Source organism: Mesorhizobium sp. LEGMi-168a (assembly GCF_058312955.1).
The window spans coordinates 167476-222999 of the sequence record NZ_JBZEGV010000007.1 but is presented as its reverse complement, the minus strand read 5'-3'; the positions used below and the strand labels follow the sequence as shown (position 1 = coordinate 222999).

The 55524-nt window shown below is 63.9% G+C and carries 54 protein-coding genes and 2 tRNA genes (2 of these 56 cut by a window edge); 29 read left to right on the top strand and 27 right to left on the bottom strand.

Translation table 11 applies throughout. The features are described from left to right. The 3 genes in view from purQ to AC4FWB_RS12875 are tightly spaced (at most 55 nt apart) and all read left to right on the top strand, a layout consistent with a single transcriptional unit that may run on beyond the window. Positions 1-530 carry the 3' portion of a phosphoribosylformylglycinamidine synthase subunit PurQ gene (gene purQ, locus AC4FWB_RS12885; RefSeq protein ID WP_491026422.1) on the top strand. The gene continues 139 nt to the left of window position 1, outside the view, so the window shows 530 of its 669 coding nt (coding positions 140-669); the start codon falls outside the window, past its left edge; the stop codon is at positions 528-530. Between the two features lie 55 nt (positions 531-585). Continuing rightward, entirely contained in the window at positions 586-996 is a 411-nt protein-coding gene (locus AC4FWB_RS12880) for a hypothetical protein (RefSeq protein WP_491026420.1), read from the top strand. A gap of 7 nt (positions 997-1003) precedes the next feature. After that, positions 1004-1633, top strand: a complete 630-nt coding sequence (locus AC4FWB_RS12875; protein WP_491026419.1) for a Pr6Pr family membrane protein — start codon at positions 1004-1006, stop codon at positions 1631-1633. Here AC4FWB_RS12875 and AC4FWB_RS12870 read toward each other — a convergent pair whose 3' ends face one another. Beyond that, positions 1634-1876: a DUF1127 domain-containing protein gene (locus AC4FWB_RS12870; protein ID WP_491026501.1), complete on the bottom strand. Its 243-nt coding sequence runs from the start codon at positions 1874-1876 to the stop codon at positions 1634-1636. 94 nt (positions 1877-1970) lie between these two features. Between AC4FWB_RS12870 and AC4FWB_RS12865 the strand changes: the two genes are divergently transcribed. The 6 genes from AC4FWB_RS12865 (at position 1971) to AC4FWB_RS12840 (ending at position 8496) form a co-directional block, all read left to right on the top strand. Then, positions 1971-3380 (top strand): aminotransferase-like domain-containing protein, encoded by a 1410-nt coding sequence (locus AC4FWB_RS12865; RefSeq protein ID WP_491026417.1) that lies wholly within the window; start codon positions 1971-1973, stop codon positions 3378-3380. Positions 3381-3523: 143 nt separating this feature from the next. Beyond that, positions 3524-5755, top strand: a complete 2232-nt coding sequence (gene purL / locus AC4FWB_RS12860; protein ID WP_491026416.1) for a phosphoribosylformylglycinamidine synthase subunit PurL — start codon at positions 3524-3526, stop codon at positions 5753-5755. Continuing rightward, a complete protein-coding gene (locus tag AC4FWB_RS12855; RefSeq protein WP_491026415.1) occupies positions 5752-6276 on the top strand; it encodes a hypothetical protein in 525 nt (174 codons plus the stop codon). The genes purL and AC4FWB_RS12855 overlap by 4 nt, the downstream gene beginning before the upstream one ends. 114 nt (positions 6277-6390) lie before the next feature. Then, complete coding sequence (locus AC4FWB_RS12850) at positions 6391-6624, top strand: BolA/IbaG family iron-sulfur metabolism protein (protein WP_491026413.1); 234 nt, start codon at positions 6391-6393, stop codon at positions 6622-6624. A 146-nt stretch (positions 6625-6770) separates the two neighbouring features. Beyond that, on the top strand, positions 6771-7106 hold the full coding sequence (gene grxD, locus AC4FWB_RS12845; protein ID WP_491026412.1) for a Grx4 family monothiol glutaredoxin: 336 nt from the start codon (positions 6771-6773) through the stop codon (positions 7104-7106). A 229-nt stretch (positions 7107-7335) separates the two neighbouring features. After that, the gene (locus AC4FWB_RS12840; RefSeq protein ID WP_491026500.1) at positions 7336-8496 is read left to right on the top strand and encodes a multidrug effflux MFS transporter; all 1161 of its coding nucleotides are present in this window, start codon (positions 7336-7338) and stop codon (positions 8494-8496) included. 6 nt (positions 8497-8502) lie between these two features. On the opposite strand, the gene AC4FWB_RS12835 is transcribed toward AC4FWB_RS12840, so the two are convergent. From AC4FWB_RS12835 to rpsD, 3 genes are all read right to left on the bottom strand, one after another. Next, entirely contained in the window at positions 8503-9330 is an 828-nt protein-coding gene (locus AC4FWB_RS12835) for an inositol monophosphatase family protein (RefSeq protein ID WP_491026411.1), read from the bottom strand. Beyond that, positions 9320-10216: a tRNA 2-thiocytidine(32) synthetase TtcA gene (gene ttcA / locus AC4FWB_RS12830; protein WP_491026409.1), complete on the bottom strand. Its 897-nt coding sequence runs from the start codon at positions 10214-10216 to the stop codon at positions 9320-9322. Before ttcA ends, AC4FWB_RS12835 begins: the two co-directional genes overlap by 11 nt. 108 nt (positions 10217-10324) lie before the next feature. Continuing rightward, complete coding sequence (gene rpsD / locus AC4FWB_RS12825) at positions 10325-10942, bottom strand: 30S ribosomal protein S4 (protein ID WP_126099980.1); 618 nt, start codon at positions 10940-10942, stop codon at positions 10325-10327. Positions 10943-11341: 399 nt separating this feature from the next. Between rpsD and AC4FWB_RS12820 the strand changes: the two genes are divergently transcribed. After that, complete coding sequence (locus AC4FWB_RS12820) at positions 11342-11545, top strand: hypothetical protein (protein ID WP_059185120.1); 204 nt, start codon at positions 11342-11344, stop codon at positions 11543-11545. Positions 11546-11650: 105 nt separating this feature from the next. Here the strand turns inward: AC4FWB_RS12820 and AC4FWB_RS12815 are convergent, their stop codons facing one another. From AC4FWB_RS12815 to AC4FWB_RS12800, 4 genes are all read right to left on the bottom strand, one after another. Next, entirely contained in the window at positions 11651-11833 is a 183-nt protein-coding gene (locus AC4FWB_RS12815; protein ID WP_491026408.1) for a DUF3008 family protein, read from the bottom strand. Positions 11834-11889: 56 nt separating this feature from the next. Then, positions 11890-12690: a glutamate racemase gene (gene murI, locus AC4FWB_RS12810; RefSeq protein ID WP_491026407.1), complete on the bottom strand. Its 801-nt coding sequence runs from the start codon at positions 12688-12690 to the stop codon at positions 11890-11892. Positions 12691-12801: 111 nt separating this feature from the next. Beyond that, positions 12802-13398 carry a hypothetical protein gene (locus AC4FWB_RS12805; RefSeq protein ID WP_491026406.1) on the bottom strand — a complete coding sequence of 199 codons (597 nt, stop codon included), beginning with the start codon at positions 13396-13398 and terminating at the stop codon, positions 12802-12804. An 80-nt stretch (positions 13399-13478) separates the two neighbouring features. Beyond that, positions 13479-14318 carry an RNA methyltransferase gene (locus AC4FWB_RS12800; protein WP_491026405.1) on the bottom strand — a complete coding sequence of 280 codons (840 nt, stop codon included), beginning with the start codon at positions 14316-14318 and terminating at the stop codon, positions 13479-13481. 208 nt (positions 14319-14526) lie between these two features. Between AC4FWB_RS12800 and AC4FWB_RS12795 the strand changes: the two genes are divergently transcribed. Then, positions 14527-15738 (top strand): NADP-dependent isocitrate dehydrogenase, encoded by a 1212-nt coding sequence (locus AC4FWB_RS12795; RefSeq protein WP_491026404.1) that lies wholly within the window; start codon positions 14527-14529, stop codon positions 15736-15738. Positions 15739-15814: 76 nt separating this feature from the next. Next, positions 15815-16441, top strand: coding sequence for a glutathione S-transferase family protein (locus tag AC4FWB_RS12790; protein WP_491026403.1), 627 nt, complete (start codon positions 15815-15817; stop codon positions 16439-16441). Between the two features lie 235 nt (positions 16442-16676). Here the strand turns inward: AC4FWB_RS12790 and alaS are convergent, their stop codons facing one another. Further along, positions 16677-19346 carry an alanine--tRNA ligase gene (gene alaS, locus AC4FWB_RS12785; RefSeq protein ID WP_491026402.1) on the bottom strand — a complete coding sequence of 890 codons (2670 nt, stop codon included), beginning with the start codon at positions 19344-19346 and terminating at the stop codon, positions 16677-16679. A 332-nt stretch (positions 19347-19678) separates the two neighbouring features. After that, positions 19679-20776: a recombinase RecA gene (gene recA / locus AC4FWB_RS12780; protein ID WP_491026401.1), complete on the bottom strand. Its 1098-nt coding sequence runs from the start codon at positions 20774-20776 to the stop codon at positions 19679-19681. A 282-nt stretch (positions 20777-21058) separates the two neighbouring features. On the opposite strand from recA, the gene AC4FWB_RS12775 reads away from it, so the two are divergent. Together AC4FWB_RS12775 and AC4FWB_RS12770 are read left to right on the top strand one after the other, a co-directional pair. After that, on the top strand, positions 21059-21997 hold the full coding sequence (locus AC4FWB_RS12775) for a carbohydrate kinase family protein (RefSeq protein WP_491026399.1): 939 nt from the start codon (positions 21059-21061) through the stop codon (positions 21995-21997). Positions 21998-22044: 47 nt separating this feature from the next. After that, positions 22045-22962: a pseudouridine-5'-phosphate glycosidase gene (locus AC4FWB_RS12770; protein WP_491026398.1), complete on the top strand. Its 918-nt coding sequence runs from the start codon at positions 22045-22047 to the stop codon at positions 22960-22962. A 206-nt stretch (positions 22963-23168) separates the two neighbouring features. Here AC4FWB_RS12770 and AC4FWB_RS12765 read toward each other — a convergent pair whose 3' ends face one another. Continuing rightward, positions 23169-23492 (bottom strand): TfoX/Sxy family protein, encoded by a 324-nt coding sequence (locus tag AC4FWB_RS12765; protein WP_491026397.1) that lies wholly within the window; start codon positions 23490-23492, stop codon positions 23169-23171. Positions 23493-23581: 89 nt separating this feature from the next. On the opposite strand from AC4FWB_RS12765, the gene AC4FWB_RS12760 reads away from it, so the two are divergent. After that, a complete protein-coding gene (locus AC4FWB_RS12760; protein WP_491026396.1) occupies positions 23582-24079 on the top strand; it encodes a GFA family protein in 498 nt (165 codons plus the stop codon). A 190-nt stretch (positions 24080-24269) separates the two neighbouring features. On the opposite strand, the gene sufA is transcribed toward AC4FWB_RS12760, so the two are convergent. From sufA to AC4FWB_RS12725, 7 genes are all read right to left on the bottom strand, one after another. Beyond that, the gene (sufA, locus tag AC4FWB_RS12755; RefSeq protein ID WP_491026395.1) at positions 24270-24650 is read right to left on the bottom strand and encodes a Fe-S cluster assembly scaffold SufA; all 381 of its coding nucleotides are present in this window, start codon (positions 24648-24650) and stop codon (positions 24270-24272) included. A 115-nt stretch (positions 24651-24765) separates the two neighbouring features. After that, positions 24766-25158 (bottom strand): SUF system Fe-S cluster assembly protein, encoded by a 393-nt coding sequence (locus AC4FWB_RS12750; RefSeq protein WP_491026394.1) that lies wholly within the window; start codon positions 25156-25158, stop codon positions 24766-24768. Positions 25159-25163: 5 nt separating this feature from the next. After that, on the bottom strand, positions 25164-26405 hold the full coding sequence (locus tag AC4FWB_RS12745) for a cysteine desulfurase (protein WP_491026393.1): 1242 nt from the start codon (positions 26403-26405) through the stop codon (positions 25164-25166). 181 nt (positions 26406-26586) lie between these two features. After that, entirely contained in the window at positions 26587-27858 is a 1272-nt protein-coding gene (gene sufD, locus AC4FWB_RS12740) for a Fe-S cluster assembly protein SufD (RefSeq protein WP_491026392.1), read from the bottom strand. Between the two features lie 25 nt (positions 27859-27883). Next, positions 27884-28639, bottom strand: coding sequence for a Fe-S cluster assembly ATPase SufC (gene sufC, locus AC4FWB_RS12735; protein ID WP_491026391.1), 756 nt, complete (start codon positions 28637-28639; stop codon positions 27884-27886). 27 nt (positions 28640-28666) lie between these two features. After that, positions 28667-30184 carry a Fe-S cluster assembly protein SufB gene (gene sufB / locus AC4FWB_RS12730; protein WP_491026389.1) on the bottom strand — a complete coding sequence of 506 codons (1518 nt, stop codon included), beginning with the start codon at positions 30182-30184 and terminating at the stop codon, positions 28667-28669. Positions 30185-30373: 189 nt separating this feature from the next. Beyond that, positions 30374-31534, bottom strand: coding sequence for a cysteine desulfurase family protein (locus AC4FWB_RS12725; RefSeq protein WP_491026388.1), 1161 nt, complete (start codon positions 31532-31534; stop codon positions 30374-30376). A 246-nt stretch (positions 31535-31780) separates the two neighbouring features. Between AC4FWB_RS12725 and AC4FWB_RS12720 the strand changes: the two genes are divergently transcribed. Further along, on the top strand, positions 31781-32455 hold the full coding sequence (locus AC4FWB_RS12720) for an alpha/beta hydrolase (protein ID WP_126099958.1): 675 nt from the start codon (positions 31781-31783) through the stop codon (positions 32453-32455). Positions 32456-32476: 21 nt separating this feature from the next. On the opposite strand, the gene AC4FWB_RS12715 is transcribed toward AC4FWB_RS12720, so the two are convergent. Continuing rightward, the gene (locus AC4FWB_RS12715) at positions 32477-33328 is read right to left on the bottom strand and encodes a phosphatase PAP2 family protein (RefSeq protein ID WP_491026387.1); all 852 of its coding nucleotides are present in this window, start codon (positions 33326-33328) and stop codon (positions 32477-32479) included. Positions 33329-33374: 46 nt separating this feature from the next. Then, positions 33375-35018, bottom strand: a complete 1644-nt coding sequence (locus AC4FWB_RS12710) for an ArnT family glycosyltransferase (RefSeq protein WP_491026386.1) — start codon at positions 35016-35018, stop codon at positions 33375-33377. 289 nt (positions 35019-35307) lie between these two features. On the opposite strand from AC4FWB_RS12710, the gene tyrS reads away from it, so the two are divergent. Then, entirely contained in the window at positions 35308-36561 is a 1254-nt protein-coding gene (gene tyrS / locus AC4FWB_RS12705; protein ID WP_491026385.1) for a tyrosine--tRNA ligase, read from the top strand. 10 nt (positions 36562-36571) lie between these two features. Here tyrS and AC4FWB_RS12700 read toward each other — a convergent pair whose 3' ends face one another. Next, entirely contained in the window at positions 36572-39982 is a 3411-nt protein-coding gene (locus AC4FWB_RS12700) for a hypothetical protein (RefSeq protein WP_491026384.1), read from the bottom strand. A 96-nt stretch (positions 39983-40078) separates the two neighbouring features. Between AC4FWB_RS12700 and AC4FWB_RS12695 the strand changes: the two genes are divergently transcribed. Next, positions 40079-40546 (top strand): peroxiredoxin, encoded by a 468-nt coding sequence (locus AC4FWB_RS12695; protein WP_491026383.1) that lies wholly within the window; start codon positions 40079-40081, stop codon positions 40544-40546. A 179-nt stretch (positions 40547-40725) separates the two neighbouring features. Next, positions 40726-42000, top strand: coding sequence for a M23 family metallopeptidase (locus AC4FWB_RS12690; protein WP_491026382.1), 1275 nt, complete (start codon positions 40726-40728; stop codon positions 41998-42000). 63 nt (positions 42001-42063) lie between these two features. Here the strand turns inward: AC4FWB_RS12690 and AC4FWB_RS12685 are convergent, their stop codons facing one another. Then, the gene (locus AC4FWB_RS12685; RefSeq protein ID WP_491026380.1) at positions 42064-43242 is read right to left on the bottom strand and encodes a M24 family metallopeptidase; all 1179 of its coding nucleotides are present in this window, start codon (positions 43240-43242) and stop codon (positions 42064-42066) included. Between the two features lie 214 nt (positions 43243-43456). Here AC4FWB_RS12685 and AC4FWB_RS12680 point away from each other — a divergent pair, with 214 nt between their 5' ends. From AC4FWB_RS12680 to AC4FWB_RS12660, 5 genes are all read left to right on the top strand, one after another. Beyond that, a complete protein-coding gene (locus AC4FWB_RS12680) occupies positions 43457-44623 on the top strand; it encodes an ROK family transcriptional regulator (RefSeq protein WP_491026378.1) in 1167 nt (388 codons plus the stop codon). Next, entirely contained in the window at positions 44620-45384 is a 765-nt protein-coding gene (locus AC4FWB_RS12675; protein WP_126093568.1) for an ATP-binding cassette domain-containing protein, read from the top strand. Before AC4FWB_RS12680 ends, AC4FWB_RS12675 begins: the two co-directional genes overlap by 4 nt. A gap of 39 nt (positions 45385-45423) precedes the next feature. Then, positions 45424-46464, top strand: a complete 1041-nt coding sequence (locus AC4FWB_RS12670; protein ID WP_491026376.1) for a sugar ABC transporter substrate-binding protein — start codon at positions 45424-45426, stop codon at positions 46462-46464. A 100-nt stretch (positions 46465-46564) separates the two neighbouring features. Further along, a complete protein-coding gene (locus tag AC4FWB_RS12665) occupies positions 46565-47560 on the top strand; it encodes an ABC transporter permease (RefSeq protein WP_491026374.1) in 996 nt (331 codons plus the stop codon). A 13-nt stretch (positions 47561-47573) separates the two neighbouring features. Then, positions 47574-48344 (top strand): SDR family NAD(P)-dependent oxidoreductase, encoded by a 771-nt coding sequence (locus AC4FWB_RS12660; protein ID WP_491026372.1) that lies wholly within the window; start codon positions 47574-47576, stop codon positions 48342-48344. A gap of 21 nt (positions 48345-48365) precedes the next feature. Here the strand turns inward: AC4FWB_RS12660 and AC4FWB_RS12655 are convergent. Beyond that, positions 48366-48441 (bottom strand) — tRNA-Val (locus AC4FWB_RS12655). Positions 48442-48660: 219 nt separating this feature from the next. Here AC4FWB_RS12655 and AC4FWB_RS12650 point away from each other — a divergent pair. From AC4FWB_RS12650 to AC4FWB_RS12635, 4 genes are all read left to right on the top strand, one after another. Further along, positions 48661-48737: transfer RNA gene (locus tag AC4FWB_RS12650), tRNA-Asp, on the top strand. 205 nt (positions 48738-48942) lie between these two features. After that, entirely contained in the window at positions 48943-50289 is a 1347-nt protein-coding gene (locus tag AC4FWB_RS12645) for an NAD(P)/FAD-dependent oxidoreductase (RefSeq protein WP_491026371.1), read from the top strand. Between the two features lie 92 nt (positions 50290-50381). Next, entirely contained in the window at positions 50382-50681 is a 300-nt protein-coding gene (locus tag AC4FWB_RS12640) for a hypothetical protein (RefSeq protein ID WP_491026370.1), read from the top strand. A gap of 292 nt (positions 50682-50973) precedes the next feature. Continuing rightward, complete coding sequence (locus AC4FWB_RS12635) at positions 50974-51318, top strand: hypothetical protein (RefSeq protein ID WP_491026369.1); 345 nt, start codon at positions 50974-50976, stop codon at positions 51316-51318. A 50-nt stretch (positions 51319-51368) separates the two neighbouring features. Here AC4FWB_RS12635 and AC4FWB_RS12630 read toward each other — a convergent pair whose 3' ends face one another. The 4 genes from AC4FWB_RS12630 to AC4FWB_RS12615 form a co-directional block, all read right to left on the bottom strand. Beyond that, complete coding sequence (locus AC4FWB_RS12630) at positions 51369-51467, bottom strand: putative RiPP precursor (RefSeq protein WP_491026368.1); 99 nt, start codon at positions 51465-51467, stop codon at positions 51369-51371. A gap of 110 nt (positions 51468-51577) precedes the next feature. Continuing rightward, positions 51578-52507, bottom strand: a complete 930-nt coding sequence (gene rbsK, locus AC4FWB_RS12625; RefSeq protein WP_491026366.1) for a ribokinase — start codon at positions 52505-52507, stop codon at positions 51578-51580. Between the two features lie 4 nt (positions 52508-52511). Next, complete coding sequence (locus AC4FWB_RS12620) at positions 52512-52964, bottom strand: RbsD/FucU family protein (protein WP_126099934.1); 453 nt, start codon at positions 52962-52964, stop codon at positions 52512-52514. Positions 52965-52992: 28 nt separating this feature from the next. Beyond that, positions 52993-54051, bottom strand: coding sequence for an ABC transporter ATP-binding protein (locus tag AC4FWB_RS12615; protein WP_491026364.1), 1059 nt, complete (start codon positions 54049-54051; stop codon positions 52993-52995). Between the two features lie 277 nt (positions 54052-54328). Here AC4FWB_RS12615 and AC4FWB_RS12610 point away from each other — a divergent pair, with 277 nt between their 5' ends. Further along, positions 54329-55524, top strand: the 5' portion of a protein-coding gene (locus AC4FWB_RS12610; protein WP_491026363.1) for an ABC transporter substrate-binding protein. Its footprint extends 481 nt past the window's final position; only the first 1196 of its 1677 coding nucleotides appear in the window; it begins with the start codon at positions 54329-54331; the stop codon falls past the right edge of the window.

The window sequence follows — 55524 nt, the reverse complement described above, 5'->3', positions numbered from 1 at the left end:
TCCCCGGCGGCTTCTCCTTCGGCGACTATCTTCGCTGTGGAGCGATCGCGGCGCGCATGCCTGTCATGCGAGCGGTGGCCGAAAAGGCCGCCAAGGGCGTCATGGTTGTCGGCGTCTGCAACGGCTTCCAGATCCTGGTCGAGGCCGGATTGCTGCCCGGCGCGCTGATGCGCAACGCCTCGCTGAAATTCGTCTGCCGGCATGTGAAGCTCGAGATCGCCAACGCCAACACCATGTTCACCCGTCGCTATCAGCCCGGCCAGATCATCCGCTCGCCGGTCGCGCATCATGACGGCAACTATTTCGCCGATGCCAAGACGCTTGCGCGCCTCGAAGGCGAAGGCCAGGTGGTGTTCCGCTATGCGGAAGGCACCAATCCGAACGGCTCGATCAACGACATCGCCGGCATCGTCAGCGAGAAGGGCAATGTGCTCGGCCTGATGCCGCACCCGGAGAACCTGATCGAGGCCGCGCATGGCGGCAGCGACGGCCGCGCGCTGTTCGAAGGCGCGCTCGGCATCGCAGCCTAGTCCCAACAAAAAATTCTTCAGAACAGTTCTTTCAGAACAACGGGGCGGCCTGACCATGAGACTGACGATTGCTCGCCTTGCTCTCCTGGCTGCCGCTGGACTTGCGCTGGCCTCTTGCCAGTCCGGCTCGAAGACCACGCCGGCGCCGTCAGGCAAAAGCGCCTCGCTGCTTGCCATGGAGCAGGTCGCGATCGCCGCCCACAAATGCTGGATCGCCAGCAAGGACCCGGCCTTCAGGCCCTACCAGATGGCCAATGAACTCAATTCCTATAGCGGCACGCCGCGTTTCCTGCTGGTGCCGGCCAAGCACTATGGCGGCAAGCCGCTGCTGGTGGTGCAGGCGCAGGGCAATTCCAGCAAGGTCGACGTGTTCGGTCCGCTGATGGCCGAGCCGCTCGGCGCGCGCATCGGTTCCGACATTGCCCGCTGGCAGGCCGGCAATCCGTCCTGCGCCGCCGCCGCGTGAGCCTGCCATGGGCCGCTTCCTGCAGATCGTGGGATTGGTCATCGGACTGATAGCGCTGGTCCTGCAGTTCGCGATCAGCATACCGGCGTCCATGGCCGCCGGCCGCGGCCTGCTCGGCTCGATCGTCTTCTATTTCAGCTTCTTCACCATCCTGACCAACGTCGCCGCGGTGCTGGTGCATGCATCGCTGCTCTCGCCCACCGGCTACGCCTGGTTCCCGGCCTTTGCCGGGAAGCGCATGCGGGCGGGCGTCGCGGTCGCCATAACGCTGGTCTTCATCGTCTATTCGACCGTGCTGGCGCGCCTTTGGGCGCCGGAAGGCCTGTTCCTGCTCTGCGATGTCTTGCTGCACTATGTAGCGCCGCTGATATTCGTGCTGTGGTGGCTGATTGCGGGTGCCGACGGCAGCACGCGCTGGCGCGACATTTCCTGGTGGATGATCTATCCGCTCGCTTATCTCGCCTATGCGCTGATACGGGCGCCATTCGCCGGCGAAGTGCCCTACCCGTTCCTCGACGTGGCGAAGAACGGCGCCGCCAGCGTCGCCATAGCGGCGCTGACCATCACGGCATTGTTTCTCGGCCTATGCGTGCTGGCCGTGCTTGTCGACCATGGCATCGGCCGATTGCGAAAATGATCAGTCCCAGAACGGCCTGATGCCTTCGCGATGGGCGTCGCAGCGTGAGATACCGATATCCTTGAGCTGCTCGTCGGTCATCTCCAGCAGCGCAAGGCGCCCGCGGCGGCGCTCCAGCATCCGCCCGATCTGCCTGGCGACGGAACGAAGCACAAGCGCCAGCCGGCTGACGAAGCCGCGCCGAACCGACGAATGGCCATACAATTCAGCGCCGTCGCGATGGAATGCATCAATTGTATTCATATCTCGTTCTGCCAAACTGATGAATTGTACCCTTGCCGTCCGTGATGTCATATCGATTGACTCATCGCGCGGTGCAATATAGAAAATTGTCACCATGACAAATTGGCTCCCCGATCTCTCCTCCGGCTCCGGTCCCCTGTATCAGCGTCTTGCTGACAGCATTGAGTCAGATATCGACAAGGGCGTCATCGATGCCGGTGCAAAACTGCCGCCGCAGCGCGACCTCGCCTATGACATCGGCACGACTGTCGGCACGGTCGGCCGGGCCTATCAGTTGCTGCGTGAACGCGGGCTGGTGAGCGGCGAGGTCGGGCGCGGCACCTATGTGCTCGCACAACATGCCGGGGGTCCGAAGCCCGAGCTGGAGCCCGCCGCGCTGGGCACGCGCCTGATCGATGCACCGACCGGCAAGCTGCGCTTCGACAGCACCGCCGCGCCCGATGTCGGCCAAGGTGCGGTCATTGCCGAACTGCTGGCGCGGACGGCGCAGGAGCATCCGCACGACATTTCTAGCTACACCAGGGATTTTCCCGAACGTTGGTTCGAGGCCGGCAGCCGCTGGCTGGCGCGCAACTACTTCCGGCCCTCGCCCGATTCAATCGTGCCGACGCTTGGCACCCATGCCGCCGTGATGGCGGCGATCGCCGCGCTTACCATGCCCGGCGACTATGTCGTCTTCGAGCATCTCACCTATTCGCAGATCTCGCGCAGCGCCGGGCTGATCGGGCGTCGCACGGCGCTTGTTTCGGCAGACGAGGGCGGCATCGATCCCGACGATTTCGAGCGCGTCTGCGCGCAGAAACACCCGAAGATGATGTTCGTGATGCCGACGGCGAAGAACCCGACGCTGGTGACGCTCTCGGCGGAGCGGCGCCAGGCCGTCGCGCGCATCGCGCGCGAGTACAATGTCGCGCTGATCGAGGACGATCTCTATGGCGAGTTGACCGACGATCCGACGCCGCTGTTGGCCGAATACGCGCCGGAGCGCACGATCGTCGCCGGCGGTCTGTCGAAATCCGTCGCGGCCGGCGTGCGCGGCGGCTGGCTTTCCTGCCCGCCGGCCTATCGCCACCGCATCCGCGTCGCCCACAAGATGATGACCGGCGGCCTGCCCTTCCTGCTGGCGGAAGTCGGAACCAGGCTGGTGATGTCCGGCCAGGCCGGCGAGATCCGCAAGCGCTGCATTGCCGAGATTCAGGCGCGCCTCCATGTCGTGCGCGAGACGCTGGCGGGGTTCGACTTCAAGACAAGGGACAATGTGCCCTTCGTCTGGCTGACTTTGCCGGATCCGTGGCTGTCGGGCACCTTCAAGAATGCCTGTCTGGCGCAGGGCGTGCTCATCGACGACGAGGACGAGTTCAAGGCCGGCCGCTCCGAGCAGGTCTTCCACGGCGTCCGCTTCGGCGTGTCGCAGCCGCGTCAGAGCAAGGATGTCGCCGGCGGCGTCGCCGTCATCCGCCGCCTGCTCGACGAAGGCCGCGCCGGCTACGACAGTTTTTCCTGACCTGCCCTGCACTGCCGATCGAACAGGCGACGGCGCAGCGGTTTTCCGGCGTTTTTCGTCATCCGGTGGGGTGTATCGCGCGAAAGCTTGCGATAAGAGGAGACTCGAAGAATCCCCTCTCCCACGGATACCAATCGCCGCTCATGACCATTTCCAATTCCGTGCCGATCACCCCCGAGCTCGTCGCCGCGCATGGGCTGAAACCCGACGAATACCAGCGCATCCTCGATCTGGTCGGCCGCGAGCCGAGTTTTACCGAGCTCGGCATCTTCTCGGCGATGTGGAACGAACATTGCTCCTACAAGTCGTCCAAGAAATGGCTGCGCACGCTGCCCACCAGCGGCCCGCAGGTTATCCAGGGGCCGGGCGAGAATGCCGGCGTGGTCGACATCGGCGACGGCGACTGCGTCGTCTTCAAGATGGAGAGCCATAACCATCCCTCCTATATCGAACCTTATCAAGGAGCCGCGACCGGCGTCGGCGGCATCCTGCGCGACGTCTTCACCATGGGCGCGCGGCCGGTTGCGGCGATGAACGCGTTGCGCTTCGGCGCGCCTGATCATCCCAAGACCCGGCATCTGGTCGCCGGCGTCGTTTCCGGTGTCGGCGGCTACGGCAATTCCTTCGGCGTGCCGACGGTTGGCGGCGAGGTCAATTTCGACCCGCGCTACAACGGCAATATCCTGGTCAACGCCTTCGCAGCCGGCCTTGCCAAGACCAACGCCATCTTCCTGTCGCAGGCCAAGGGCGTCGGCCTGCCGGTCGTCTATCTCGGCGCCAAGACCGGGCGCGACGGCGTCGGCGGCGCCACCATGGCTTCTGCCGAGTTCGATGACAAGATCGAGGAGAAGCGGCCGACCGTCCAGGTCGGCGACCCCTTCACCGAAAAATGCCTGCTGGAAGCCTGCCTCGAGTTGATGGCCTCGGGCGCCGTCATCGCCATCCAGGACATGGGTGCCGCCGGCCTGACTTGCTCGGCCGTCGAGATGGGCGCCAAGGGCGATCTCGGCATCGAGCTCGACCTCGACAAGGTGCCGGTGCGCGAAGAGCGCATGAGCGCCTACGAGATGATGCTGTCGGAAAGCCAGGAGCGCATGCTGATGGTGCTGCGCCCCGAAAAGGAGGAGGAGGCCGAGGCGATCTTCCGCAAATGGGGGCTCGACTTCGCCATCGTCGGCAAGACGACCGACGATCTGCGCTTCCGCGTGCTGCACCAGGGCGAGGAGGTCGCCGACCTGCCGATCAAGGAACTGGGCGACCAGGCGCCGGAATATGACCGCCCGTGGGTGGAATCCGAGAAGCCGGCGCCGCTCGCGGCTAGCGATGCCCCCAAGGCTGATGTCGCCGAGGCACTGCTGAAAATGCTCGGCGGGCCGGACCTCTCCTCGCGCCGCTGGGTGTGGGAGCAGTACGACACGCTGATCCAGGGCAATTCGCTGCAGCTTCCGGGCGGCGATGCCGGCGTGGTGCGCGTCGACGGTCATCCGACCAAGGCGCTCGCTTTCTCTTCCGACGTGACGCCGCGCTATTGCGAGGCCGATCCTTACGAGGGCGGCAAGCAGGCCGTGGCCGAATGCTGGCGCAACCTCACCGCCACCGGCGCCTTGCCGCTTGCCGCCACAGACAACCTCAATTTCGGCAATCCGGAGCGGCCGGAGATCATGGGCCAGTTCGTCGGTGCGATTAAGGGCATCGGCGATGCCTGCCGCACGCTCGGCTTCCCGATCGTCTCCGGCAATGTCTCGCTCTACAACGAGACCAACGGCCGCGGCATCCTGCCGACGCCGACCATCGGCGGCGTCGGGCTGATCGCCGACTGGTCGAAGATGGTCCGCATCGGCTTTGCCGCCGAGGGCCAGATGATCGTGCTGGTCGGCGCGCCGCCGAGTTGGGGCAGCCATCTCGGCCAGTCCGTCTATATGCGCGACATCCACGACCGGACCGACGGCCCGCCGCCGCCGGTCGACCTCGATCATGAAAAGCGCGTCGGCGACCATGTCCGGGCGTTGATCGCTTCCGGCATCGTCACATCAGCGCACGACGTCTCCGACGGCGGCCTTGCCGTGGCGCTGGCCGAAATGGCGATGGCGTCCGGCATCGGCGCCACCATTCCAGGGCTTACCGGCACCGATCCGATCCCGGTCTGGTTCGGCGAGGACCAGGGCCGCTATCTGCTGACGCTATCAATCGACCCGCAAAGCGGCGAATGGGACAGGATCCGCGAGGAGCAGGGCATGCTCGGCATCTTCGCCCCTTGGATCGGCACGACCGGCGGCAACGCGCTTAAGCTCGGCGAAGCGCGCGCGATCCCGGTCAGCGAACTGACCGCCGCCCACGAGGGTTGGTTCCCGCGCTTCATGGATCAGGCCATTTGACCAGGCTGTCGGTCCGGGCGCTGCTTGCAGTCGTCTTCTGGCCGTCGCTGTTCTTTTTCTGGTTTCTCGGCCCGTTCGTCTTTTTCCTGCTGTCGACGACGTCAGACGAGGTCTGTCCGCGGCTCGAAACGCGGGCCGAGTTCCTTGCCGCGGCCAACGGCACAATTCCGATGCTGGCCGTTCAGAACCTCGTCTATGCGGTCCCGATTCTGTGCCTGGTCCTCTGGGAGCGGCTTTTGCCGGAACCGGCTCGGGCAAGGCATATCGTCACCTGCGTCAAGCTCTTTGCCGTTACGATCGTCCTTGGAGCGCTTTGGGCGTATGGCTCGTCGCTTATGTGCGATGGCTACGGCCAGCCGTTTTTCTCCCCGGCCTGGCAGATGACCAGCTATCTCCCCATCGTCAGTTTCGTGATCAATGTCCCGCTCTATGTCCTGACCTTCAGCCTCGGCCGCGCCTTCTCGACGCGCGAGGACGCGCCGGCGGACGATGCGGCTCATCCGGATCAGAATGTCTCATGAGCCTTCGGCCATGGACGGAACCGCTTCAATCCGGACCAGAAAGGCTCTACCCTTATCCCGACTCTCATCGCACGGGATGCACCGCTCCCCCGCTCGAAAACAGGATTTTTTGTCATGGCAATGGACGCGCACGAGATCGAACGGCTGATCAAGGAAGGCATTCCGGACGCCAAGGTGACGATTCGCGATCTGGCCGGCGACGGCGACCATTACGCGGCCGAAGTGGTGGCCGAAAGCTTCCGCGGCAAAAGCCGCGTCCAGCAGCATCAGATGGTCTATGACGCGCTGAAGGGTACCATGGGCGGCGTGCTGCACGCGCTGGCGTTGCAGACCAGCGTACCGGACTGAACCGCCAACCAGGCTTAGCCCAAAATCGCGTTATCCCTTGCGCCATCCGCGTAGCGTTGTGGCTAACGTCTTGTTTCAGCCAACCTATTGGTTTATTTGATGGACATGTTTCGAGCCTGACTCCCACAGGCATGAAAGGATCGTCCATGACCGGCATCAGCGACTACATCGACAATGAAGTGAAGAGCAACGACGTCGTGCTCTTCATGAAGGGCACGCCAGGCTTCCCGCAATGCGGGTTTTCCGGCCAGGTCGTGCAGATCCTCGATTATATCGGCGCCGACTACAAAGGCGTGAACGTGCTCGACTCGGCGGAGCTGCGCCAGGGCATCAAGGACTACTCCAACTGGCCGACCATTCCGCAGCTCTACGTCAAGGGCGAGTTCGTCGGCGGTTGCGACATCGTGCGCGAGATGTTCCAGGCCGGCGAGTTGCAGAGCTTCCTCGTCGAAAAGGGCGTCAGCGTCAAAGGCGCCGCCTGAGTTGAGTTCGCGCCGGCCGGCAATCTAGCTGCCAGACACGAGACACCCGGGGCCGCCCCCACCTCGGCAATGCAGTTCCCGACTTCGGGAACGAGACGAATAAATGCGCCGGTCCACCGGCGCATGTTCGTTTGAAAGATCGGATTTTGCCGTGGACAAGCAGATAGAAGCGTCGCAACGGGCTTTGCCCATTCCGCGCTGGGAATTCATTGCGCTCTGCGCGGCGCTGATGGCGCTCAATTCTCTGGCCATCGATATCATGCTGCCGGCCCTGCAGCAGATCGGCGCCTCGCTCGGCGTCGAGAACGAAAACCACCGCCAATACGTGATCACAGCCTATATTCTCGGCTTCGGCACCGGGCAGCTTTTCTTCGGTCCGGTCTCCGATCGGTTCGGCCGCCGCGCGCCGCTGGTCGCCGGCCTGATCATCTACGTCGCGGCGGTGGCTGCCGCAGCGGTTGCTCCAACCTTTGGCATCCTGCTCGCCTGCCGCGTCGTGCAGGGCATCGGCGCCGCCGCGACGCGCGTCATCGCGGTCTCGATCGTGCGCGACACGTTCGAGGGCCGCCGCATGGCCGAGGTGATGTCACTGATCTTCATGGTGTTCATGGCGATCCCGGTCGTCGCGCCCGGCATCGGCCAGTTCATCATGCTCTTCGCCACCTGGCACTGGATCTTCGTCACCATGGCCGTCGGCGCGCTGATCGTCTCGACATGGTCGCTGCTGCGCCTGCCGGAAACGCTGCATCCGGAATACCGCCGCCTGCTGACGGTCAGCGCCATCGTCGGCGGCTTCCGCATCGTGCTCACCAACCGCATCGCGCTTTGCTATGCCTTTGCCAGCACCTTCATCTTCGGCGCCATGTTCGGCTTCATCAATTCGGCGCAGCAGATCTATCTCGACGTCTTCCACGTCGGCGAGCTGTTCCCGCTGATCTTCGCCGGCGTCGCCGGCGTGCTCGCCTTCTCGAACTTCCTCAACGCGCGGCTCGTCGGCAAGATCGGCATGCGCCGTCTGTCGCAAAGCGCGCTGCTCTTGTTCCTCACCATCAGCCTGATCTGGCTCGTCGTCTCGCTCGAAATGCAGATGCCGCTCTGGCTGTTCATCACCTTCTTCGCCGGCGCGATGGTGCCGTTCGGCTGCCTCGGCGCGAACTTCAACGCGCTGGCGATGGAGCCGCTCGGCGAGCTTGCCGGCACGGCGTCCTCCATCCTCGGCTTCATGCAGACCTTTCTCGGCGGCCTCCTCGGCACGCTGATCGGCCAGGCTTACAACGGTACGGTCACGCCGTTGGCCGCCGGCTTCTGCAGCGTCTCGGTCGCGGCCCTGCTGATGATCCTGATCGCCGAGCGCGGACGGCTGTTCCAGCCGCACAACCCGCCAGTTTAAGGCTTCCTACTCAGCCCACAATTCTCGCCGCAGCTCCTGCCAGCTACCTTTGTCCGGCGCGACGAGCAGCCCGCCGTCGACATGTGAAGGCAGATAGGGATCGCCGTCGATCCGGGCGGCATGGCCGCCGGCCTCCTGATGGATCAGCACGCCGGCAAGGTGATCCCAAGGCATCAGCTTGTTGTAGACGACGAAATGTGCGTGGCCGCTCGCCAGCAACCGGTATTCGTGCGCGGCGCAGCGATAGCCGAACTGCGACAGCGCCTTGGTCTGGTTGCGGGCGAGCCGCGAGCGTTCCGGCTCCTTGAGATACTGCCAGGAGACCGCGCCGGTCATCTGCGAGATCGGCACAGGCGCCGCAACCCGCACCTTCTCCAGAACGCCATGCGGGTGGCGGATATGGCTGCCGGCCCCCTTGGCGCCGATCAGCCAGTCCTTGCCGACCGGGTCGTGGATGATGCCGGCAACCGTCTCGCCTTTGACGACGACGCCCAACATGACGCCGAACAGCGGCACGCCGGAGGCGAAGTTGAAGGTGCCGTCGACCGGATCGATGACGAAGGCTAGCTCGGCGTCGCCGAGACCGGCAAGCAGGGCCGGATTGTCGGAGCAGGCCTCCTCGCCGACGATCATCGCCGAGGGGTAACGCTCGCGCAGCCTGGCGGTGATCAGCCTTTCGGCATTGACGTCCGCCTCGGTCACAAGGTCCGCGGCCGAGGTCTTCTGGCGGACATCGCCCTCGCCCAGCCGGCGGAAGCGCGGCATGATCTCGGCCCTGGCAGCATCGGCGAGAAGGTCGGCCAGCCAGTCGATCGCACGGTCGTCAAATGTCATCGGAAATGTCTTGCCCTGTGGTGAAGCGCGTATCGAGCGCGGCGAAGTCGAATAGTTTTCGGTCGAGCAGGTGCGAGGGCCGCACATTGGTCATGGCGCGGATCATCGTGTCCTTGCGGCCGGGCATGCGCTTCTCGATGTCGTCGAGCATCGCCTTCATGGCGTTGCGCTGCAGCCCTTCCTGGCTGCCGCAGAGGTCGCACGGGATGATCGGGAATTTCATCGCGCCGGCGAATTTCTCGAGATCGGCCTCCGCGCAATAGGCGAGCGGGCGCAGCACCATGACGTCGCCCTCATCATTGAGGAGCTTGGGCGGCATGGCGGCGAGACGCCCGCCATGGAAGAGGTTCATGAAGAAGGTTTCGAGGATGTCCTCGCGGTGGTGACCGAGCACCAGTGCTGCGCACCCCTCCTCGCGCGCGATGCGGTAGAGATGGCCGCGCCTCAGCCGCGAGCACAGCGAGCAATAGGTGCCGCCCTCGGGCAGCTTGTCGGTGACCACCGAATAGGTGTCCTGGTACTCGATGCGGTGCGCAATGCCGTTGGCGCTGAGATAGTCCGGCAGGATGTGTTTTGGAAAATTCGGCTGGCCCTGGTCGAGGTTGCAGGCGAGCAGCTCGACCGGCAGCAGGCCACGCCATTTGAGGTCGAGCAGCAGGGCGAGCAGGCCGTAGGAATCCTTGCCGCCCGAGAGCGCCACCAGCCAGCGCTCGCCGGGCTTCACCATGGCGAAGTCTTCGATCGCCTGGCGGGTAAGCCTCAAGAGCCGCTTGCGCAGCTTGTTGAACTCGACCGAGGACGGCACGTCGCGAAAAAGCGGATGAAAGCCGCCCTCCTCCTCGTCGGCGATCGGTTCAAGCGATTTGACGTCTGGCAGCATGTTCATGGCGCCGGAGCCCACGGGTCGTTGTCGCCAACCGGATTAGCGGACACGGCCGACAAAGAAAAGGCCGCCTCGAGGGCGGCCTTCTTCGATGTAGCTGATTGACGTTGATCAGCGCGAATAGAATTCGACGACCAGGTTCGGCTCCATCTGGACGGCGAACGGCACGTCCGACAGGCCGGGAACGCGTGCGAACGTCGCAGTCATCTTGTTGTGGTCGGCCTCGATGTAGTCCGGCACGTCGCGCTCGGCGAGCGCGACCGATTCCAGCACGATGACGAGCTGCTTCGACTTCTCGCGCACCTCGATGACATCGCCCGGCTTGCAGCGGTACGAACCGATGTTGGTGCGCCTGCCGTTGACGTTGACGTGGCCGTGGTTGACGAACTGACGCGCGGCGAAGATGGTCGGCACGAACTTGGCGCGATAGACGATCGCGTCGAGACGCGACTCGAGCAGGCCGATCAGGTTCTCCGAGGTGTCGCCCTTGCGGCGGTTGGCCTCTTCATAGACCTTGCGGAACTGCTTTTCCGAAACGTCGCCATAATGGCCCTTCAGCTTCTGCTTGGCGCGCAGCTGCAGGCCGAAGTCGGAAAGCTTGCCCTTGCGGCGCTGGCCGTGCTGGCCGGGGCCGTATTCACGCTTGTTGACCGGGGACTTCGGACGGCCCCAGATGTTTTCGCCGAGACGGCGGTCGATCTTGTATTTCGCGGATTCGCGCTTGCTCATCGCATTCCCTTTCAAAACAGTATACCCGAAACCCCATGGCTCCGGGCGAAGGAAACGCGCCCTCCTCTGGCCTCCGTTTTCGAGACCTGACAGGGTTTTCCACGCAACGCGACGGAAAACCCACGGGACACGTCAGTTCAAACAAGACCGCCGACAGGCCGGTGAGGTCTTGCCATGCAAAAGAAACCACCGGGCGTCGCCACCCGGTGTTGGCGGTCTGTTAAACAGAGATTTAACCGGTGTCAAGCTTGTGACTGGCGGTGCAACAGGCAACCCTATAACAATTCAGCGTTGCATGCGGTGCCGGCGGACGCCGACGGCACCTGGGCGGGGTGCGCCCACTTGGACGCGCAAGCTCGCCCCGAAACTTGATGAAGGGACTGGAGCAGAGGAATTCCCATGAAGAAGTTTTTCCTTACCCTGACGGGAGCCGCGGTGTTGGCGGGATCCATGGCGGTCATGACGCCCGAGCCGGCAATGGCGAGGCACTGGCACGGCCACAAGCAGGTCTGCCGCGTCGTGGTGAAGAAAAGAGTCGTATGGCGCCACGGCCACCGTCACGTCGTCCGCTACAAGGTGCGGCACTGCTGGTGGCGCCGGTAAGTTGGCCATTTGAACCAAGCAAAGCGAAGCCCGCGGCTATCCCGCGGGCTTTTTTCTACCCCAGTGCCCGACCCGGTGGCCGGCCTGACAGCCCGAGATAGGAATTCACGACTTCTTGCCGGGCAGGCCCTTGCGCTTGGTTTTGGCGAATTCCTCGAGCTGCTTCTCGCTCATCGATTCATACATGTCGCGCGAGGCGGCTTTGAGCTCGCTTTTCTTGATCTCGCCGCGTTTGGCCGCAAGCGCCGCGCCGGCCGCCTTCTGCTGAGCTTGTGATGTGGCAGGCATCGTGAGTTCCTCCTTTGCCGTGAGGAGAAACGCTGCGCCATAGGCCACAGTTGCAGCTAGCGCGCGGTCAGTCCAAAGCCCTGGATGAGCCGCCTCGCGGCGAAATCCACCTTGCCGGAGGTGAAGACGGCGATATCGGGCTCACCCTCGCCCGACGGCCCGCCGACGGGTGCGAGCAGCGACATGGCCCGCCGCGCGATGGCTTCCGCCGGATCGATCCAGTCGACCGGCCAGGGCGCGGTCTTGCGCATGCGGTTGGCGAGAAACGGATAATGCGTGCAGGCGAGCACGACGATATCGGTGCGCTGGCCGTCGCGCTCGATGAAGCAGGGCGCGATCTCGGCGCGCACGGCCTCCTCGTCGACAAAGCCCTCGCGCATGTAGATTTCGGCCAGCCCGGCGAGCCGGTCGCTGCCGACCAGGCGGACATGGCATTTCTGCGCCCATTTGCTGATCAGATCGCGCGTGTACTGGCGCTTCACTGTGCCCGGCGTCGCCAGCACCGACACCAGGCCGGACCGCGTGCGCTCGGCAGCCGGCTTGATCGCCGGCACGGTGCCGACGAAGGGGTGGCCGGGAAATTTCTCGCGCAGCGCGTCGATCACCAGGGTCGAGGCGGTGTTGCAGGCGATCACCGAAATCGCCGGCTGCAAGCGGTCGAGCAATTTGGCGAACAGCGCCAGTATGTGTTCCTTGAGCGCTGCTTCCTCCCATGCGCCGTAGGGGAATGCCGCGTCGTCGGCGACATAGACGAAGCGCCGGTCCGGCATCAGGACACGCGCCTCGCGCAGCACGGTCAATCCGCCGACGCCGGAATCGAACATCAGGATCGGGCGCTGGCTTGATCGATCGCTCATTGTCATCCGACCACAAGAGGGAGCTGGCCAGTGATTTGGCCAACGGCGCTTCTATCCTGAACGATCATGGTCTTGAAGTGGCAAATGCCAGCAGCTTTTGCGCAAGTCAGCTCAGAGCCCACGTTTGCCGAAGCCGGCAGGCCGCGGCCGGCCAAACGGCTGCGGCGACGGCGACGGCGACGGGCGAGCGGCTGGCGCCGCGCTGCGAGGGGCCGAGGCCGTCCGGTCAGCAACTGCTGGCGGCACGGAACCGTCGAAATCGAAGACGGATGTCAGCTCGTCGATGTCGCTGCCGGCGACAGGCTTTGCCCACAGGATCGTGGCCCATAGGCCGAACAAGGAGAGACCGAGCAGGTTCAAGCCGCCCGGGGCACTCTCCGGATTGCCGAAATCGATCACCAGCAGCGTGCCGGCCTGCAGCAAGGCATAGATGGCTGAGAAGACGATGTAGGTCCAAAGGATCCATTTAGGCCCATTGGCGTCGCGGCTGCGGCGCCAGGCGATGTTGCCGCGCAGCGCGACGAAGATCAGAGACACGATAAGCGCGGCGCCGGCCAGTCCCTGCCGTGATGGCCCCGGCATCGAATTGATCAATCCGGCGAAGCCGATCGTGACGGCAATGCAGAGCACGATCGCCACTGCCTCCGCCATAAACAGGCCGAGCGAATAGAAGAAGAAACGCAGACGGCCAATATTGGACGTGAACATCTGCTACCCCACCGTTTCAATAACGATGGATCAAGAGCGCATAATATTCGGTTACTTTGAAGGATCGCAGCTTACAGATTTTAACTTTCTTTGTCCGCCGCTCTCTTCCTTGCGGCTGGCAGCCGCCTCGGATCGTCCCCTGGCGAGCCGTCGCCACGCGGCATTGCCGGCGAAAACCGGTCGAGCGAGGAGATGATGCCGCGCAGCACCTTCAACTCCGGTTCGGCGAAGCCGGCCCGCGTCAGCACGGCCCGCAGATTGTCGACCATCTTTGGTTTCTTCTCCTCCGGGCGGAAATAGCCGCGAGCCTCGAGAGCGCCTTCGAGATAGGTGAACAGGCTGTGCAGCTGTTCCTTGGTCGCCGGAACGAGCTCCGGCCCGGAGAAATTGGTCGCTGTCTCCTCGGCGAGGCCGGATTTCATCCATTCATAGGACATCAACAGCACGGCTTGCGCGATGTTGAGAGAGGAGAAGCTGGGATCGACCGGAAAGGTGACGACCTCGTCGGCAAGGCCGACCTCGTCATTGTAGAGGCCGAAACGCTCGCGGCCGAAGAGAATCCCGGTGCGCAGCCCAGCCTGCCCGCGTGCCCGTAGCGCCCTGCCCGCTTCCACCGGGCCGCGCACCGGCTTGAAGCCGTCGCGCTCGCGCGCCGTGGTGGCGAAGACGAAGTTGAGGTCGGCGACCGCGGATGGCAGATCGTCGAACACCTTCGTTGCATCGATGACATGGTCGGCGCGGCTGGCGGCCGCGCGCGCCTTCTCGCTCGGCCAGCCGTCGCGCGGATTGACCAGCCGCAGCTCCGAGAGGCCGAAATTCGCCATGGCGCGCGCGACCATGCCGATATTCTCGCCGAGCTGTGGCTCGACGAGGATGATCGCCGGTCCGATGGCGTTGGCGGGGTCTTTTGCGGCTGGCATGGCTCTCCGTAACCGGGGTTTGCGGCGTTTCGGCGTCCCCTGCCACATCCGGCCCGGAAAATGAAGCATTCACGATAGCGGCACCCGTCCATAGTGGTGCGGATCGCGGTTTGCGCGCTCAAAAAGGCTTTGATATACGCTCCGCAACCCCGGCCGAAACCATGCGGGCAAGGCCGTTCAGATCCCCCAGCAACGAGGCATTCTTTCCATGGCGAAGATCAAGGTGGCGAACCCGGTCGTCGAGCTCGACGGCGACGAGATGACCCGCATCATCTGGCAGTTCATCAAGGACAAGCTGATCCACCCGTATCTCGACATCAAGCTGGACTATTTCGACCTCGGCATCGAGAACCGCGACGCCACCAACGATCAGGTGACCGTCGACTCGGCCAACGCCATCAAGAAGTACGGCGTCGGCGTGAAATGCGCGACGATCACGCCCGATGAGCAGCGCGTCGAGGAATTCAAGCTGAAGAAGATGTGGAAGTCGCCGAACGGCACCATCCGCAACATCCTCGGCGGCACCATCTTCCGCGAGCCGATCATCATGAAGAACGTGCCGCGCCTGGTGCCTGGCTGGACCAAGCCGATCGTCGTCGGCCGCCATGCCTTCGGCGACCAGTACCGCGCCACCGACTTCCGCTATCCCGGCAAGGGCAAGCTGACGATCAAGTTCGTCGGCGAGGACGGCACGGTGATCGAGCATGACGTTTACGACGCACCGGGCGCGGGCGTTGCCATGGCCATGTACAATCTCGACGAGTCGATCCGCGAGTTCGCCCGCGCCTCGCTGAATTACGGCCTGCTGCGCAACTATCCGGTCTATCTGTCGACCAAGAACACTATCCTCAAGGCCTATGACGGCCGATTCAAGGACATCTTCCAGGAAGTCTACGAGAAGGAGTTCGAGGCTGAGTTCAAGGCGCGCAAGCTCTGGTACGAGCACCGGCTGATCGACGACATGGTGGCCTCCAGCCTGAAATGGTCGGGCGGCTACATCTGGGCCTGCAAGAACTATGACGGCGACGTGCAGTCCGACACGGTGGCGCAGGGCTTCGGCTCGCTCGGCCTGATGACCTCGGTGCTGATGACGCCGGACGGCAAGACGGTGGAAGCGGAAGCCGCGCACGGCACCGTCACCCGCCACTATCGCCAGCACCAGAAGGGCGAGGAAACCTCGACCAACTCGATCGCCTCGATCTTCGCCTGGACGCGCGGCCTCGCCCATCGCGCCAAGCTCGACGACAACGCCGAGTTGAAGCGCTTCGCCGAGACGCTGGAGAAAGTCTGCATCCAGACCGTCGAGTCCGGCTTCATGACCAAGGACCTGTCGCTGCTGATCGGCCCCGACCAGCCCTGGCTATCGACGACGGGCTTCCTGGACAAGATCGACGACAATCTGCAGAAGGCGATGGGGTAGAAACCCGAATTTCCAAGTGTCGAAGGCTCCGAAAGGGGCCTTCGCTTTTTCGGGGTGAGCAAAAGGAGCGGAAGTGATGACCAAGCCGATCCTCTACGGCGCCGACTACAGCGTCTATGTCCGCATCGCGCGGATGACGCTGGAGGAGAAGGGCGTCGACTACGAGCTCGTGCCTGTCGACATCTTCGCGGCCGAGGGCATTCCGGCCTGGTATCTCGAACACCACCCGTTCGGCCGCATCCCGGCCTTCGAGCATGACGGTTTTCGGCTGTTCGAGACCGGCGCGATTACCCGCTATGTCGATGAAGCTTTCGACGGCCCGGCCCTGCAGCCTGCTGATCCGCGCGGTCGTGCGAGGATGGGCCAGATCGCCGGCATGCTCGATGCCTATGGCTACCGCGCCATGGTCTGGGACGTTGCCGTGGAGCGGCTGGAGAAGACGCCTGCCGACGAGAAGCTGATCGCCGGCGGCCTAAGCCAAGCGGAGACCGTGCTGAAGGTGCTGACATCGCTGAAGGCGAAAGGCCCTTGGCTGCTCGGCGACCAACTGACGCTGGCCGACCTGCACGCGGCGCCGATCATCGCCTATTTCCTCAAGGTTGCCGAAGGGCGCGATCTGCTGGCGCGATTTGCGGACATGCAGGAGTGGTATACGCGTATTGCCGCGCGGCAGAGCTTCGTCAGGACGGAAAAGGTTAGCTGAAAAGTATCGGAACGGCAGCGGGACAGCGCCCCCCTCTGTCCTGCCGGACATCTCCCCCACTTGGGGGGAGATTAGATGTCGCGACAGCTTTCGCCAGTCTCCCACATTGAAATGAAGTCACGCTAGAAAAGCGCTGTGGGCGACGCTGCCAATCTCCCCCCTTGTGGGGGAGATGTCCGGCAGGACAGAGGGGGGCGCTGTCCCGCCAATCGTTGCGATGAATTCGATCCGCTCGCTACGCCGCTTCGAGCGCCGCCCTCACCGCCGCGATCGCGTCGTCGGCCCTGGAGGCATCGGGGCCGCCGGCCTGCGCCATGTCGGGACGCCCGCCGCCGCCCTGCCCGCCGAGCGCGGCAGAGGCAACGCGCACCAGATCGATGGCGCTGAAGCGTTTGGTGAGGTCGTCGGTAACGCCAACCACCACGCTCGCCTTGTTGTCTTCGCCGGCGCCGACAAAGACGACGACGCCCGAGCCAAGCGTCTTCTTGCCGGCATCGGCCAGCGGCTTCAGGTCCTTCGGCGCCACGCCGCTGACCGACTTGCCAAGGAAGCCGACACCCGCCACAGTCTCGTTGGTGGCCGGAGCATCGGCCACGGCCATGCCGCCGCCCAGCGCCAGCTTCTTGCGCGCCTCGCTTAGTTCCTTCTCGAGCTTCTTGCGCTCATCGAGCAGCGCCTCGACGCGCGCCGGCACGTCGGCCGGCGAGATCTTCAGGGTCGCGGCTGCCGCCTTCAGGCGCTTGTCCTGCTCGTCGAGGTGCCTGCGCGCCGCCTCGCCGGTCAGCGCCTCGATGCGGCGCACGCCGGCCGCCACCGCGCTATCCGACAGGATGCGCACCAGGCCGATATCGCCGGTCGACCTGACATGCGTGCCGCCGCAGAGCTCGACCGAATACGGCCGGTTGGCCCTGGCGCCATGCAGGGCCGTGCCCATCGACACGACGCGCACCTCATCGCCATATTTCTCGCCGAACAGCGCCATGGCGCCTTCGGCAATCGCATCGTCGACCGACATCAGGCGCGTCGTCACCGGGCTGTTCTGCACCACGATCTCGTTGGCCATGCGCTCGACATCCTCGAGCTCTTCCGGCGAGATCGGCTTGTTGTGCGAAATGTCGAAGCGCAGCCGATCGGGCGCGACCAGCGAGCCCTTCTGCGCGACATGGGTGCCCAGCACCTCGCGCAGCGCCTCATGGATGAGATGCGTCGCGGAATGGTTGGCGCGCAGCTTCGAACGCCGCGCATGGTCGACCTTCAGCTCGACGGCCGCGCCGATGCTGACCGTACCGCTCGACACTTTGCCGAGATGCACGAACAGCCCGTCGGCCTTCTTCTGGGTGTCGGAGACCGCGATCGAAAAGCCGTCGCCGGAGATTACGCCGGTGTCGCCCATCTGGCCGCCGGATTCGCCGTAGAACGGCGTCTGGTTGACGACCACGGCAACGGCGTCGCCCTGGCTGGCGCTGTCCACGGTCTTGCCGTCCTTGACCAGCGCCTGGATCAGGCCTTCCGCCTCTTCCGTCTCGTAGCCAAGGAAATCGGTCGCGCCCACCTTCTCGCGGATAGGGAACCAGACCGTTTCGGTCGCGGCTTCGCCGGAACCCGCCCAATGGGCGCGCGCCTCCGCCTTCTGCCGCTCCATCGCATCGGTGAAGCCCGCCAGATCGACCGAAATGTTACGCTGGCGCAGCGCGTCCTGCGTCAGGTCGAGCGGGAAGCCGTAGGTGTCGTAGAGCTTGAAGGCCGTCTCGCCGTCCAGCATGTCGCCGGCGTGGAGCTGTTCCGTCGCCTCGGAAAGCAGGCCGAGGCCGCGCACCAGCGTCTTGCGGAAGCGCGTCTCCTCCAGCTTCAGCGTCTCGGTGATCAGCGCTTCGCCGCGCACCAGTTCCGGATAGGCCTGGCCCATCTCGCGCACCAGCGCCGGAACCAGCTGCCACATCAGCGGCTCCTTGGCGCCAAGCAGCTGCGCGTGGCGCATGGCGCGGCGCATGATGCGGCGCAGCACGTAGCCACGGCCTTCGTTGGACGGCAGCACGCCGTCGGCCACCAGGAAGGAGGACGAGCGCAGGTGATCCGCGATCACACGGAAGGACCCGACATTCTCCTCACCGGGCCCGTGGCCGAGCGCCGAGGATGCGGCATCGATCAGATGCTTGAACAGATCGGTCTCGAAGACGCTCTCCACCCCTTGCAGAATGGACGCCATGCGCTCCAGGCCCATGCCGGTGTCGATCGACGGGCGCGGCAGGTCGATACGCTCGTCCTTCGTCACCTGCTCGTATTGCATGAACACCAGGTTCCAGAATTCGAGGAACCGGTCGCCGTCTTCTTCCGGGGTGCCGGGAGGGCCGCCCCAGATGTGCTCGCCGCGGTCGATGAAGATCTCCGAGCATGGCCCGCAAGGTCCGGTGTCGCCCATCGCCCAGAAATTGTCCGAGGTCGGGATGCGGATGATGCGATCGTCGGAAAAGCCGGCGATCTTCTTCCAGAAGCCGGCCGCCTCGTCATCGGTGTGATAGACGGTAACCAGGAGCTTGTCCTTCGGCAGGCCGAAATCCTTGGTGATCAGGTTCCAGGCAAGCTCGATCGCGCGCTCCTTGAAATAGTCGCCGAACGAGAAATTGCCGAGCATCTCGAAGAAGGTGAGATGGCGCGCGGTGTAGCCGACATTGTCGAGGTCGTTGTGCTTGCCGCCGGCGCGCACGCTCTTCTGCGCCGTCGAGGCGCGCGAATAGGGCCGCTTCTCCAGGCCGGTGAAGACGTTCTTGAACTGCACCATGCCGGCGTTGGTGAACATCAGCGTCGGATCGTTGCGCGGCACCAGCGGGCTGGAGGCGACGATCTCGTGACCCTCCTTGCGGAAGTAGTCGAGGAATGTCGACCGGATGTCGTTCACGCCGCTCATGAGTACTGCCTTTTTCGCGAGAACCGCCGGCCCGGCCGGCGGCAAATGGGCTCTGTTGTCTAGAAGATGGAGCTGGCCTTTTAGCGGTAGCTCTTGACCCTGTCCAGAAACACGGAATTGGGCCAATTGGCTGATCCGACGGTCGCTTCGCACCGCCGCAAAACACAAACCGCCGGCACAAAGGCCGGCGGTTCGGGACGCAATACTCAAGAACGCGATTACATAAGCATATACAGATATAACAGGATTATGGCCAAACTCCGGCCGATCCAGTTGCTTTACGCAATTCCGGACGGAAAACCGCTACGCACTTTTCCTGGAATTGCTTGGCCCTACATGGCGCCGGCTTCGTCCCCAAAACCGTCGTCGCCGCCTTCGGAGCCGCCGTTCTCGAGGAATTTTTCCGCGATCAGCCCGGCATTCTGCCGCAGCGCCAATTCGATCTCGCGCGCCGTGTCGGGATTGTCACGCAGGAACAGCTTCGCGTTCTCGCGGCCCTGGCCGAGACGCTGCGAATTGTAGGAGAACCAGGCGCCCGACTTTTCGACCACGCCGGCCTTGACGCCGAGATCGACGAGCTCGCCGGTTTTCGACACGCCCTCGCCATACATGATGTCGAACTCGACCACCTTGAACGGCGGGGCCAGCTTGTTCTTCACCACCTTGACGCGGGTCTGGTTGCCGACCACCTCGTCGCGGTCCTTGACCGAGCCGATGCGACGGATGTCGAGGCGCACCGAGGCGTAGAACTTCAGCGCGTTGCCGCCAGTGGTCGTCTCGGGCGAGCCGAACATGACGCCGATCTTCATGCGGATCTGGTTGATGAAGATGACCATGGTGTTGGAGCGGGAGATCGAGGCGGTCAGCTTGCGCAGCGCCTGGCTCATCAGGCGGGCCTGCAGGCCGGGCAGCGCATCGCCCATCTCGCCCTCGATTTCAGCGCGCGGCGTCAGCGCCGCGACCGAATCGACCACCAGCACGTCGATGGCGCCGGAACGCACCAGCGTGTCGCAGATCTCCAGCGCCTGCTCGCCGGTGTCGGGCTGCGAGATCAGCAGGTTTTCGAGATCGACGCCAAGCTTGCGGGCATAGACCGGATCAAGCGCGTGCTCGGCATCGACGAAGGCGCAGATGCCGCCCTTCTTCTGGGCTTCCGCAACCGTGTGCAGCGCCAGCGTCGTCTTGCCCGAGCTTTCCGGCCCGTAGATTTCGATGATGCGGCCGCGCGGCAGGCCGCCGACGCCGAGCGCGATATCGAGGCCGAGCGATCCCGTCGGCACGGTTTCGATCTCGACCACCTGCTCGTTGGCGCCGAGCCGCATGATCGAGCCCTTGCCGAAAGCGCGCTCGATTTGCGACAGCGCCGCATCCAGAGCCTTTGATTTGTCCACTGCCTTATCCTCTACAAGCCGCAAAGAATTCTGAGCCATGATACATCACCCCTTGGTCGTCAATGAAGGCCGGACAATCCGTAATCCTTGCAGCTTTGTACCTTTTTTGTTCTCATTTGGCAAGAGGCAGCAAATGACTGAAAAGAAAACAATATCTGGATTTGTTCTATTTTTGTCTCACTAGAACCAGAACACACCTGCGCTGCTGGTCCAAAAGAGACTTCGATATCCAGCCGGCCCGAATCGCGACCCCGATTGCGGGGCGATGCGCACAAACCTAGTGTGCGCACGCGAACAATCAACGAAGGTCACCCCTCCCGCATGCCGACTTCCCCAAAAATTCTGGCGCTGGGCGGCGCCCATATCGACAGGCGCGGCCAGGTGACAGGCACCTATGTGCCCGCCGCCTCCAACCCCGGCATCATGCGCGAGGAGGTCGGCGGCGGCGTATTCAACGCGCTGCGCAGCGTGGTGAAGCGCGGCGTGTCGGCTTCGCTGCTTTCGATGCGCGGCGGCGACGCGGCGGCTGAGACGGTCGCGTCAGCGATCGCGGGCGCCGGCATTGCCGACCTCTCGGTGGTGTTTCTCGACCGCACAACGCCGAGCTACACGGCGCTGATCGACAGCGAGGGCGAGCTGATCGTCGGCTTTGCCGATATGGGCCTCTACGACCTCGCCTTCCCCAAGCAGATCCGCCGCGCCAAGGTGCGCGAGGCGATCGCCGAGGCGGATGCGATTCTCTGTGACGCTAACCTGCCGACGGCGGCACTCGAGCGCTTGATGGCGCAAGCCGGCGGCAGGCCTGTCTTTGCCATTGCCATCTCGCCGGCCAAGGTCGTGCGGCTGGCGCCGCTGCTCGGCAACCTCTCGCTGCTGTTCATGAACCGCCGCGAGGCGGCAGCACTTGCCGGCGCCGACATGTCCGGGTTGGATCTTGTCGACGCGCTCAGGCGCGCGGGGCTGGCGGCGGGCGTGGTCACGGCGGGCAGCGCTCCGGTGCTGGGCTTCGACCAATCCGGCATCTTCGCCATCGACCCGCCCGCACCGCGACGGGTCGCCGACGTGACCGGCGCCGGCGATGCCCTGACCGGGGCAACGGTTGCCGCGTTGCTGCGCGGGCTGCCTTTGCGGGCAGCGCTGCGCGAAGGCATTGCGGCGGCAATGCTCGCCATCGAGAGCGCCGAAGCGGTGCCGTCCTTCACGACGGCCAGCTTCGGCCAAGCGCTTGCCCTTGTGCCGGAGGCACGGGAGGTGGCATAGGGCCACCAGATCATCTTGCCGGAACATGCTCCGGATCGGAGACAGACATGACGCCCGAAACCGCCCGCCCCTTCATCGACATCCACCCGCCGGTGGCGGAGGCGCTTGCCGCCGGGCGGCCGGTGGTGGCGCTGGAAAGCACCATCATCACTCATGGCATGCCCTATCCCGACAATGGCGCGATGGCGGCCAAGGTCGAGCAGATCATCATCGACGGCGGCGCGGTGCCGGCGACGATCGCCGTGGTCGACGGCCGCATCAAGATCGGGCTGTCCGACGGCGAGCGCGAATCGCTCGCCATGACCGGCGACGCCATGAAGCTGTCGCGCGCCGATATCGGCTTTGCCGTCGCCCAAAAGCGTACCGGCGGCACCACCGTTGCCGCGACCATGATCGCCGCGCATATGGCCGGCATAAAAGTGTTCGCCACCGGCGGCATCGGCGGCGTCCACAAGGGCGCGGAAAAGAGTTTCGATATCTCGGCTGACCTCGACGAGCTGGCGCGCACGCCGGTCATCGTCGTCTCGGCCGGCGCCAAGGCGATCCTCGACATCGAAAAGACGCTCGAAGTGCTGGAGACGCGCGGTGTACCGGTCATCGGCCATGGCTGCGAAACCATGCCGGCCTTCTGGTCCAGGCAGTCGCCGTTCCGCGCGCCGCTGACGCTGCATGCACCGCAAGACATCGCGCATTTCTACCGGACGCGGCAGGCGCTGGGCCTGGGCGGCGGCATCCTGGTCGCCAATCCGGTGCCGCAGAATGACGAGATCCCGGCCGCCGAGATGGACGGCTACATCCAGGCCGCGCAGAAAGCTGCCGAGGCGCAGAGCGTCACCGGCAAGGCGGTGACGCCGTTCCTGCTGTCGAAGATCCTGGAACTCACCGGCGGCCGCAGCCTCAAGACCAACATCGCGCTGGTCGAGAACAATGCGCGACTGGCGGCGGAGATCGCCAAGGCGTTGTAGTTTACGCTGCGAAGGCCCCCTCACCCGGATTGCCAATACCGAATTGCAGGGCAATTCGTGGCCATCCGACCTCTCCCCAAGGGGAGAGGAGCTTGCCGGCGCCGGCACCAACCTCTTCTCCCCAGCGGGGAGAAGGTGGCCGCGACGCGGCCGGATGAGGGGGCGGCCTCGACGCGCCCTTCATAGTGTTTCAACAGCGGACCAAATCACTTCCCCGCCCTTCGCCCGGCCTCATAAGCCCGTCGCGCCCACACCGCCATCTCGTCGGGATCGTCGAAGGCATCGTCCGGCACGCTCCAATAAGGCATCGCCACCTGCTTACCGTGCCGCGAACCGGTATAGGTCCACTGGCTGCAGCCGGCGGCCTCGAAATCCGGAATGCTCTCTTCATCCGCCTTGAGCATCAGCTCGCCGCGAACGACGACCGCGACGATGACGCCGTCGCAATAGATGCCCTTGCCGCCGAACATGTCGCGGATGCTGATCGGACCAAGGCTCTCGAACAGTTCTTCCAGGCGGTCATTATCCATGCCGCGATCATCTCATCCGGCATGGGCCTTGTCATCGCCGCAACCAAAAGCATGCTGACAGGTTGAGACCCGAAAACGGAGTTCCCGCCATGCCTGTCCTGCTCAAAGGCTCCTGCCGCTGCGGCGCCGTCCGCTTCGAGGTGGAAAGCCACACGCCGGTGCCGTTCATGCTCTGCTACTGCTCGATCTGCCGCAAGCAGCAGGGCGGCGGCGGTTTTGCCATTAACCTCGGCGCCGACTACGAAACGATGAACATCAGAGGCAAGCGCGCCCTCGGCGTTTACCGTGCCGAGATCGAGGATGACGAGCATCCGCATTGCGAGGTTTCGACCGGCGAGCGCAATTTCTGCAAGAAATGCGGCTCAGCACTCTGGCTCTACGACCCGACCTGGCCGGACCTCGTCCATCCCTTTGCCTCGGCGATCGATAGCGACCTGCCGAAGCCGCCGGAAAAGGTGCATCTGATGCTGAAATACAAGGCGAACTGGGTCGAGCCGGTGGTCGGCAAGAAGGACAAAGTGTTCGAGGTCTACCCGGAAGAATCCATCGCAGACTGGCACAAGCGCACGGGCATGTGGGTGGAGTAGCGTTCTTCTCCCCGTTCTACGGGGAGGTGAGGAGTGGTCCGCGCAGCGGACAAAAAGCCAATTGCTTGGCTTTTTGAAGACGAACGCCGGCAGGCAGATGAGGGGCGGCGCCAAGTTCGGATAGGGTAGCGCCGCCCCTCATCCGGCCCTTCGGGCCACCTTCTCCCCGTAAACGGGGCGAAGGAAGAACTCAGGCGGAAGCGCGCGCCTCTGCCAGCGCCTTGAGATCGGCCGGCTTCAACTCGACCGATTCGCCGCAGCCGCAGGCCGAGCTCTGATTCGGGTTCTTGAAGGTGAAACCGGTGCGCAGCGTCGTCTGTTCGAAATCCATCTCGGTGCCGAACAGGAAAAGCGCGGCTTCAGGCGCGACATAGACATGCGCGCCGTCGCGTTCGATGTGATCGTCCTTGGAGTTCGGCTCGGTCACCAGGTCGACCGTATATTCCATGCCGGCGCAGCCGCCCTTCTTGATGCCGAGGCGGATGCCATGCGCGTTCTCGCGGGTGGCAACAATCTCGCGCACCCGGTCGGCGGCCTTATCGGTCATCGTGATGACGGCGAAGCGTCCCATATTCTCTCTCTCTCCATTCCGTGCAGGTTCAAGGCCTGCCGAATGATTCCTCACCTAAAATGGTAAAGTTTCCCGCCGCGCGCAAGTGCAACGGGGCCTTGTCTGGTCCAAGAGCTCAATACCACCCGACCGCGACCTGCGCCTCTTCCGACATGCGGTCCGGCGTCCACGGCGGGTCGAACACCATGCTTACCTCGACGCCCGAAATGCCCTCGACGGCGCCGACGGCGTTCTCGACCCAGCCCGGCATTTCGCCGGCCACCGGGCAGCCCGGCGCGGTCAGCGTCATGTCGATCTTGACCGTGCGGTCGTCTTCGATGTCGATCTTGTAGACAAGTCCGAGCTCATAGATGTCTGCCGGGATTTCCGGGTCGTAGACCGTCTTCAGCGCCGAGACGATGTCGTCGGTCAGCCGCGCCAGCTCGTCGGCGGGGATCGCCGAAGCCGAGACGATACCATTCCCGGCGGTCTCGGGGGCGGTCTCTGCGGTGGTGCTCACATCGTCCATGGTCGTCACCCGAAGAATTTGCGCGCCTTTTCCAGCGCATCGGCCAAAGCGTCGACCTCGGCCCTGGTATTATACATGCCGAACGATGCCCTGCATGTGGAGGTCACGCCGAAGCGTTTCAACAGCGGCTGGGCGCAATGGGTGCCGGCGCGGACCGCCACGCCCTGCCGGTCGATCACCATCGACACGTCATGCGCATGGATGCCCTGCAATTCGAACGAGATGATGGCGCCCTTGCCCGGCGCGTCGCCGAAGATGCGCAGCGAATTGATCGCCCGCAGCCGCTCATGCGCGTAATCCTTGAGGTCCGCCTCGTGCGCGGCAATGCGCTCGCGGCCGACCTTCTCCATATATTCGAGCGCGGCACCCAGGCCGATCGCCTGCACGATCGGCGGCGTGCCGGCCTCGAAGCGATGCGGCGGCTCGTTGTAGGTGACGATGTCCTGCGTCACCTCCTCGATCATCTCGCCGCCGCCCATGAAGGGCCGCATCTCTTCCAGCATATGTTTCTTGCCGTAGAGCACGCCGATGCCCGACGGACCGTAGACCTTGTGTCCGGTGAAGACGAAGAAATCGCAGTCGAGGTCCTGCACGTCGATCGGCATGTGCACCGCGCTCTGGCTGCCGTCGACGAGCACGGGAATTCCACGCGCATGCGCGATGCGCACGATCTCCTTGATCGGCGTCACCGTGCCCAGCGCATTGGACATCTGGGTGATGGCGACGAGCTTGGTGCGGCTGGTCAGCCGCTTCTCGAATTCCTCGATATGGAAGGCGCCGAGGTCGTCGACCGGCACCCAGGAGAGCTTCGCGCCCTGCCGCTCGCGGATGAAATGCCAGGGCACGATGTTGGAGTGGTGCTCCATGATCGAGAGCACGATCTCGTCGCCCTCGCCGATCCTCGGCATGCCCCAGCCATAGGCGACGGTGTTGATCGCCGAGGTGGTGTTGGAGGTGAAGACGATGTTGTCGGTGCTGGGCGCGTTCAGAAACCTCTGCACTGACTTCCGCGCGTTCTCATAGGCGTCGGTCGCGGCGTTCGACAGGAAATGCAGACCGCGATGGACGTTGGCGTATTCCTGGGAATAGGCGTGCTGGATGGTGTCGAGCACCACCTGCGGTTTCTGCGCCGAGGCGCCGTTGTCGAGATAGACCAGCGGCTTGCCGTAGACCTGGCGCGACAGGATCGGAAAATCGCGGCGGATCGCCTCGACGTCGTAGGGGGTGGTTTCGATCTTCTGGTCCATTTCGAAGTCCTTGCCGGCCAAGGCCGCGATCCTTCCAACACCCCTCATCCGGCCGCTTCGCGGCCACCTTCGCCCACAAGGGGAGAAGGTCTAGCGCTTGACCTTCTCCCCTTGTGGGAGAAGGTGGATTGGCGCGCAGCGCCAAGACGGATGAGGGGTGGCTTGGCCAAGCCCCATCCAATTACCCGTGCGTCAAAAACCAGCCGTCGAGCCGCGCTTCGAGCGCGTCGACAAGCGCCTCGTCGTCCAGTTCCTCGATCACTTCGGCGACGAATGCCTTCACCAGCAGGCCTCGCGCCGTCTTCTCGTCGATGCCGCGCGCCATCAGGTAGAACAGATGGTTGTGGTCGATCTCGGTGACGGTGGCGCCGTGGCCGCAGACCACGTCGTCGGCGAAGATTTCCAGCTCCGGCTTGGTCGAGAACTCGCCGTCATCCGACAGAAGCAGCGTGTTGCAGGCCATCTTGGCGTTGGTCTTCTGCGCGTATTGATGCACGTTGATGCGGCCCTGGAAGGCGCCGCGCGCCTTGCCGGTCACGACGTTGCGCATCACTTCGGTCGAGGTCGTGTGCGGCACGGTATGGTCGAGCACCATGGTGGTGTCGGTATGCGTGTCGCCGGCCAGAAGGTTGATGCCGCGCAGCTTGAAGTCGGCGCCTTCACCCGTCGTCCTGACCACAACTTCCTGGCGCACCAGCTTGCCGCCGGCATTCATGACGAACAGCGTGAGCTTCGCGTCCTTGCCGATATGCGCCTTGAACTGGGCGAGATGCGTGGCCGTATCCGGCTGCTCCTGCACAATCAGCCAGGTCACCTCGGCGCCTTCGTCGAGGACAAGCTGGCTCACCGAGCTGATGAGGGCATCGCTGCCCTCGCCCGCCTGGCGTTCGACGATCACCGCCTTGGCGCCGGCGCCGACGCGCGTCAGCAGCCGCACATGCGCCTGGCCGCCGGACTGCAGGTTCTGCAATTCGATCGGCTTTTCCAGTTGAGTGCCGTCGGCGATGTCGACGAAATAGCCGTCGGCGACGAAGGCGGTGTTCAGCGCGCCGATCGCATCGTCGGCGCCGTAGCGATCGAGCCCGGGCGCAACGCTGCCGTCGGTCAGTTTTTCCGACAGGCGCTGTACCGTGACGCCCTCGATCTCCGGCGGCTTGACGTTCGAGAGGCCGTTCAGCACCGGCAGGACATTGGAGCCGTCAAGAACCGGCTCGAGCGCCTTCGCGACCGTGTCGGCCTCGAAGGCAGGCACCTTCGTCAACAAGCGGCGCAGATCGGTATAGTGCCAGGATTCGAGATGCCGCGTCGGCAGGCCGTGCTTGATGGCCTCGATCGCGTCGTCGCGCTTGACCATCACTGCGCCGTCGCCGGGCAGCAGCGACAGCCGCTCGCCGAAGGCATCGATGAGCGCCGTCTCGGCCAGTGTCCGCTGGGGCTGTGCGTGCATGTTCATTGCTCTCGCCTCACTCGGCCCCATCTCACGCGGCTTCGCCGATCACGCCGGCATAGCCGTTGGTTTCGAGATCGAGCGCCAGAGACTTGTCCCCCGACTTGATCACCTGCCCCTTGTAGAGCACGTGCACGCTGTCCGGCACGATGTGCTCCAAGAGGCGCTGGTAGTGGGTGATGACGACGATTGCCCGCTCCGGCGAGCGCAGCGCGTTGACGCCGTCGGCGACGATCTTGAGCGCGTCGATGTCCAGGCCGGAATCGGTCTCGTCGAGCACGCAGAGTTTTGGCTCCAAAAGCTTCATCTGCAGGATCTCGGCACGCTTCTTCTCGCCGCCGGAGAAGCCGACATTGAGCGGCCGCTTCAGCATGTTCATGTCCATGTTGAGCGAGGCGGCAGCTTCCTTCACACGCTTCAGGAACTCCGGAACCTTCAGCGGTTCGTCCCCGCGCGCCTTGCGCTGCTCGTTCATCGCCACCTTCAGGAATTCCATGGTCGCCACGCCCGGTATCTCCATCGGATACTGGAAGGCGAGGAAGATGCCGGCGGTGGCGCGCTCTGCCGGATCCATCTCCAGGATCGACTGGCCGTTGTAGAGGATGTCGCCTTCGGTGACCTCATAGTCCTCGCGGCCGGCGAGGATGTAGGACAGCGTCGACTTGCCCGAGCCGTTCGGACCCATGATGGCGGCGACCTCGCCGGCTTTCACCGTCAGGTCCAGCCCACGAATGATCTCGGTGCCGTCATCGACGATGCGGGCATGCAAATTCTTGATCTCAAGCATGATTTCTTCCTGAATATCTTTTTACGGTCAGCCGACCGAACCCTCTAGGCTGATGCCGATCAGCTTCTGCGCCTCGACGGCGAATTCCATCGGCAGCTGCTGGATGACGTCCTTGACGAAGCCGTTGACGATCAGCGCGATCGCCTCCTCTTCCGGGATGCCGCGCTGCATGACGTAGAACTTCTGGTCCTCGGAGATCTTCGACGTCGTCGCCTCATGCTCGAACTTCGCCGTCGCGTTCTTGGCCTCCATGTAAGGCACGGTGTGCGCGCCGCACTGGTCGCCGATCAGCAGCGAGTCGCAGTTGGTGAAGTTGCGCGCGTTGGTCGCCTTGCGGTGCGCCGAGACCTGGCCGCGATAGGTGTTCTGCGAGAAGCCTGCGGCGATGCCCTTGGAGATGATGCGGCTCGACGTGTTCTTGCCGAGATGGATCATCTTGGTGCCGCTATCCACCTGCTGATAGCCGTTCGACACCGCGATCGAATAGAATTCGCCGCTGGAATCGTCGCCGCGCAGGATGCAGCTCGGATATTTCCAGGTGATCGCCGAGCCGGTCTCGACCTGCGTCCACGAGATCTTCGAGCGGTCGCCGCGGCAGTCGCCGCGCTTGGTGACGAAGTTGTAGATGCCGCCCTTGCCCTCGGCGTCGCCGGGATACCAGTTCTGCACCGTCGAATATTTGATCTCGGCGTCGTCGAGCGCGATCAGCTCGACCACCGCTGCATGAAGCTGGTTCTCGTCGCGCTGCGGCGCGGTGCAGCCTTCGAGATAGGAGACATAAGCCCCTTCCTCGGCGATGATCAGCGTGCGTTCGAACTGGCCGGTGTTCTTTTCGTTGATGCGGAAATAGGTCGACAGCTCCATCGGGCAGCGCACGCCCTTCGGCACGAAGACGAAGGAGCCGTCGGTGAACACGGCCGAATTCAGCGTGGCGTAGAAATTGTCGGTGGTCGGCACGACCGATCCCAGATATTTCTGCACCAGCTCCGGATGCTCGCGGATCGCTTCCGAGATCGAGCAGAAGATGACGCCGGCCTTGGCCAGCTCCTCCTTGAAGGTGGTGACGACCGAGACGGAATCGAACACGGCGTCGACCGCGACGCGCCCCGACTTGTAGACGTTGTCGTTTGCCTCCTCGAACTCGGACTCCTCGGTCTTTTGCACGCCCGCGAGGATTTCCTGTTCCTTCAGCGGGATGCCGAGCTTCTCGTAGACCTTGAGCAGTTCCGGATCGACCTCGTCCAGCGACTTCGGACCCGGCGTGCTCTTCGGCGCCGCGTAGTAGTGGATGTCCTGGAAATCGATCTTCGGATAGTGGACGCGCGCCCAGGTCGGCTCTTCCAGCGTCAGCCAACGGCGATAGGCTCCCAGACGCCATTCAAGCATCCAGTCCGGCTCGCCCTTCTTCCCGGAGATCAAGCGAATAATGTCTTCGCTCAGGCCCTTGGGGGCCTTGTCCATCTCGATCTCTGTCTGGAATCCGTATTTATACTGGTCGACGTCGATCTTTCGGACTCGATCGATCGTCTCCTGCACAGCAGGCATAAGCGTTCTCCATCCACGCCGGGGTCAAGGCCCGGCAGTTTTCAAACTATGGCACCGCAAAAACGCGCCCCTGTAGGGACTCGCCGCGGAGTAAGCTCCATATAGTGCGTTTCTGCCGGAAATTCACCCGGCCAAGACGAAACGCACGGCTCTACCAGGCCGGATGGCCTGAAACTCTCCTTTTGGCCGCTAGGCGGCCCTTTCCTTATCGGCCCGGCGCGCGGCAATACCCGCCAAGGCGGCCCGGAACGCCTCGATCTCCTCAGCGCCGGTAGCGCGGCCGATCGAGACGCGCAAGGCGCCGAGGCTGTCGCCATGCCCCATCGCTTTCAGCACATGGCTTGGCCCGACTTTTCCCGACGAGCAGGCGGAGCCGGCCGACAATGCGACACCTGCAAGATCGAAGGCGATCTGCGCCGTCTCGGCCTTGATGCCGGGAATAGCGAAGAATGTCGTGTTGGCAAGCCTTGGGGCGCCGATTCCGAAGATTTCTGCATCCGGGGCAATTTCCTGGACGATCGCTTCGATCTCTTCGCGACGACGCGCGACCGCGTCCATGCCTTCCAGGCCGGCCAGGGCTGCCCGAGCCGCGGCGCCGAAACCAGCGATGCCGGGAAGGTTCTCCGTGCCGGCGCGATGGCCCTTCTCCTGGCCGCCGCCATTGATCAGCGGCTTCGGCATCATCAGGTCGGACTGAGCGACGATGGCGCCGACGCCCTTCGGGCCGCCGATCTTGTGCGAGGACAGGATCAGATAGTCGGCATAAGGCCCTGACATATCGATTGGAATCCGCCCGGCCGCCTGCACGGCGTCGACGACGAGCATGCCGCCCGCTGCCTTGACGATTTCAGCGATGCGGCCGACCGGCTGGATGACGCCCGTCTCATTGTTGGCGGCATGGATCGCGACCAGCGGCAGGCCGTCGGCCTTGTCATGCGCGGCCAGCGCCTTGGCCAGCGCGTCGAGATCAGCGATGCCGTCCCGATCGACGCCGATCCGCGTCACCTGCGCGGCCGGAAAGCGGCCGCCGCCGAGCACGCAGGGATGATCGGCTTCCGAGACATAGAGGCGGCTCATACGGACGACGCCGCGCCCCATCTGCCAGTCGGGGGTAAGCAGCGTCGAAGCGGCCTCCGTTGCGCCCGAAGTGAACGCGACATGCTCCGGCTTGGCGTTGGCCAGCCTTGCCACGTCGCGCCTGGCGTCCTCGATCAGCCTGCGCGCCGCGCGGCCCTCTGTGTGGACCGACGACGGATTGGCGGCATTGAGCGCGGCGACCATCGCGGCCCGCGCCTCTGCAATGAGAGGCGCGCTGGCGTTGTAGTCGAGATAGGCGCGGGTTGCGGCCATTTTCCTTCTGTCGATCCTGTCAGCAGCCATTCCGCGAGGATAGCGCGTTATTTCCTTGAAATTGCAAGGCAAGCCGTCCTATTTACCCGGCTTGCGGCGCGGGCGGCCGGACTATTGCGTTTCGGCCACCCAGTTTTGAACAATTCTAAACTAGCTTCTAGGAAGACGCTTGCCCGGCGTCAAGGCCACAGAGACGGGCCAAGGAAGTTCCGGGCTCGCGCCTTCGTATGCCACGTGGAGTATTTTATGCCTGAGGTCATTTTCGCCGGTCCGGCTGGTCGTCTGGAGGGCCGTTACCAGCCTTCCAAGGAAAAGAGCGCGCCGATCGCCATTGTGCTGCATCCGCACCCGCAATTCGGCGGCACGATGAACAACAAGATCGTCTACGACCTCTTCTACATGTTCCAGAAGCGCGATTTCACCACGCTTCGCTTCAATTTCCGCGGCATCGGCCGCAGCCAGGGCGAGTTCGACCACGGCACCGGTGAGCTGTCGGACGCGGCCGCCGCGCTCGACTGGGTGCAATCGCTGCATCCCGATTCCAAGAGCTGCTGGGTCGCCGGCTATTCCTTTGGCTCGTGGATCGGCATGCAGCTTCTGATGCGCCGGCCGGAGATCGAGGGCTTCATCTCGGTCGCCCCGCAGCCGAACACGTACGATTTCTCCTTCCTGGCGCCCTGCCCTTCGTCGGGCCTCATCATCCACGGCGATGCCGACAAGGTGGCGCCGCCGAAGGACGTGCAGACGCTGGTCGACAAGCTGCACACGCAAAAGGGCATCACCATCACCCAGAAGACGATCCCCGGCGCCAACCATTTCTTCGCCAACGATTCCGAATTGCTCATCCAGGAATGCGCCGATTACCTCGATCGGCGACTGGCGGGCGAGCTTGCCGATCCGCGGCCGAAGCGGCTGAGATAGACAGCGGGCAGTATAAGCCCTCTAAGGGTGGTCGGCCGTCAGGTGCTCACCGCTGCGGCGCGCCGCCGATATTCTGTTCTTCGACCCGCTGGACCGTAGCAGCCGGAACGTGCGCTTGGGCACCGGTCTGGTCGAGGATGGCCGCCGGAAGATGAAGCCGAGCCGCGCGAAGACCAGGCCTGAGACAATCGCGAAGGCGAGGCCAAGCCCGAAGCCGGCCACCGTATCGCTCGGATAATGCGCTCCGACGAAAACGCGCGTCGAGGCGATGCAAGCCGTGACCGCCAGCGCGATGTACCAGCGCTTTGGGAACAAAAGCAGAAGAATGCCGAACACCGCGCCCATCGTCGTGGCATGGCCGGACGGAAAACCGGCGAAGCGCGCGTCCATGGCGAAGGGATGCAGCGACAGCACGCCGAAGTCGTTGAAATAGAGCGGCCGCGCCCGGCCGATGCCGTATTTCAGCAAATTGACCGCCAGCCCGGAAAGGCCGACGGCGCAAAGCACCAGGAAAGCAAAGCACGTCCAGTTGTAGACGAGCAGGCGCGTCTGGCGCGAGAGGCTGCGCCAGTCGGTGAGATTGGCGGCGACGAGGCAGAGCGCCGCCGGAATGAGATACCAGCCACCAAGGCCGAAGTCGGTGAAGAAATCGGTGAAATGGACGAAGCCGGGCGTCCACTCTCCACGCATCCTGCCGGCGGCGCTGTCGAGGCTGAGGAATACGGCCGCTGCGAGCAGGAGCCAGGCGAACACCCAGACAACCCAAGGAATCTCAGGGTAGCGCGCCGGGCGCACGGCAAAGCGCCGCCTCACGATGCGCATCGTGTCGAGAAAATTGCCGAGCGAGCGGCGATAGAGGGCGACGGCGGACATGGTTGGTGCAGAGTCTATAGAGGCACTCGAAGCCCGACACTATTCCTCACGGGGCCACCCGATAAAGGCCGAGCGCCAGCTTGTCTCCTGACGAATAGTTGAGCCCGTCGATCTCGGTAAGCCGCTTTACCGACTTGCCCTGCCCGGCAAGCAGTTCGTTGAGCTTTTGCTCGTCCTTCACTGGGGCGAGTCCGAGCGCGCAGGCCGGATCGGCAGCCAAGTGTTTTGCGACGCCATCGACATCGGTCAGCACGGTGTTAGTGCCGACCAGGAACACCAGGCTCGGCTCGTGATAGGGAGACGAGGCGAGCACGCTTGTGTCGCAAAGGCGGTTGGCATCGACCGCCGCCTTGATGGCGGGACTCAGCCAGATCGGCTTCAGCGACGGCGCGATGATCCCGAACAGCAGGCTGAACGTTACCCCCGCGCCGACGGCGATTGCCGCGATGCGTCCGAGCGGCACCTGCAATTGCCGCGGAAAGGCCAGATAGCCGGTGACAAGAGCGGCGCCTGCCGCCGGAATGCTCCACCAGGAAAAGGTTTTGGCGAAATAGATCGGCGCCCCGATGCAGACTGCCGCCAGCCCGATCGACACGACGACAACGCCGAAGGCGGTAGCCCACCACAGCCAGCTCTGCCAGCGCTTCAGCGGCGCGTTGGCCTGGTCCGCCGGCAAGGTGAGCAGCCAGCCGATCAGCAGCGCCATGCCGGGATAGGCGGGCATGACATAATGGGGCAGCTTGGTCGGGATCGCCTCGAACACCAGCCAGAACGGGATGTACCAGGCGAGGCAGAAGCGCAGCCGCGGATCGTCCCAGAAGCTGTTGATCGCCTGCAGCCCGGCGCCGACCGCGATCAGGCCGAAAGGCCACATGAACAGCGAATAGGTGAGCATGTAGAAGCCGGGCGGCAGGCCATGCGATTCCTCGCCCTGCGCCACCTTGTTCAGCATGTCCTTGCCGACCGCCTCCTGGAAGAAGGCGCCGCCGCTTTTCCAGCTGATGAGGATGATCCAGGGCAGCACGATGACGAGCACGATTGCGACGCCGCGCATCAGCTTCATCTTCAAAAGCCAGCGCCAGTCGCGCTCGAAGGCGAACAGCGCGGCGGCAGTCAAGAGCGACAACAGCGGTGCCACCGGGCCCTTGATCAGGATGCCCAGCCCCTGCGCGATCCAGAAGATCCAGGGCAGATGGCCGGCAACCGGCTCTTTGCGGCGCGCGGCCAGATAGACCTGCGCCAGCGCGCCTTGCGCGGCCACGCAGCAGGCAAGCAACATGGCGTCGGTCTTGGCGTCGCGACCCTCGAAGGCGGTGGCGAAGATCGTCGCCATCATCAGGCCGGCGGCGAGACCGGCATTGGCGCCGAACAGCTTCGTGCCCGTCCAGCCGATGCCGACGACGGCGAGCGCGATGCCGAGCATGGAGACGAGGCGATAGACCCAGATCGGTGCTTCGGCCCCCTCGCCGCTCAGCGCAACGGCCGCCGATTGCAGCCAGTAGATGCCGATCGGCTTCTTGTAGCGCGTCACGTCCTGCAGACGGATATCGATATAGTCGCCCGTCTCGACCATCTGCTTGGTCGACTGGACGAAGCGGGATTCGTCGCGATCGACTGGCGGCAGGCTTGCCAGCCCGCTGGCGGTCATAAGGATGCTGAACAGAAAAAGGATGAGATAGTTCCTGTTCATCGCGGGAGCTTGTCCGATCTGAGATTGCGGGATGGCCCCGACGCGGCGCTTGGGCGCGCTGCCCTTGCGCGGGCGCCTCATTACGCCAGCAAAAGGGGCGAAGCAAGGATGCGCGGCAGCATCCGGGCAAGGCGCAAACCGGATTCCACTTTTGCTGATCGCCGGTCTTCCAGTAGAAGCGCGATCGGACGCAAAACCGGATTCCACTTTTGCTGATCGCGCTTGGATGCTAAACGCGCGCCTTCACGTCACGCTTGGCCGAGTGCCGGGCGATCTCCAGGAAGAAAAAATGTCCGCCTTCAAATCCGATTTCCTGCGCATCATGAGCGAGCGCGGCTTCATCCACCAGATTTCGGATGAGACCGGCCTCGACCAGCTCTTCGCCAAGGAAACGGTGAGCGCCTATATCGGCTTCGACGCGACGGCGAAGAGCCTGCATGCCGGGTCGCTGATCCAGATCATGATGCTCCACTGGCTGCAGCAGACCGGCCACCGGCCGATCGCGCTGATGGGCGGCGGCACCTCGATGATCGGCGACCCCTCGTTCAAGGACGAGGCGCGCAAGCTGCTGACGCCGCAGGACATCGACGACAACCTCGTCGGTATCCGCCGCAATTTCGCGCCTTATCTCAAATTCGGCAGCGGCGCCGGCGATGCGATCATGGTCAACAACGCCGACTGGCTGATGGGGATCAACTACGTCAATTTCCTGCGCGATGTCGGCCGGCATTTCTCCGTCAACCGTATGCTCGCCTTCGATTCCGTCAAGCTCAGGCTCGACCGCGAGCAGTCGCTCTCGTTCCTCGAATTCAACTATATGATCCTGCAGGCCTATGACTTCGTCGAGCTTTACAAGCGCTTCGGCTGCCGGCTGCAGATGGGCGGCTCCGACCAGTGGGGTAACATCGTCAACGGCATCGACCTCGGCCATCGCATGGAAGGCGTGCAGCTGTTTGCGATGACCACGCCGCTGCTCACCACCTCGTCGGGCGCCAAGATGGGCAAGTCGGCCTCGGGCGCCGTCTGGCTGGATGGCGACATGCTCTCGCCTTACGAGTTCTGGCAGTACTGGCGCAACACCGAGGACGCCGACGTCGGCCGCTTCCTGAAGCTTTACACGGCGCTGCCGCTCGACGAGGTGGCGCGGCTCGAAAAGCTCGGCGGCTCCGAGATCAACGAGGCGAAGAAGATCCTCGCCACCGAGATCACCGCCATGCTGCATGGCCGCGAGGCGGCCGAGACGGCAAGCGAGACCGCGCGCAAGACCTTTGAGGAAGGCGCGCTCGCCGACACGCTGCCGAGCGTCGAGGTGGCCAAGACTGATCTCGAGGCCGGCATCGGCATCCTGTCGCTGTTCGTGACCGCCGGGCTCGCGGGCTCCAACGGCGAGGCGCGCCGGCATATCCAGGGCGGCGCCGTGCGCCTCAACGACCAAGCGGTCACGGACGACCGGCGCATGGTAACGCTTCAGGATATGGGCGCCGAGGGTGTCGCAAAACTCTCGCTCGGCAGGAAGAAGCACGTCCTGGTGCGGCCGGTCTGACTCGCCAGTCTTACCTGTACTCGAAGATCGACCTGAATATCCCGGGCGCCACCACGGACAGCGGATTGATGTTGAGGGTCGGCTTGTTGGCGTTACCGCGCAGCCGGTAGGTGACGCCGATCAGGCCGCGGTCGCGACCGTTGCCGAGCAGCGGGCCGAACAGCGGCAGCTCGCCGAAGATGCGGTTCAGCCCATAGACCGGCATGAAGGTGCCGGTCATGTCCATATTGTTGTCCTGGTCGTAGAGCGTGCCCTGGAAGGTGGTGCCGATGCGCGGACCGCGCAGCAGTCCGTTTGCCAGTCTGAGATAGCCGGAGCCCTTGTCGATCTCGGCGAAGCCGCGCTCGAACTGCACCCTTGAGGTGTCGATATCGGCCTTCACCGCCTGGTTAAGGCTGCGCGTGTCGCCGGCCGGCTTGGTCGACACGATCGATGCAAGCTTCGGCTCGTTGACGACATAGAAATTGCTGGCGTCGACCTGACCCTTCATCGGTCCGTCGCCGGCACCCGAGAGCGACAGTGTGATCGCCCCCCCCTCCATGTGCTCGTAGATGTTGAGGAAACGCAGGATGGCCCCGGCGTCGGCCGATTTCATCCTGAGCGACCGACTGCCGTCGCCAGCGGTGTTCCTAATGGTGATCGCGGCACCCGAACTTGCCGTTGCGCTGACATCGAGGCCGTTCACCCGCGAGCCGGCGCCGCTGTAATCCAGTTTCAGGTTCGACAGCACCTCGTCGTGAAAGCCGGTGAGCGACTTCACGTCGGCGCTGACCGAGATCGCGTCGGCGCCGGCGCCTTTCGTGGCCGTGTCGACGTCGGAGGTGAACTGCTTGATCAGCGAGCGGGCATCGAGGGACTCGCCGCTGACATCGACCGCATAGTTCTTGCCCGATCGCTTCACCGAGACGGCGACGTCGTCGCCCCGGTTGAGCGCGACCTTGCTGAAGCGTGCCGAAGACAGCGCCCCATTGACCAGCGTCACGTCGCCGTTGACCGAAAAGCTTTTCCCATCGAGATCGAAGTCGGACAGTGTGGTGGTGCTGCCGGACTTCGCCATCGTGAAGGTGACCTTGGCCGGAATGCCGGCGCCCTTGCTCCATCCCGCCCAGGGGATGTCGAGCCTTGCATTCGTCAGATCGGCCGAGACCTCTTGGCTGCCCTGCCCGCTTTTGTCGATCGCCACCTTGATCGTTCCCAAAAGCAACGGCGACAGGCCCGGCATCGTTGCGTCGCGCGTCTTGTCGTCGAGCACCAGCGCGACCTTGCGGCTGCGCGGCGGCCCATTGTCCTCGAGCGGTTCGACGAGATCGAGCTCCGCCGGAATGCCGTTCAGCTTCGCCTTGCCCGAGATCACGGCGCGGTCGGGGCTGACGGTGATCGACCCATCGGCGTCGGTCACCGTCTGGTCTTCGAACGGCTTGGCTAAAGACAGGTCCTGGTAGTCCAGCGCTACCAGCCAGTCGAGCGTCGAGGTGTCGACGCCGGAGGTCAGCGGAATGTCGGCCCGCACATGGCCGGTGACGGTGCCGCTCAAATCCTCCGGCGCAAGGCCGACATGGCGCATGGCGTTGATCGGCTCGTAGGAGGCAAGCTCGGCGATTGCCGGCGCTTCGCCGGCAACGTCGATATCGAGCGCGCCGATGACCGGCGAATGGTTCGCCTCCTTAACCGTCAGCGTGCCGCCGCTTGCCGCCACGGTCCGGCCGCTCGCCATATAGACGCTGCCCGAGGACAAAGTGATGTCGACATCGTTGCCATGGAAGGCGACGACGCCGACGGCGTCGCGGATCGGCGGGATGCGGCCCGCCGTGTCGAACCGCGAGCCCTCGACCTGGAAGCGGCCGAACACTTCGTCGCCGGAAAGCGGAACGCCGTTGCCGAGCCGCCCCGGCACGACCTGGAACTGCAAATTGGCGTCGACCACGCGGCCGCCGAACAGATTGTCCAGCACCCAAAGCCGCGCGTTGCGGGCGGAAAACCAGGGCCACAATTGCTTGACATGCGAGACCGGCATGTCGTGGACGTTGAGCGAAAGCGACACGCCCGGCGGACCATTGTCGATGAAGGCGAGCGACGCCGTGCCCAGCACCTCGCTCGAACCACCGGAGCGGACGCCGATCTGCTCGGCGACGAGCTTGCGGCTCTTGGTCTGGTAGACGCCGGCGACGCGGGCGAGGAACTGAAGCGCCGGTTCCGGCGATTCCGAAGGGGCGAGCGTCGAGCCGTCGCTGACGAGGTCATAGCGATAGGACGGCTCCTCGCCCGCGGCCGCCGGCTTCGGCCCGACCGAGCCGGCGAAATCGAAGGTTGAGCGGCCGGTCCTGATCAGCAGCTTGTCGACCGAGATCTTGTTCGATCCCGCCACCAGCGTGGCATTGGCGTCGACGTCGGCTGGCAGCAGCCCGCGCGAGCCGAGATCGAGCACCGAGCCGCCGAGCGACAGGGAGGCCGTTAGCCGCGACGGCGTTTCGCCGGAGGATTCAGCGCCCGAAAGCTTCAGCGCGATCGAACCGAGTTTGCCGCCCTGGGCCGCTGACGTCCCGTCGCCGGAGCCTTCCCGGACCAGGTTTCCGCCAGCACCCGCCACCTCGAGGCTGGCTTCGATCGATGCGATCCGCCTGGCGCTTGCGTCGCGAACGGCGGACGCCTTCAGGGTCGCGTGCCGGCCATCGACATCGGCATCGTAAGAAAGCTGGATGCTGCCGGCGCCGGTCTGGGCAACAGTTGCATCAGTGACCCTCACGCGCTTGACCGGTCCGCCATCCGGCAATTCGAACTCGACGTTGCTGAGGTCGACCTGGCGCATCGAATCCGCGCGCACCGCATCGAGTGCGTCGTTGACGCCCGAAAACACCGCCGCCGACACTTTCTCCGGATCGACGAGACCATCCTCGTTGCGCAGCGCCGCCGTCCAGTCGCCGCCACCGGACGGCATTGCGGCAACCGTGATGCGGGCATCGGAAAACCGGGCGCTGGTCAGCCGGACCTCGCCGGATAAGAGCGGCAGCAGCCGTATGCCGAAGCGGACACGCCCGACATCGGCCATCGGCTTGCCGTCGGCGGTCTTCAGGCTGACGTCGCTGACCTGCAGAGCGACGAAGCTCGATCCGTCGAGCGTCAGCCGCGCCGGTCCGACCGTGACGTTGACATCGACGCCGGCAAGCTTCTCGATGGCCGTCTCGGCTTCAGCCCGAAGCCGCTCCGTGCCGATGCCTGACGTGCCGACCACATAGACGCCTGCCGCCGCCAGAAGCACCAGCGCGCAGAGCCCGGCAAATATCCGGCCGATGATGCGAAAGCGGCGGCGCACCGAAGCACGGCCGAGCGGCGGCACGCCGCACGCGGACGGAAACGTCCCCAGGTCGGTGATCTCGTCACGCCTGAACCTGATCTTCTCGTGCTGCGGTTGCTCCTGATCCACGCAATATTCCGTTATAACGAACTCGTCGTGGACGAATCCCCGCCTCACGTTATATCGATGCTCGATCCGCGCGTAACCTCAGACAAAGGCATCGACATGGCTGATCTTGCAGTGGGCGACATTGCGCCGCAATTCGATCTTCCGCGCGACGGCGGCGGCTCTCTCGACCTCGCCGCACTCCGAGGAAAGCCTGTCGTACTCTACTTCTATCCGCAGGACGACACCACAAGTTGCACCAACGAGGCGATCGGCTTCTCGCAGCTGAAGCCGGAATTCGAGAAGGCCGGCGCCGTGGTCATCGGGCTGTCTCCCGATAGCATCAAGAAACACGACAAATTCAAGGCGAAGTACGATCTCACCGTCGATCTCGTCGCTGACGAGGAGCGCAAGGTGATCGAGGCCTATCATCTGTGGGTCGAGAAGACCATGTACGGCCGCAAATACATGGGCGTCGAGCGGGCCACCTTCCTGATCGGCAGGGACGGACGGATCGCCCGCATCTGGCGGCACGTGCGCGTCAAGGGCCACGCCGAAGAGGTGCTGGAGGCGGTGCGCGCGCTCTGACGCGGGGAACGCAGTCTTTCGCCGCATCGCCGAACGGTTCTTGCTGACCTCTCTCTGTGGCAACCCGCCACCCGCAATGCGGGAATTGGTTACGCTCACAATGCGGCCAGCAAAACTTTGTTAACCCTAATAATGTGTAATTCGAGCTGTCGTTGGAGTCGTAACGAAAGCTCGGTCCCGTGAAATCAACCGGTCAGTCAGCGGTCTTCGGCAGGCGCAAGGAGCCCCATACGGTCATCATCGCCCGGGGCAATGAAATAAGGCATTTCACGATCCGCCCCTGGCTTGCCGCGTTCATCGGATCGGCGCTCGCGGCGATCGCCATCGGCTACCTGCTCGCCACGTCCTATCTTGTGCTGCGCGACGACCTGATCGGCGCCACGACAGCGAGGCAGGCGCGCATGCAGCAGGCCTATGAGGACCGCATCTCGGCGCTGCGCGCCCAGGTGGACCGCATCACCAGCCGCCAGCTACTCGACCAGCAGCTCATGGAAACCAAGGTAAGCGAGTTGCTGGCCAGGCAGACCCAGCTCAGCCAGCGCCATGGCCGGCTTGGGCCGATCCTCGAACGCGCCGAAAACGAGGTCGGCGACGCGCCTGCCGCAAGCGATGCGCAGGCGAAGCCCGCCGCCGAAATCACCGGCAGCCTCTCGCAGGCCCCGACCTATTCGGTCGCGTCTTTGAGCGCCGGCGACACCCGGCCCTTCTCGCTGTGGTCGACGCGTTCCGATCCGCTCGACAACGAAACGGCTGCGGATCGCGCCGACAAGCTGTTCGTGTCGATCAATGCGTCGCTCAAGGCCATCGAGAACCAGCAGCTTACCCGCATCACCACGCTTGCGGACAATGCCTACAAAAACGCCGACGCGATCAGCCAGGCGCTGGAGGCGGCAGGCCTGCCGGTGGACGCGGATCTCGACAAGAACGATGTCGGCGGGCCACTGGTCCCGCTCGATTCCTCAATGATCTTCGACAGCAAAGTCAAGGAGTTGGACGAGGCTCTTGATGCGCTTGATCAAGTCAAGAAGGAAGCGCGCAAACTGCCGCTCACCAATCCTGCGCCTGGCCATACCGTGACCAGTCCGTTCGGCGTGCGCACCGACCCGATCCTCGGCACGGCCGCCTTGCATACGGGAATGGATTTCAGGGCGCCGATCGGCATGCCGGCCAAGGTCACCGCCGCCGGCGTCGTCGCCAAGGCCGGCTGGAACGGCGGCTACGGACGTATGGTCGAGGTCGACCATGGCAACGGCTTCGCCACACGCTACGGACATTTGAGCGAGATCGACGTCACCGTCGGCCAGAAGCTCGCCGCCGGCGACGTGATCGGCAAGACCGGCAGCAGCGGCCGCTCGACCGGCCCGCATCTCCATTACGAAGTGCGCCATAACGGCGAGGCCGTCGACCCGCTGCGCTTCCTCGCCGTCGGCAAGAAGGTCGCGCAGTTCCTGTAGGGGAGCAGCATCTCCTCGCGCGGAGCAATGGCACTTCCCGCGGGGCCTGCCATGGCTTCTTCCTCAGGATTTGACATGGATCTCTCGCGGGAACCTGGTCAAGGTCTCATGGCCGGTTTCGGTCACCAGGATGGTCTCGCTGATCTCGATGCCCCAGCCATCCATCCACATGCCGAGGATGGAATGAACGACGTTGCCGGGCGTAAGCACGGTCATGTCGCCCGGCCTGAGGCTGATCGTGTGCTCGCCCCAATCCGGTGGATAGGCGACGCCGATGGAATAGCCGATGCGCGATTCCTTCTTCAGCCCGTAGCGCTGGATGACCTTGCGCCATGCCCCCTCGACCGCTTCGGCGGATGTTCCGGGCCTCACTGCGTCGAGCACCGCATCCATGCCCTCGATCACCGCCTTGGCGGTGTCCGAGACGCGCGTCGGCGTCTTCCCTAGCTGCATCGTTCTTGCCAGCCCGGCCGCGTAGCGGCGGCAGACGCCGGCGAGTTCCAGCGCAATCGTCTCATTGTCCCCGAAACGCCTGTCGCTCCACATGATGTGCGGGGCCGAAGCGTTCTCGCCGCCGAGGATGGTTGGCGGAAGGGCGGTGATATCGCCCGCGAAGTCCGGGCTGCCGGCGATCTGCGCCGCCTGGATGGAGGCAATGGCGTCGCATTCGCGAACGCCCGGCGCAATGATTTCAAAAGCCCGCGCGACGGCAGCTTCGGCGAGCGTCGAGGCCTTGCGCAGATAGGCGATCTCGGGCGCGGATTTGACCGCGCGGATCCAGTTCACCAGGAGATCGGCATCATGCCATTTCGCGTTGGGAAGCCCGGCGACAAGCCGGGCGTGCCCCTTCGGGGAGAAATAATAGGCTTCAAGTTCGATGCCGATGTGCCTGTTTCCCCAGCCTTTCCCGGCGATCCAGCTCGCGATCCAGTCCATCGGGTGGCGATCGGCACGCTGAACATGATCCTCCGGAAAACCAACCACATTCTCGGGCTTCATCCAGGCCGTAAGCAGGCCACCCGCCGCATCCATGGCGCGCCCGATCCAGACCGGCTCAACCTCCTCGATCGGAACCAGCACCACCTGCGGCGTGTAGAACGACCAGCCGTCATAGCCGGTGATGTAATGCTGGTTGGCAACGTCGTTGACGATCAGGAGCTCGAGACCACGCTTCGCCATCTCGGTGCGGATCTTGCGAAGCCGCCGCTGGTATTCGTCGTGGGCAAACGGCAGTTCAATCATCTCTGCTCCATGCTTGTCGGATCAATGGCTGCTGGCTCACACACCATTGGGGCGGCTTCAACAAGGAGGCAATCAGCCAGCGGCGGCACGTGGACAGGTCCTACCGGTCCTGCCCCTTCCCGAGCCTCAGGATTCCATCGTCAATTTATTTTTGAATTCCATTTGACTGAATAAATCTTCTCTGCGAACCTTGCGTCAACTGGGAGCGCAAGCCATGGCGTTGCGGGGAACCAATCAGGAGTTCGGGCGGCCGTACAACCGGCGCATCGTGCTCGAGTCCATCCGCCGCTTCGGCCCCATCGCCCGCGGCGACATCGCCCGGCACGTCGGGCTCACCGTCCAGACGGTGTCGACCATCGTTCGGGAATTGGAGGAGCAAGGCTACATCCTGTCGGTTCGCGAGGAGCCGAAGGGCCGCGGCCTGCCGCCGGCGACGCTGCGCATCAATCCGGAAGGCGGCTATGCCGTCGGCATCCATCTCACGCCGCTCGGCATCGACGCGGCCCTCATCAATCTCAGCGGCGATGTGATCGAGAGCGCGCATCGCGAGGCGCCCCATGCGGCGCCCGACGAAGCGTTCGAGGCGATCGGCGCCATGGTTGCCGAATTGACCGAGCGCCGCTCGGGCGGCCGCGTCATCGGCATCGGCATGGCGCTTCCGGGACCTTTCGGTGTCGAGCCGATGAGCTTCGTCGGCCCGACGACGATGACCGGCTGGCAGGACGTTCCGCTGCGCGAACGGCTGACCGCGGTCACCGGCCTGCCGGCCTTCTTCGAAAACGACATGGCTGCCGCGGCGATGGGCGAACGCTTCTATGGCCTCGGTGCCAAACATTCCGAATATTATTATCTCTACTTCGGCGTTGGGCTCGGCGGCACCATGCTGCATGACGGCAGCGCATTGCGCGGCGCTTGGGGCAATGCCGGCGAGATCGGCCACATCCCGGTCGTTCCGGGCGGCGAGCTTTGTCCCTGCGGCAACCGCGGCTGCCTCGAACGCTACGTCTCGCTGGACGCGCGCGGGCGCTGGAAAGGCAACGATGCCGACTGGGTGAGCGAGGTGACGCCGGTGTTCCGCAACGCAATCGCCATCATAGAAAACCTCTTCGATCCCGAGACGATCGTTCTCGGCGGACTTGCCTCGCCTGCCCTGCTCGAACGGCTGGCGGAATCGGTCGAGCCGCTGCACAATTCGGTCTCGGCGCGCAAGGACCGCGTGGCGCCAAGAATCCTCGTTGCGCAGGGCGGTCAGCACGCGGTGCTCCGAGGGGCGGCAGCACTTGCCGTTTCCGGCGTGCTTTCGCCGCGCTTCGGCCAGATCTTCACCGCCAAGCGGCAGCGCGAGGGCGACCCTCTGAAAGGCGGAGATATCGCGGCATGAGCGAACCCCTGCTGGTCCTCGACAACGTCGCCAAGAACTACGGCGCCATCCAGGCGCTGCGCGGCATCAGCTTTTCGATCGGGCGCGGCGAGGTGGTGGCGCTGCTCGGCGACAACGGCGCCGGCAAGTCGACGCTGGTGAAGATCATCGCCGGCGGGCTGGAGCCCACCTCGGGCCGTATGCTGTTCGAAGGCAAGGAGTTCCTCGCCAAATCTCCCGCCGAGGCCAAGGCCGCCGGTATCGAGACGGTCTACCAGGACCTCTCGCTCTGCACCAATGTCGACGTGGTGGCGAACTTCTTCATGGGGCGCGAGATCACCCGCAAGGTGCTGGGCGTTCCGGTGCTCGACGAGCGCGCCATGGAGGCTGTGGTGGCCAAGGCGCTGGCCAATGCCGGCACGCGCATTCCCTCGCTTCGCACCAAGGTCGAGCATCTCTCGGGCGGCCAGCGGCAGGCGATCGAGCTCAACCGCTTCGTCCATTGGGGCGGCAAGCTGGTGCTTTTGGACGAGCCCTTCGCCGCGCTCGGCGTCGAGCAGACGCGCCGCGGCCTCGACATGATCCGCCAGGTGGCGAGCCAGGGCATCGGCGTCGTCATTATCACCCACATCATGCAGCAGGCCTTCCAGGTCGCCGACCGGATCGTGGTGATCCGCCAGGGCGTCGTGGCGGGCGATGTTGCGCGCAACAAGACAAGTCCCGACGCGGTGATCAACATGATCACCGGAGAGACGCTCGCCGGTGCCGGACCGGCGGGCTGAGGGACAAATGAGGGGTCCGGCTAAAGAGGAGCGAACGACATGAAGCGAATGCTACTTTCTGTCTTCGGTATCCTGGCACTGGCAATTGCCACGCTCACGCCGGCATTCGCCCAGTCGAAGGGTACCGTCTATTATCTGGTCCCGACACTGCTCGACGAATTCCAGACCGGCTCAGTGAGCGCGCTGGAGCTGTTCCTGAAGCAGGTCGGCTACGAGATGAAAACGCTGAACGCCGACAACAAGACCGACGCCCAGCAATCGCAGATGAACGACGTGATTGCGCTAAAGCCGAAGGCGATCATCCTCGCCGCGGTCGATTTCAACGCGCTGAAGCCCTCGGTCGAGGCGGCACGTGCCGCCGGCATTCCCGTGGTCGAGTTCGATCGACAGATCACCGCGACGCCTTCCGACTTCACCTCGGTCGCCGGCACGGTCGAGATCGGCCATATCGCGGCCGAACAGGCCGAAGCGCTGCTGAAGGCCAAGAACGGCTCGGTCAAGGGCAAGGTTCTACAGGTGCTCGGCGATCCCGGCGATCCCTACACGCTCGACATCCAGAAGGGCTTTGAGGAGAAGATGAAGGCGTTCCCGGACGTCAAGATCATCTCTCTGCCGGCCATGCAATGGGCGGCGGATGCAGCCGGGACCATCGTCAACGACCAGATCCTTGCGAACCCCGACATCGACTTGATCTTCAGCCACGCCGCGCATCTTTCGGTCGCCGCCGTCGCTTCGCTGGAAGCCGCCGGCAAGAAGCCGGGCGACGTGATGCTGATGAGCTCGAACGGCGCGCCGGTCGGCCTCGACCTGATCCGCAAAGGCTGGCTCAACGTCGAGGTCGAGCAGCCGCTCTATGCACAGGCAGCCGCGGTCGCCATGTTCATGGACAAGGTCGCCAACAAGCAGGAGATCAAGCCCGGCGACTATGACGTGCTGGGCCTGAAGTCGGTGGTGACCAAGGAAGCCTGGGGCCCGAACATCAAGATCCCGGGCGCCGCGATCACCAAGGAGAACGTCGACAACCCGGCCTTCTGGGGCAACCAGAAGCCGCCGACGGATACCGTCAAATCCGTCGAATAGGCTAGCTCCGCAAGGCTCCGGGCCACCGCGGCCCGGAGCCTCCCCTGCGCGTCCGACCAAGTGGCCGCGCAGATCGTCCTGGCGCCAACCGGATCACACGATGAGCCCACGCACCCGCCATATCCTCGAACTCGTGCTCGACAATCTCGTCTGGTTCATGCTGGTCTTCGTGCTGGCGGTCTTCTCGATCTTCATTCCCAGCTTCTTCCAGCTCGGCATCTTCGCCAATATCGTCGAGGCTTCCAGCGTGCTCGGCGTGATGTCGATCGGCCTGGCGCTGGTTATCATTGCCGGCCACATGGACCTTTCGGTCGAATCGGTCGCCGCGCTCAGCGCCATGGCGGTCGGCATCATGTTCTGCTCGTCCGGCATCGGTATCGGCCTGCAGCTGCATCCGGAGTGGCTGATGGTGCCGGTGTCGCTTGCCGTTGCGCTGGCGGTCGGCGCCGTCATCGGCGTCATCAACGGCTTTCTCATCGTCAGGCTGCAGATGAGCGCCTTCATCATCACGCTTGCCTCTTACATCTGGGTGCGCGGCCTGGTGCTGGTGGTTTCGGGCGGGCGCTCGGCGCAGGATCTGGCGCCGGCCATCCGCTGGTTCGGCATCCAGCGGCTGGCCGGCCTGCCGCTCACCGCCTGGATCGCGGTCGGCTGCTTCGTGGTGTTCTCGCTGATCCTGGCCAAGACGCCGTTCGGCCGGCATCTGGTGATGATCGGCGGCAACGAGACGGCGACCTTCCGCGCCGGCATCCGCGTCAACCGCAACCTGATCATCGCCTTCGTGCTCGCCGGCGCCATTGCCGGCCTGGCCGGCTGGCTGCTTGCCATCCGTACCTCCGGCGCCACCGCCAATCTCGGCGTCGGCCTGCTCTTCAATGCCTTCGCCGCCGTCGTCATCGGCGGCGTCAGCCTCAAGGGCGGCGTCGGCACCCTGCCCGGCGTCTATGCCGGCGTGCTGCTTCTGTCGGCCATCAACACCGCCATCAATTTGATGGGCCTGCCGGCCAACTTCACCCAGGTCATCCACGGCTTGCTCGTGCTGGCGGCCGTGCTGCTCGACGCATTCAAGCAAACCATTCGCCAAAGACTCGCATGACAGGATGGCTCGCATGACCGGACGCATCGAAGGCAAGGTAGCGGCAATCGTCGGCGCCGCGCGCGGCATCGGCAAGGGCATAGCCGAGCGTTTCGCCGAGGAAGGCGCAAAACTGGTGCTTGCCGACAGCGAAGCCGAGGCGGGCAAGGCGAGCGCCGACGAGCTGGGTGCCGCCTTCATCCACACCGACATCTCGAAGATGGCCGACGCGGAAGCCGTCGTGGCATTGGCGCTGGAGCGCCATGGCCGCCTCGACATCATCGTCCAAAACGCCGGCATCTACCCCTGGCAGCTGATCGAGAACACCAGCCCGGAGGACTGGGACCGCGTCATGGCGGTCAATCTGCGCGGCAGCTTCAATGCCGCACGCGCAGCACTCCCGCCGATGAAGGCGCAGCGGAGCGGCCGCATGCTCTTCACCTCTTCCATCACCGGCCCGCAGGTGAGCAGCCCCGGCCACGGCCATTATTCGGCGAGCAAAGCCGGCATCAACGGCTTCATTCGCGCCGCGGCGCTGGAATTCTCCGGCTATGGCATCACAGTCAACGGCGTCGAGCCGGGCAACATTCTGACCGAAGGCATGAAGCTGCACCGCGATGCCGCCTTCATCAAGAGCATGGAGGACGCAGTTCCCCTCGGCCGCCTCGGCACGCCGCGCGACGTCGCCAACGCCTTCCTGTTCCTCGCCTCCGACGACGCCAGCTACATCACCGGCACGACGATCGTCGTCGATGGCGGCCAACTCCTGCCCGAAGGCCAGGATTTCCGCCTGACGCCGTCTTGATTATGTATTATGTCGGGAAACTGGTGGGCGATGACGGGCTCGAACCGCCGACATCTTCGGTGTAAACGAAGCGCTCTACCAACTGAGCTAATCGCCCGCTCCGGGCCGGACCTTTAAGCAGTTAGGGCTCCATTCGCAAGGCCCAATGAACTGCCGGCGCAACCGCTGTCAGGGCGGATTTCCCCAATGCCGGCGCACTTGTCAAAAAACCTTCTCCAGTTTGCTGTTATGCTCACATGCCGCGCTTGACACCCGCAAACGAACCCCTTATCCAGCGCCCCAACGACGAACACGCCTGACACGTGCTCGTCAGTGCGCGGGTGTAGCTCAGTCGGTTAGAGTGCCGGCCTGTCACGCCGGAGGTCGCGGGTTCGAGCCCCGTCACTCGCGCCATTTCCAACTCCTCGACAATGCAGAGTTTTTGTTCCGATCTCCGGGTCGGAAGAGATTCCGCTTCAACTTCTTGAACATGACCGTTGCGGGCCAATGCCAGCGCCGCACGCTAGGCGGCCTGTGCTCCACCTTCCCCTGAACTGCCTCAAGAAAAGTTGGCTGCCGCTAGTCCATAGCTGTCGTCTTCTCTTTCAGGATGCGCCACTTGCCCACTTTTCCTTTCTCCGAAGCGGACCCGATTCGATATCCCGGTCCTCCACCGAAAAGTTCGGATGTGGTGATTATCGGCGGCGGCATCATCGGCGTGACGACGGCGCTTTTTCTTGCGCGGCGGAACATCTCGGTGACGCTGGTTGAAAAGGGACGGGTTGCAGCCGAGCAATCGTCTCGAAACTGGGGATGGATCCGCAAGCAGGGACGCGATGCGGATGAGCTGCCGATCGTGATCGAGGCGTCGCGTCACTGGCGGCAACTGGCTGAGGAATGCGGCGAGGACATCGGCCTGAAGCAGACAGGCGTTACCTATCTGGCAAGCTCGGACCGCGAAATGGCCGGGTTCGAAAAATTCATGAAGATCGCCGCCGCCCATCAGATCGATACGCGCCTTCTGGACGCGCAGGAAACCGCCGGTCTCATCAAAGGCATGTCACGCAGTTTCAGGGGCGCGATGACGACACCTTCCGATATGCGGGCGGAGCCTTGGGTGGCGGTGCCAGCACTCGCCCGGCTGGCGGCCCGCAACGGTGTGAAGATTGTTGAAAATTGCGCGGCGCGAACCCTGGAAATCTCGGCCGGAAGGGTCAGCGGCGTGTGGACCGAGGCGGGTCACGTCGCAACCTCCAGCGTCCTGCTCGCGGGCGGCGCGTGGTCTTCCCTCTTCCTGCGAAGACATGGCGTTTCGATTCCCCAGCTCAGTGTCAGGTCGACCGTGGCCGCGACAGAGCCGATGGCTGAGATCCACGCGGGCGCCGCGGCAGCGGATCACATTGCCTTCAGGCGCCGGCAGGATGGCGGATATACGCTCGCTCCCGGAGGAGGCAGTTTGCTCTACGTTGGGCCTGACGCGTTCCGCCACGCGACGAAATACCTTCCCGCGCTCATGGCCAATCCGTTTGGGACACGCTACTCGCCGGCCGCGCCGGACGGCTACCCGGATAGCTGGTCGACGCCGCGTCGCTGGACGCCGGATTCGCAAAGTCCATTCGAAAGGATTCGGGTGCTCAATCCCGCCCCCGCCTCCTCGGGCCTTCGTTCGATCGAACGCAATTTCACGCGACTTTTCCCGCAGCTCGGGCCAGTTCGCATCAAGGCAAGCTGGGCGGGCATGATTGACGCCATGCCGGACGTCGTGCCCATAGTTGATCGCGTGCAGGCGATCGTCGGCCTTGTCGTCGCTACGGGCATGAGCGGTCACGGCTTCGGCATCGGGCCGGGAGTCGGTCGGGTCGTCTCCGACATGATCCAGGGAAACGGGATCGGCCACGATCTGACTCGCTTTCGCCTGTCGCGCTTTTCCGACGGCAGCTCCATTCGGCCAGGTCCGGCCCTTTGAGCATTTTGCAGCCAGGCGGAATCGCTTGGCGCCACAGAAATGCGGGCAAACAAAGAGATAGAGCACGGCGCTGAAGCTCCGCTCCGGGTTTGATGGCGCCGAATATCGTGCCGGCTGTTGAAGTCCTTGCGCCGGAACCATTCCGGCATCGCCTCGTTCCGCCCAAGGGCCGAAAACGGGAGAGACAGATGGCTGTGAGATGTCGCGTTTCGATTGATGACGCCAGGGATGTGGACGAGCTCGCCTTCCAGGAGCTGCCGCGGGTGGGTGAAAGCGTATCCATGCCGGTCGAAGGGTCAAATATGGACCTTCGCGTTCTGCGCGTCGTGCATATGCCCGGCAGCGAGCAAGACGCAACGACGAAGCTGGAACTGACCAGCAAGATTCTTTAGCGGCGTTCCCTGATTTCACTCGCCCGTTACGACGCCGGAGGCGACGATCTGGGCGGTTCGCGCGGTGAGTTTCTCGCGCTTTACGAGCGTGGGCCTACTCTCTTTTCCCAGGCCTATTAACATTTCAGCGAGAGCTAATCTTGGGACTGAAGTCGCTTTGTCCGGCGCAGAGGTCGTATCGCCGCGCCTGCGCATAAATCGTCAAGTTAACAGGCGACGTCTAAGCCTTTTGGAGAGCTACAGTCTTTGCGCGGAAGGATTAATGTAGTCTTCTCAAATAACGGGTGCCAACATGGCAACTGAAAGCGCGAAGTGTACGCATCTCGTTCCAGAGAATCTGGTTTCAGAGGCCAAGGCACGCCGTGATTTTCTCAAGAAAGCTGGCCGCTTCGCAGCGGTGACTCCGCCGACCATAACGCTTCTGCTAGGCACAAGCCTGAACTCCAAGGCTATCGCGAAATCTGGCGGATCACCTCCAGGCAATTCTGGCGGATCAACTTCGGGCAATGGAGGAGGAGGCAAGCACTTTCACCCCCGCCCGCGCGGCCAAGGTTTCAATTCCGGTGGAGGCCGCTCGGGGGGCGACAACTATGGTGGCGGATCTCACGGCGGCTCAAGGAGCGGCGATCCAAACTAGGCGCCCCCACCAACGCTCGCCAGCGACAGCCCTCTGTTACCCCTTCTGGCTCACTCACCCAATACGACGCCGGAGGAGACGATCTGGGCGGTCCGCGCGGTGAGCTTCTCGCGCTTTACGAGCGTCGGCTTTTCATAGGGCTTTTTCATCGCGCCGTTCCGGAACCGGGCTGCCTTGTGTTTGGTCAAGACAGTGAACGCGCTCGCACCGGTTGCGTTCCGGGCGGTGAGATTTCGCAGGCTTCAGCCGGAGCCAGTCTTCAAGCCCTCGCCAGCAGCGCCTCGACTTCCTGGAGCGTCGGCATGGAGGGCGCTGTCCCCGGGCGCGTCACCGAAATGCCGGCGACGGCGCAGGCGAAGCGCACCGCCTCCAATGGCTCGACACCTTTCGCAAGTGCCGCGGCCAGACCGCCATTGAAGGCGTCGCCCGCCCCCGTGGTCTCGACCACCGGGCCGGCATTGACGGCGCCGACATGGTCGGAACGGTCCTTGGTGTGCAGCAGCGCGCCCTTCTCGCCGAGCGTCACGATAACGGCCCCGACGCCCTTCGCCAGCAGATTGTCGGCGGCGCGACGCGCATCGTCGATCGACGAGACTGGGATGCCGGTCAGTCCTTCGGCCTCGGACTCGTTGGGCGTGACGTAGTTGCAGAGCGTGTAGATGCGCTCCGGCAGGCTGGCTGCCGGCGCCGGATTGAGGATGGTCGTCACCCCTGCCCCGCGCGCGATCTCAAGTGCCTTCAATGCGGCATCGATCGGCTGCTCGAGTTGGGTGATGAAGACGCCGGCCGAGCGGATCAGGCCGGCATGCGCCTCGATATCGGCGGGCGAGATCAGCATCGCCGCGCCCGGGCTGACGATGATGGCGTTGTTGCCGCTGCCCTCTTCCACAAAAATGTAGGCCGCGCCCGTGTAGCTGTCCGGCGTTTCGATCGCGGCGCTTTTCACGCTCGCCGCCTTCCAGGTCTGCCTGGCCATGTCGGCGAAGGCATCGACGCCGAGCCTCGTCAGGAAGGTGACGTCGGCGCCGAGCTTGCCGGCTGCCACAGCCTGGTTCGAGCCCTTGCCGCCCGGCCCGAGCTTGAACGAATTGCCGAGGATGGTCTCGCCCATGCGCGGCTGGCGATCGGCGCGGTAGGCGGTGTCGGCGACGAAGACACCCAGGATGACGACGGGCTTGCCGGCGGCCATCTCCTTACTCCGCGTCCGGCGGAATGACGCCCTTCCGGAAGGCGAAGCAGCCATAGAAGCGGCGTTCGCCTGTCTGGATGACGCAGTAGGCCTTCTTGGCGCGCTCGTAGAAGGCGTAGCGCTCGATCGAGATCATCGGCCAGGCCTTGCCCTCGGCCGCATCGATTTCCTTCTGCACCTCCTTCTGCACCGGCGGGATCTCGTTCGGCTTGCCGACGATCTCCATGCGGGCGGCCGCGTCGTTGACGAAGCTGTCCAGCGGATAGAGCGACAGCACCGCCTTCGCCACCTCGGCCGCCGGCGCATCGATGCGCAGCAGCTTGCCGAGCACGGTCTGCTTGGCAACCGAGTCGGATGGGAAATTGGTGTCGGCGATGATCAGGTCGTCGCCGTGGCCCATCGCCCGCAGCGCCTGGAGCACGTCGGCATTGAGCAGCGGATTGATCCCTTTGAGCATGGTTTCCTCTTGGAAGTCTGTTTTGCGGTCAGAGACGCTTGCCGGTCCCTGCGTCGAAGAGATGGACGTGGTCGAGGCGCGGCCGGAGTTTCAGCGTATCGCCTGGCTTGAAGTCGTGACGCTCACGGAACAGCGCCACCATCTCGCCCTCGCCGAAGCGCACGAACACCAGCGTCTCCGAGCCTGTCGGCTCGACCACCGAAATCGTGGACGCGACGCCGTCGGGATGGATCTCCAGGTGCTCGGGGCGCACGCCGTAGACGATGGCCTGGCCGTCCGCCGCGGTGATATTGGTTGGCATCGGAAAGGCCGAGCCTGCAATGTCGACCACGGGCTTCTCACCCTTTTTCACCGTGCCCTTGAGCAGGTTCATGGCCGGCGAGCCGATGAAGCCGGCGACGAACAGATTGGCCGGCCGGTCGAACAGTTCCAGCGGCGCGCCGACCTGCTCGATGCGGCCGTCGCGCATCACCACGATCTTGTCGGCCATGGTCATGGCCTCGATCTGGTCGTGCGTGACGTAGATGGTTGTGGTCTTCAGCCGCTGATGCAGCTCCTTGATCTCGGTGCGCATCTGCACGCGCAGCTTGGCGTCGAGGTTCGAGAGCGGCTCATCGAACAGGAACACCCGCGGATTGCGCACGATGGCGCGACCCATGGCGACACGCTGGCGCTGGCCGCCGGAAAGCTGGCGTGGATAGCGCTTCAGATAGGGGGCAAGGTCGAGGATATCGGCCGCCCGCTTCACCCGCTCGGCGACCACGGCAGGATCGGTGCCGCGCAGCTTCAGCGCGAATGCCATGTTCTGCTCCACCGTCTTATGCGGATAGAGCGCGTAGTTCTGGAACACCATGGCGATGTCGCGCTTTGCCGGCGGCAGGTTGTTGACGACGCGGTCGCCGATCGAAATCGTTCCGCCCGAGACCGTTTCCAGCCCGGCCACCATCCTCAAGAGCGTGGACTTGCCGCATCCCGAAGGGCCGACCAGCACAACGAACTGGCCGTCGGCAATGTCGACGCTGACCTCATGCAGAACCTTGACGGTTCCGAATGCCTTGGCCACATTGGTGATAGCGACTTGAGCCATCGTCTCCCCTATCTTTTTCGGTGAAGCTAGCCATTGCCAACGGCAAGGGCAAGTCAGTATCTTATAGATAAAAAGCCATTCTTGTTGACAAGGTAATCGATTACGCGAATAGTGGCGAGTGCCAATCCGACAGCCGGTTCTTATCCCGGAAATCGGATCTCCTGGCGACGCAGGGTGGGGTCCCACGTCCACCTATGGTATAGGAGAACCACAGACGTTTCGACGTCCGAGAGATTGGCAATTCAATTCACGACTGAAGTTCTGGGAGGAACCTGAGATGAGAGTCGATCTTTACGAAAAACTGGTGCGCGCCGGGGCGACCCGCCGCGATTTGCTGAAGGGCGCGGCCAGCATGGCGGCGCTCGCTGCGGCGTCCGGCGCCGGGCTAGGCGCGCTGACGAGGCCGGCGGCAGCCGCCGACGACCTGCGCGCGAAACTCTTGCAGATTCCGGGCGTCGGCAAGGGTCAGCCGACCGATGCCGACTTCCAGAAGGTCGGCGAGCTTTGCCTGGAAGCGACCAAGGCTAACGTCAAGGAAGGCGAATTCGCCGGCGTCGAGCTCACCTTCATGGGCCTCAACAACCAAAACCTGCACAATGTGCTGTTCCGCGGCTTCCTGAAGCCGTGGGAGGCCTATACGGGCGCCAAGATCAACTGGATCGACCTGGCGCAGGCCGACTACAATCCGCGCCTGCAGCAGGCGATAGCCACAAATACGATCGATTTTGATATCGTTGAGATGGGTGCGCCCTTCGAAGGCGACGTCTGCGGCAAGGGCCTCACTTCCGAAATGCCGGACTGGGTCAAGAAGCAGATCGATATGGATGACCTGGTGGCTTACCTGAAGCCTCCGGTCGGCACCTGGAACGGCAAGCAGTATCGCGTGACCGTTGACGGCGACACGCACAACTTCAACTACCGCACCGACGTGTTCTCCGACTCCGATCTGGCGGCCGCCTGGAAGGCTGACAGCGGCGACAAGGCGGGCCTGACGGAATGGGGCGTGCCGAAAACCTGGCAGCAGGTGCAGGCGGTGACCAAATTCCTCAAGGGCAAGCAGATGAAAGGCCAGGACGTCTATGGCTATCTCGACGCGCCCAAGCCCTGGGGTGGTTTCGGCTTCTACTTCCTCGGCAGCCGCGCTAGCGCCTATGCCAAGCATCCCGACGACAAGGCCTGGCTGTTCGATCCGGATACGATGAAGCCACGCATCAACAATCCGGCGTGGGTGAGAGCGATCCAGGACGTGATCGACGCGCTGCCCTCCGAGCCGCAGGATCAAATCAACGCCGACCCGAACCAGACTGCGTTCAGTCAGTTCCTTGGCGGCACAGGTTCGATGGTGGCTTGGTGGGGCGACGTCGGCTCGAACGTCAAAACCAACGACTCCTCGGTGGTTGGCGATGTCACCGGCTTCTCGATCCTGCCCGGCTCGGACGACGTCTACAATTCCAAAACCGGCAAGTGGGACAA

What these genes read in the sequence shown, in the direction of transcription:
- AC4FWB_RS12880 (WP_491026420.1), top strand. Translation starts at nt 586, where the DNA reads ATGAGACTGACGATTGCTCGCCTTGCTCTCCTGGCTGCCGCTGGACTT.
- AC4FWB_RS12875 (WP_491026419.1), top strand. Translation starts at nt 1,004, where the DNA reads ATGGGCCGCTTCCTGCAGATCGTGGGATTGGTCATCGGACTGATAGCG.
- AC4FWB_RS12870 (WP_491026501.1), bottom strand. Translation starts at nt 1,876, where the DNA reads ATGAATACAATTGATGCATTCCATCGCGACGGCGCTGAATTGTATGGC.
- AC4FWB_RS12865 (WP_491026417.1), top strand. Translation starts at nt 1,971, where the DNA reads ATGACAAATTGGCTCCCCGATCTCTCCTCCGGCTCCGGTCCCCTGTAT.
- purL (WP_491026416.1), top strand. Translation starts at nt 3,524, where the DNA reads ATGACCATTTCCAATTCCGTGCCGATCACCCCCGAGCTCGTCGCCGCG.
- AC4FWB_RS12850 (WP_491026413.1), top strand. Translation starts at nt 6,391, where the DNA reads ATGGCAATGGACGCGCACGAGATCGAACGGCTGATCAAGGAAGGCATT.
- grxD (WP_491026412.1), top strand. Translation starts at nt 6,771, where the DNA reads ATGACCGGCATCAGCGACTACATCGACAATGAAGTGAAGAGCAACGAC.
- AC4FWB_RS12840 (WP_491026500.1), top strand. Translation starts at nt 7,336, where the DNA reads ATGGCGCTCAATTCTCTGGCCATCGATATCATGCTGCCGGCCCTGCAG.
- AC4FWB_RS12835 (WP_491026411.1), bottom strand. Translation starts at nt 9,330, where the DNA reads ATGACATTTGACGACCGTGCGATCGACTGGCTGGCCGACCTTCTCGCC.
- ttcA (WP_491026409.1), bottom strand. Translation starts at nt 10,216, where the DNA reads ATGAACATGCTGCCAGACGTCAAATCGCTTGAACCGATCGCCGACGAG.
- rpsD (WP_126099980.1), bottom strand. Translation starts at nt 10,942, where the DNA reads ATGAGCAAGCGCGAATCCGCGAAATACAAGATCGACCGCCGTCTCGGC.
- AC4FWB_RS12820 (WP_059185120.1), top strand. Translation starts at nt 11,342, where the DNA reads ATGAAGAAGTTTTTCCTTACCCTGACGGGAGCCGCGGTGTTGGCGGGA.
- AC4FWB_RS12815 (WP_491026408.1), bottom strand. Translation starts at nt 11,833, where the DNA reads ATGCCTGCCACATCACAAGCTCAGCAGAAGGCGGCCGGCGCGGCGCTT.
- murI (WP_491026407.1), bottom strand. Translation starts at nt 12,690, where the DNA reads ATGAGCGATCGATCAAGCCAGCGCCCGATCCTGATGTTCGATTCCGGC.
- AC4FWB_RS12805 (WP_491026406.1), bottom strand. Translation starts at nt 13,398, where the DNA reads ATGTTCACGTCCAATATTGGCCGTCTGCGTTTCTTCTTCTATTCGCTC.
- AC4FWB_RS12800 (WP_491026405.1), bottom strand. Translation starts at nt 14,318, where the DNA reads ATGCCAGCCGCAAAAGACCCCGCCAACGCCATCGGACCGGCGATCATC.
- AC4FWB_RS12795 (WP_491026404.1), top strand. Translation starts at nt 14,527, where the DNA reads ATGGCGAAGATCAAGGTGGCGAACCCGGTCGTCGAGCTCGACGGCGAC.
- AC4FWB_RS12790 (WP_491026403.1), top strand. Translation starts at nt 15,815, where the DNA reads ATGACCAAGCCGATCCTCTACGGCGCCGACTACAGCGTCTATGTCCGC.
- alaS (WP_491026402.1), bottom strand. Translation starts at nt 19,346, where the DNA reads ATGAGCGGCGTGAACGACATCCGGTCGACATTCCTCGACTACTTCCGC.
- recA (WP_491026401.1), bottom strand. Translation starts at nt 20,776, where the DNA reads ATGGCTCAGAATTCTTTGCGGCTTGTAGAGGATAAGGCAGTGGACAAA.
- AC4FWB_RS12775 (WP_491026399.1), top strand. Translation starts at nt 21,059, where the DNA reads ATGCCGACTTCCCCAAAAATTCTGGCGCTGGGCGGCGCCCATATCGAC.
- AC4FWB_RS12770 (WP_491026398.1), top strand. Translation starts at nt 22,045, where the DNA reads ATGACGCCCGAAACCGCCCGCCCCTTCATCGACATCCACCCGCCGGTG.
- AC4FWB_RS12765 (WP_491026397.1), bottom strand. Translation starts at nt 23,492, where the DNA reads ATGGATAATGACCGCCTGGAAGAACTGTTCGAGAGCCTTGGTCCGATC.
- AC4FWB_RS12760 (WP_491026396.1), top strand. Translation starts at nt 23,582, where the DNA reads ATGCCTGTCCTGCTCAAAGGCTCCTGCCGCTGCGGCGCCGTCCGCTTC.
- sufA (WP_491026395.1), bottom strand. Translation starts at nt 24,650, where the DNA reads ATGGGACGCTTCGCCGTCATCACGATGACCGATAAGGCCGCCGACCGG.
- AC4FWB_RS12750 (WP_491026394.1), bottom strand. Translation starts at nt 25,158, where the DNA reads ATGGACGATGTGAGCACCACCGCAGAGACCGCCCCCGAGACCGCCGGG.
- AC4FWB_RS12745 (WP_491026393.1), bottom strand. Translation starts at nt 26,405, where the DNA reads ATGGACCAGAAGATCGAAACCACCCCCTACGACGTCGAGGCGATCCGC.
- sufD (WP_491026392.1), bottom strand. Translation starts at nt 27,858, where the DNA reads ATGAACATGCACGCACAGCCCCAGCGGACACTGGCCGAGACGGCGCTC.
- sufC (WP_491026391.1), bottom strand. Translation starts at nt 28,639, where the DNA reads ATGCTTGAGATCAAGAATTTGCATGCCCGCATCGTCGATGACGGCACC.
- sufB (WP_491026389.1), bottom strand. Translation starts at nt 30,184, where the DNA reads ATGCCTGCTGTGCAGGAGACGATCGATCGAGTCCGAAAGATCGACGTC.
- AC4FWB_RS12725 (WP_491026388.1), bottom strand. Translation starts at nt 31,534, where the DNA reads ATGGCCGCAACCCGCGCCTATCTCGACTACAACGCCAGCGCGCCTCTC.
- AC4FWB_RS12720 (WP_126099958.1), top strand. Translation starts at nt 31,781, where the DNA reads ATGCCTGAGGTCATTTTCGCCGGTCCGGCTGGTCGTCTGGAGGGCCGT.
- AC4FWB_RS12715 (WP_491026387.1), bottom strand. Translation starts at nt 33,328, where the DNA reads ATGTCCGCCGTCGCCCTCTATCGCCGCTCGCTCGGCAATTTTCTCGAC.
- AC4FWB_RS12710 (WP_491026386.1), bottom strand. Translation starts at nt 35,018, where the DNA reads ATGAACAGGAACTATCTCATCCTTTTTCTGTTCAGCATCCTTATGACC.
- tyrS (WP_491026385.1), top strand. Translation starts at nt 35,308, where the DNA reads ATGTCCGCCTTCAAATCCGATTTCCTGCGCATCATGAGCGAGCGCGGC.
- AC4FWB_RS12695 (WP_491026383.1), top strand. Translation starts at nt 40,079, where the DNA reads ATGGCTGATCTTGCAGTGGGCGACATTGCGCCGCAATTCGATCTTCCG.
- AC4FWB_RS12685 (WP_491026380.1), bottom strand. Translation starts at nt 43,242, where the DNA reads ATGATTGAACTGCCGTTTGCCCACGACGAATACCAGCGGCGGCTTCGC.
- AC4FWB_RS12680 (WP_491026378.1), top strand. Translation starts at nt 43,457, where the DNA reads ATGGCGTTGCGGGGAACCAATCAGGAGTTCGGGCGGCCGTACAACCGG.
- AC4FWB_RS12675 (WP_126093568.1), top strand. Translation starts at nt 44,620, where the DNA reads ATGAGCGAACCCCTGCTGGTCCTCGACAACGTCGCCAAGAACTACGGC.
- AC4FWB_RS12670 (WP_491026376.1), top strand. Translation starts at nt 45,424, where the DNA reads ATGAAGCGAATGCTACTTTCTGTCTTCGGTATCCTGGCACTGGCAATT.
- AC4FWB_RS12665 (WP_491026374.1), top strand. Translation starts at nt 46,565, where the DNA reads ATGAGCCCACGCACCCGCCATATCCTCGAACTCGTGCTCGACAATCTC.
- AC4FWB_RS12660 (WP_491026372.1), top strand. Translation starts at nt 47,574, where the DNA reads ATGACCGGACGCATCGAAGGCAAGGTAGCGGCAATCGTCGGCGCCGCG.
- AC4FWB_RS12640 (WP_491026370.1), top strand. Translation starts at nt 50,382, where the DNA reads ATGGCGCCGAATATCGTGCCGGCTGTTGAAGTCCTTGCGCCGGAACCA.
- AC4FWB_RS12635 (WP_491026369.1), top strand. Translation starts at nt 50,974, where the DNA reads ATGGCAACTGAAAGCGCGAAGTGTACGCATCTCGTTCCAGAGAATCTG.
- AC4FWB_RS12630 (WP_491026368.1), bottom strand. Translation starts at nt 51,467, where the DNA reads ATGAAAAAGCCCTATGAAAAGCCGACGCTCGTAAAGCGCGAGAAGCTC.
- rbsK (WP_491026366.1), bottom strand. Translation starts at nt 52,507, where the DNA reads ATGGCCGCCGGCAAGCCCGTCGTCATCCTGGGTGTCTTCGTCGCCGAC.
- AC4FWB_RS12620 (WP_126099934.1), bottom strand. Translation starts at nt 52,964, where the DNA reads ATGCTCAAAGGGATCAATCCGCTGCTCAATGCCGACGTGCTCCAGGCG.
- AC4FWB_RS12615 (WP_491026364.1), bottom strand. Translation starts at nt 54,051, where the DNA reads ATGGCTCAAGTCGCTATCACCAATGTGGCCAAGGCATTCGGAACCGTC.